This is a genomic window from Paenibacillus sp. EC2-1 (assembly GCF_049311625.1).
Classification (GTDB): Bacteria; Bacillota; Bacilli; order Paenibacillales; family Paenibacillaceae; genus Paenibacillus_AQ.
The window spans coordinates 368,014-425,684 of record NZ_CP186006.1; the positions used below are offsets into that span (position 1 = coordinate 368,014).

56 protein-coding genes (1 of these 56 running past the window's edge) are annotated in these 57,671 nt (G+C 40.7%); 44 read left to right on the plus strand and 12 right to left on the minus strand.

Annotated features, from left to right (window positions below; all coding sequences use genetic code 11):
• Both ACK8P5_RS01845 and ACK8P5_RS01850 read left to right on the plus strand, forming a co-directional pair.
• On the plus strand, positions 1–524 hold the final stretch of the coding sequence (locus ACK8P5_RS01845) for an amidohydrolase (protein ID WP_422659307.1). The gene continues 700 nt to the left of window position 1, outside the view; the window shows 524 of its 1,224 coding nt (coding positions 701–1,224); its start codon lies off the left edge, out of view; the stop codon is at positions 522–524.
• A 24-nt stretch (positions 525–548) separates the two neighbouring features.
• Positions 549–1,499 carry an NAD(P)-dependent alcohol dehydrogenase gene (locus ACK8P5_RS01850; protein WP_422659308.1) on the plus strand — a complete coding sequence of 317 codons (951 nt, stop codon included), beginning with the start codon at positions 549–551 and terminating at the stop codon, positions 1,497–1,499.
• A 100-nt stretch (positions 1,500–1,599) separates the two neighbouring features.
• Here ACK8P5_RS01850 and ACK8P5_RS01855 read toward each other — a convergent pair whose 3' ends face one another.
• On the minus strand, positions 1,600–1,821 hold the full coding sequence (locus ACK8P5_RS01855; RefSeq protein WP_422659309.1) for a hypothetical protein: 222 nt from the start codon (positions 1,819–1,821) through the stop codon (positions 1,600–1,602).
• Between the two features lie 167 nt (positions 1,822–1,988).
• On the opposite strand from ACK8P5_RS01855, the gene ACK8P5_RS01860 reads away from it, so the two are divergent.
• From ACK8P5_RS01860 to ACK8P5_RS01870, 3 genes are all read left to right on the plus strand, one after another.
• Entirely contained in the window at positions 1,989–2,471 is a 483-nt protein-coding gene (locus ACK8P5_RS01860) for an RNA polymerase sigma factor (protein WP_422659310.1), read from the plus strand.
• Positions 2,468–3,076: a zf-HC2 domain-containing protein gene (locus ACK8P5_RS01865; RefSeq protein ID WP_422659311.1), complete on the plus strand. Its 609-nt coding sequence runs from the start codon at positions 2,468–2,470 to the stop codon at positions 3,074–3,076. Before ACK8P5_RS01860 ends, ACK8P5_RS01865 begins: the two co-directional genes overlap by 4 nt.
• 135 nt (positions 3,077–3,211) lie before the next feature.
• On the plus strand, positions 3,212–4,156 hold the full coding sequence (locus tag ACK8P5_RS01870; RefSeq protein ID WP_422661340.1) for an alpha/beta hydrolase: 945 nt from the start codon (positions 3,212–3,214) through the stop codon (positions 4,154–4,156).
• Positions 4,157–4,324: 168 nt separating this feature from the next.
• On the opposite strand, the gene ACK8P5_RS01875 is transcribed toward ACK8P5_RS01870, so the two are convergent.
• Positions 4,325–4,501: a hypothetical protein gene (locus ACK8P5_RS01875; protein WP_422659312.1), complete on the minus strand. Its 177-nt coding sequence runs from the start codon at positions 4,499–4,501 to the stop codon at positions 4,325–4,327.
• A 526-nt stretch (positions 4,502–5,027) separates the two neighbouring features.
• Here ACK8P5_RS01875 and ACK8P5_RS01880 point away from each other — a divergent pair.
• The 3 genes from ACK8P5_RS01880 to ACK8P5_RS01890 all read left to right on the plus strand — a co-directional run bounded on the left by ACK8P5_RS01880 (position 5,028) and on the right by ACK8P5_RS01890 (position 7,547).
• Positions 5,028–6,599, plus strand: a complete 1,572-nt coding sequence (locus ACK8P5_RS01880) for a glycosyl hydrolase family 28-related protein (RefSeq protein WP_422659313.1) — start codon at positions 5,028–5,030, stop codon at positions 6,597–6,599.
• A gap of 455 nt (positions 6,600–7,054) precedes the next feature.
• Positions 7,055–7,255: a cold-shock protein gene (locus tag ACK8P5_RS01885; protein ID WP_422659314.1), complete on the plus strand. Its 201-nt coding sequence runs from the start codon at positions 7,055–7,057 to the stop codon at positions 7,253–7,255.
• 64 nt (positions 7,256–7,319) lie between these two features.
• Entirely contained in the window at positions 7,320–7,547 is a 228-nt protein-coding gene (locus tag ACK8P5_RS01890) for a DNA-binding protein (protein ID WP_422659315.1), read from the plus strand.
• A 58-nt stretch (positions 7,548–7,605) separates the two neighbouring features.
• Here the strand turns inward: ACK8P5_RS01890 and ACK8P5_RS01895 are convergent, their stop codons facing one another.
• The 4 genes from ACK8P5_RS01895 to ACK8P5_RS01910 all read right to left on the minus strand — a co-directional run bounded on the left by ACK8P5_RS01895 (position 7,606) and on the right by ACK8P5_RS01910 (position 11,249).
• On the minus strand, positions 7,606–8,526 hold the full coding sequence (locus ACK8P5_RS01895; protein ID WP_422659316.1) for an aldolase: 921 nt from the start codon (positions 8,524–8,526) through the stop codon (positions 7,606–7,608).
• A gap of 106 nt (positions 8,527–8,632) precedes the next feature.
• A complete protein-coding gene (locus ACK8P5_RS01900) occupies positions 8,633–8,758 on the minus strand; it encodes a paeninodin family lasso peptide (protein WP_422659317.1) in 126 nt (41 codons plus the stop codon).
• A 19-nt stretch (positions 8,759–8,777) separates the two neighbouring features.
• Positions 8,778–10,727, minus strand: coding sequence for an asparagine synthase-related protein (locus ACK8P5_RS01905; protein ID WP_422659318.1), 1,950 nt, complete (start codon positions 10,725–10,727; stop codon positions 8,778–8,780).
• Between the two features lie 120 nt (positions 10,728–10,847).
• A complete protein-coding gene (locus tag ACK8P5_RS01910; RefSeq protein ID WP_422659319.1) occupies positions 10,848–11,249 on the minus strand; it encodes a VanZ family protein in 402 nt (133 codons plus the stop codon).
• Positions 11,250–11,557: 308 nt separating this feature from the next.
• On the opposite strand from ACK8P5_RS01910, the gene ACK8P5_RS01915 reads away from it, so the two are divergent.
• From ACK8P5_RS01915 to ACK8P5_RS02010, 20 genes are all read left to right on the plus strand, one after another.
• Complete coding sequence (locus tag ACK8P5_RS01915; RefSeq protein WP_422659320.1) at positions 11,558–12,310, plus strand: YveK family protein; 753 nt, start codon at positions 11,558–11,560, stop codon at positions 12,308–12,310.
• A complete protein-coding gene (locus ACK8P5_RS01920) occupies positions 12,291–12,935 on the plus strand; it encodes a CpsD/CapB family tyrosine-protein kinase (protein ID WP_422659321.1) in 645 nt (214 codons plus the stop codon). Before ACK8P5_RS01915 ends, ACK8P5_RS01920 begins: the two co-directional genes overlap by 20 nt.
• A gap of 286 nt (positions 12,936–13,221) precedes the next feature.
• A complete protein-coding gene (gene galU, locus ACK8P5_RS01925; protein ID WP_422659322.1) occupies positions 13,222–14,112 on the plus strand; it encodes a UTP--glucose-1-phosphate uridylyltransferase GalU in 891 nt (296 codons plus the stop codon).
• Positions 14,113–14,126: 14 nt separating this feature from the next.
• Complete coding sequence (locus tag ACK8P5_RS01930) at positions 14,127–14,828, plus strand: sugar transferase (RefSeq protein WP_422659323.1); 702 nt, start codon at positions 14,127–14,129, stop codon at positions 14,826–14,828.
• Positions 14,829–14,849: 21 nt separating this feature from the next.
• Positions 14,850–15,788 carry a GDP-L-fucose synthase family protein gene (locus ACK8P5_RS01935; RefSeq protein ID WP_422659324.1) on the plus strand — a complete coding sequence of 313 codons (939 nt, stop codon included), beginning with the start codon at positions 14,850–14,852 and terminating at the stop codon, positions 15,786–15,788.
• A gap of 24 nt (positions 15,789–15,812) precedes the next feature.
• Entirely contained in the window at positions 15,813–16,796 is a 984-nt protein-coding gene (gmd, locus tag ACK8P5_RS01940; RefSeq protein WP_422659325.1) for a GDP-mannose 4,6-dehydratase, read from the plus strand.
• A gap of 69 nt (positions 16,797–16,865) precedes the next feature.
• Positions 16,866–18,176: a flippase gene (locus ACK8P5_RS01945; RefSeq protein ID WP_422659326.1), complete on the plus strand. Its 1,311-nt coding sequence runs from the start codon at positions 16,866–16,868 to the stop codon at positions 18,174–18,176.
• Between the two features lie 19 nt (positions 18,177–18,195).
• Positions 18,196–19,437: a hypothetical protein gene (locus ACK8P5_RS01950; RefSeq protein WP_422659327.1), complete on the plus strand. Its 1,242-nt coding sequence runs from the start codon at positions 18,196–18,198 to the stop codon at positions 19,435–19,437.
• Between the two features lie 50 nt (positions 19,438–19,487).
• Complete coding sequence (locus ACK8P5_RS01955; protein ID WP_422659328.1) at positions 19,488–20,822, plus strand: O-antigen ligase family protein; 1,335 nt, start codon at positions 19,488–19,490, stop codon at positions 20,820–20,822.
• 67 nt (positions 20,823–20,889) lie between these two features.
• Complete coding sequence (locus ACK8P5_RS01960; protein ID WP_422659329.1) at positions 20,890–22,020, plus strand: glycosyltransferase family 4 protein; 1,131 nt, start codon at positions 20,890–20,892, stop codon at positions 22,018–22,020.
• Positions 22,021–22,035: 15 nt separating this feature from the next.
• Positions 22,036–23,250 (plus strand): glycosyltransferase family 4 protein, encoded by a 1,215-nt coding sequence (locus ACK8P5_RS01965; protein ID WP_422659330.1) that lies wholly within the window; start codon positions 22,036–22,038, stop codon positions 23,248–23,250.
• Positions 23,222–24,034: a WecB/TagA/CpsF family glycosyltransferase gene (locus ACK8P5_RS01970; protein ID WP_422659331.1), complete on the plus strand. Its 813-nt coding sequence runs from the start codon at positions 23,222–23,224 to the stop codon at positions 24,032–24,034. Before ACK8P5_RS01965 ends, ACK8P5_RS01970 begins: the two co-directional genes overlap by 29 nt.
• A 20-nt stretch (positions 24,035–24,054) precedes the next feature.
• Positions 24,055–25,440, plus strand: a complete 1,386-nt coding sequence (locus ACK8P5_RS01975; protein ID WP_422659332.1) for a sugar phosphate nucleotidyltransferase — start codon at positions 24,055–24,057, stop codon at positions 25,438–25,440.
• 287 nt (positions 25,441–25,727) lie between these two features.
• Positions 25,728–26,549 (plus strand): hypothetical protein, encoded by an 822-nt coding sequence (locus ACK8P5_RS01980; protein ID WP_422659333.1) that lies wholly within the window; start codon positions 25,728–25,730, stop codon positions 26,547–26,549.
• A gap of 49 nt (positions 26,550–26,598) precedes the next feature.
• Positions 26,599–27,930, plus strand: coding sequence for a UDP-glucose dehydrogenase family protein (locus ACK8P5_RS01985; protein WP_422659334.1), 1,332 nt, complete (start codon positions 26,599–26,601; stop codon positions 27,928–27,930).
• Between the two features lie 17 nt (positions 27,931–27,947).
• Positions 27,948–29,087 (plus strand): nucleotidyltransferase domain-containing protein, encoded by a 1,140-nt coding sequence (locus ACK8P5_RS01990; protein ID WP_422659335.1) that lies wholly within the window; start codon positions 27,948–27,950, stop codon positions 29,085–29,087.
• A 242-nt stretch (positions 29,088–29,329) separates the two neighbouring features.
• Positions 29,330–29,623, plus strand: coding sequence for a lasso peptide biosynthesis PqqD family chaperone (locus ACK8P5_RS01995; protein WP_422659336.1), 294 nt, complete (start codon positions 29,330–29,332; stop codon positions 29,621–29,623).
• Positions 29,623–30,105 (plus strand): lasso peptide biosynthesis B2 protein, encoded by a 483-nt coding sequence (locus ACK8P5_RS02000; protein WP_422659337.1) that lies wholly within the window; start codon positions 29,623–29,625, stop codon positions 30,103–30,105. Before ACK8P5_RS01995 ends, ACK8P5_RS02000 begins: the two co-directional genes overlap by 1 nt.
• A gap of 30 nt (positions 30,106–30,135) precedes the next feature.
• Positions 30,136–31,941, plus strand: a complete 1,806-nt coding sequence (locus ACK8P5_RS02005; protein WP_422659338.1) for an ABC transporter ATP-binding protein — start codon at positions 30,136–30,138, stop codon at positions 31,939–31,941.
• Positions 31,942–32,225: 284 nt separating this feature from the next.
• Positions 32,226–32,426 (plus strand): cold-shock protein, encoded by a 201-nt coding sequence (locus tag ACK8P5_RS02010; protein WP_422659339.1) that lies wholly within the window; start codon positions 32,226–32,228, stop codon positions 32,424–32,426.
• Between the two features lie 172 nt (positions 32,427–32,598).
• Here ACK8P5_RS02010 and ACK8P5_RS02015 read toward each other — a convergent pair whose 3' ends face one another.
• Complete coding sequence (locus tag ACK8P5_RS02015) at positions 32,599–34,221, minus strand: amidase family protein (protein ID WP_422659340.1); 1,623 nt, start codon at positions 34,219–34,221, stop codon at positions 32,599–32,601.
• 222 nt (positions 34,222–34,443) lie between these two features.
• Here ACK8P5_RS02015 and ACK8P5_RS02020 point away from each other — a divergent pair, with 222 nt between their 5' ends.
• From ACK8P5_RS02020 to ACK8P5_RS02060, 9 genes are all read left to right on the plus strand, one after another.
• A complete protein-coding gene (locus ACK8P5_RS02020; RefSeq protein WP_422659341.1) occupies positions 34,444–36,528 on the plus strand; it encodes a methyl-accepting chemotaxis protein in 2,085 nt (694 codons plus the stop codon).
• 332 nt (positions 36,529–36,860) lie between these two features.
• Positions 36,861–37,061, plus strand: a complete 201-nt coding sequence (locus tag ACK8P5_RS02025; protein WP_422659342.1) for a cold-shock protein — start codon at positions 36,861–36,863, stop codon at positions 37,059–37,061.
• 192 nt (positions 37,062–37,253) lie between these two features.
• Positions 37,254–38,930 carry an extracellular solute-binding protein gene (locus ACK8P5_RS02030; protein WP_422659343.1) on the plus strand — a complete coding sequence of 559 codons (1,677 nt, stop codon included), beginning with the start codon at positions 37,254–37,256 and terminating at the stop codon, positions 38,928–38,930.
• Between the two features lie 99 nt (positions 38,931–39,029).
• Positions 39,030–39,929: an ABC transporter permease gene (locus ACK8P5_RS02035; RefSeq protein ID WP_422659344.1), complete on the plus strand. Its 900-nt coding sequence runs from the start codon at positions 39,030–39,032 to the stop codon at positions 39,927–39,929.
• 20 nt (positions 39,930–39,949) lie between these two features.
• Positions 39,950–40,834, plus strand: coding sequence for a carbohydrate ABC transporter permease (locus ACK8P5_RS02040; RefSeq protein ID WP_422659345.1), 885 nt, complete (start codon positions 39,950–39,952; stop codon positions 40,832–40,834).
• Positions 40,835–40,875: 41 nt separating this feature from the next.
• Complete coding sequence (locus ACK8P5_RS02045) at positions 40,876–42,606, plus strand: histidine kinase (protein WP_422659346.1); 1,731 nt, start codon at positions 40,876–40,878, stop codon at positions 42,604–42,606.
• A 21-nt stretch (positions 42,607–42,627) separates the two neighbouring features.
• On the plus strand, positions 42,628–44,280 hold the full coding sequence (locus ACK8P5_RS02050; RefSeq protein ID WP_422659347.1) for a response regulator transcription factor: 1,653 nt from the start codon (positions 42,628–42,630) through the stop codon (positions 44,278–44,280).
• Between the two features lie 33 nt (positions 44,281–44,313).
• Positions 44,314–46,038, plus strand: a complete 1,725-nt coding sequence (locus tag ACK8P5_RS02055; protein WP_422659348.1) for an alpha-1,3-galactosidase-related protein — start codon at positions 44,314–44,316, stop codon at positions 46,036–46,038.
• A gap of 285 nt (positions 46,039–46,323) precedes the next feature.
• Positions 46,324–46,524 (plus strand): cold-shock protein, encoded by a 201-nt coding sequence (locus ACK8P5_RS02060; RefSeq protein ID WP_422659342.1) that lies wholly within the window; start codon positions 46,324–46,326, stop codon positions 46,522–46,524.
• A 91-nt stretch (positions 46,525–46,615) separates the two neighbouring features.
• On the opposite strand, the gene ACK8P5_RS02065 is transcribed toward ACK8P5_RS02060, so the two are convergent.
• The 4 genes from ACK8P5_RS02065 to ACK8P5_RS02080 form a co-directional block, all read right to left on the minus strand.
• Complete coding sequence (locus tag ACK8P5_RS02065; protein ID WP_422659349.1) at positions 46,616–47,629, minus strand: anti sigma factor C-terminal domain-containing protein; 1,014 nt, start codon at positions 47,627–47,629, stop codon at positions 46,616–46,618.
• Positions 47,626–48,117, minus strand: a complete 492-nt coding sequence (locus ACK8P5_RS02070) for an RNA polymerase sigma factor (RefSeq protein WP_422659350.1) — start codon at positions 48,115–48,117, stop codon at positions 47,626–47,628. The genes ACK8P5_RS02065 and ACK8P5_RS02070 overlap by 4 nt, the downstream gene beginning before the upstream one ends.
• Positions 48,118–48,332: 215 nt before the next feature.
• On the minus strand, positions 48,333–49,373 hold the full coding sequence (locus tag ACK8P5_RS02075) for a hemolysin family protein (protein WP_422659351.1): 1,041 nt from the start codon (positions 49,371–49,373) through the stop codon (positions 48,333–48,335).
• Between the two features lie 68 nt (positions 49,374–49,441).
• The gene (locus tag ACK8P5_RS02080; RefSeq protein WP_422659352.1) at positions 49,442–50,749 is read right to left on the minus strand and encodes a hemolysin family protein; all 1,308 of its coding nucleotides are present in this window, start codon (positions 50,747–50,749) and stop codon (positions 49,442–49,444) included.
• 373 nt (positions 50,750–51,122) lie between these two features.
• On the opposite strand from ACK8P5_RS02080, the gene ACK8P5_RS02085 reads away from it, so the two are divergent.
• From ACK8P5_RS02085 to ACK8P5_RS02110, 6 genes are all read left to right on the plus strand, one after another.
• A complete protein-coding gene (locus ACK8P5_RS02085; RefSeq protein ID WP_422659353.1) occupies positions 51,123–51,308 on the plus strand; it encodes a hypothetical protein in 186 nt (61 codons plus the stop codon).
• Positions 51,309–51,403: 95 nt separating this feature from the next.
• Entirely contained in the window at positions 51,404–51,733 is a 330-nt protein-coding gene (gene csaA, locus ACK8P5_RS02090; protein WP_422659354.1) for a chaperone CsaA, read from the plus strand.
• A 103-nt stretch (positions 51,734–51,836) separates the two neighbouring features.
• Positions 51,837–52,451 (plus strand): PspA/IM30 family protein, encoded by a 615-nt coding sequence (locus tag ACK8P5_RS02095; protein ID WP_422659355.1) that lies wholly within the window; start codon positions 51,837–51,839, stop codon positions 52,449–52,451.
• A 14-nt stretch (positions 52,452–52,465) separates the two neighbouring features.
• Positions 52,466–53,497 (plus strand): TFIIB-type zinc ribbon-containing protein, encoded by a 1,032-nt coding sequence (locus tag ACK8P5_RS02100; protein ID WP_422659356.1) that lies wholly within the window; start codon positions 52,466–52,468, stop codon positions 53,495–53,497.
• Positions 53,498–53,499: 2 nt separating this feature from the next.
• Positions 53,500–54,294: a TPM domain-containing protein gene (locus ACK8P5_RS02105; RefSeq protein WP_422661341.1), complete on the plus strand. Its 795-nt coding sequence runs from the start codon at positions 53,500–53,502 to the stop codon at positions 54,292–54,294.
• An 18-nt stretch (positions 54,295–54,312) separates the two neighbouring features.
• Positions 54,313–55,311 (plus strand): SPFH domain-containing protein, encoded by a 999-nt coding sequence (locus tag ACK8P5_RS02110; protein WP_422659357.1) that lies wholly within the window; start codon positions 54,313–54,315, stop codon positions 55,309–55,311.
• 131 nt (positions 55,312–55,442) lie between these two features.
• Here the strand turns inward: ACK8P5_RS02110 and ACK8P5_RS02115 are convergent, their stop codons facing one another.
• On the minus strand, positions 55,443–56,309 hold the full coding sequence (locus ACK8P5_RS02115) for a phytanoyl-CoA dioxygenase family protein (protein ID WP_422659358.1): 867 nt from the start codon (positions 56,307–56,309) through the stop codon (positions 55,443–55,445).
• Positions 56,310–56,475: 166 nt separating this feature from the next.
• On the opposite strand from ACK8P5_RS02115, the gene ACK8P5_RS02120 reads away from it, so the two are divergent.
• The gene (locus tag ACK8P5_RS02120; protein ID WP_422659359.1) at positions 56,476–57,333 is read left to right on the plus strand and encodes an AraC family transcriptional regulator; all 858 of its coding nucleotides are present in this window, start codon (positions 56,476–56,478) and stop codon (positions 57,331–57,333) included.
• Positions 57,334–57,671: the final 338 nt, after the last annotated feature.

The window sequence follows — 57,671 nt, forward strand, 5'->3', positions numbered from 1 at the left end:
CGACCATTAAGCGACTTGCTGCACTCACGGAAGAAGCAGGCTGGCAGAGCAGAGTGTCGGTGAGCCATGCTTTCGCTCTGGGAGATATGGCTGGAGCGGAAGCGGATGAAGTCGCGCAGATGCTTGCTGAACTTGGCATAACAATTATTACGAGCGTGCCGATTGGCAGGGCCATCCCTCCGGTTAACTTCCTTCATGAGAGGAATGTACCTGTAGCCGTGGGGTGCGATAATATTTTTGACTCGTGGTCTCCTTTCGGAAACGGAGATATATTGGAGCGTGCGGGCCGTTTGGCAGAGCGTTTCGGAAGAAGCACGGAACTGGCATTGGCTGAAACTTTAGGGTTTATTACAGGTGGAGTTACCCCGCTGAACTCAGAAGGAGAGCAGGTGTGGCCAAAAGTAGGAGACGAAGCGAGCATGGTACTCGTTGAAGCAAGCTGCTCTGCGGAAGCTGTGGCGAGAAGGGCGAAGCGCCAAGCTGTGATGTATCAAGGGAATATTGTTTCAGGTACACTGGATTAATGAAGTGAGAGGGTGTGCCTAGCCATGAAAGCTGCGATTATTAAGAAATATGGTAAACCAGAAGTGCTACATATCAATGAAGTGGATGAGGTTTATCCTGATCGGAACGAAGTGAAGATTCAAGTGCGGGCAAGTTCAGTGAATCCGGTTGATTTCAAAACCAGATCGGGAAGCATATTCTTTATGTCAGGTTTTAAATTTCCAAAGGTGCTTGGGTCCGATTTCTCTGGGGTCATCACCGAATGCGGTGCTGGAGTCAAAGATTATGTTCCTGGGGATGAGGTATTTGGATTTACCAATGCCGTTACAGAAGGGGGTGCATATGGCCAGTTTCTATGCGTTAACACCTCGATCATTGCGAAAAAACCAGCGAACTTCAATTTTCTTGAAGCAGGGGTTATTCCGCTTGCGGCCTCGACCGCTTATCAAGGTCTCTACAAAGAAGGGGGAATGGCTTCGGGGATGCGAATCTGCATAACGGGTGCCACCGGCGGAGTGGGTCATCTTGGGGTGCAGATTGCCAAGGCTGCGAACTGCCATGTTACAGGAATCTGCCATTCTCGTAATAAGGAGCTTGCTCACCAGTTTGGATGCGATGAAGTACTTCCGTATGACCAGATTCAGTTGGAGAAGATGAACCAGCAGTTTGATCTTATTTTCGATGCCGTGGGCAAATATAATTATTTCACCTTTAGGCATTTACTGAACAAGGGCGGTACTTATGTATCCACCGTACCCTCGTTTTCCACTGTGTTCAAGCCACTCCTATCTTCCTTATCAAAATCTAAAAAGGCGTGTCACTTTTGGGCAAAATCCAAAACGGCGGATTTAACCGTGCTCTCTCGTCTTTCAGAGCAAGGGGCATTAAAGCCCTTTATAGAGAGTGTTTATACTATAGAAGAAATTGCAAAGGCGCATGCCCTAAGTGAGACTCAGAAGGTCAGAGGGAAGATAAGTATTGAGGTTGATTTCTAAAATAACAGAATAACCCATAGGCAGAGACTTCACTACAAGTCTCTTGCATACGGGTTATTTTTATATAAGGTGTAATAGTGTGGCAGCGTAAATTCAAAACTTAATCGTCCTCGGGTATACGCTCAATCGCGGTAAAAAACACATCCAAAAGCTCTTTATCAAACGTATCTCTTATGTATGCTCTAATCAGGTCTAATTCTTCCTTGGTATCGTACTCCAGGCATGCTCGTCCCTCGCACCATAACACTCTGCATGGATATTGCTGCGCTACTTGCTCAATCACATGATCCTGCTCTACACATTCACGGATAGCTCCTGTCAATTCTCTCACATCCTATGATCTAGTGTTATTTCCGGCTATAAGCGTTGTTATCTTTATTATTCAAATTTTAAATATTTTTTCGACGACATTTGTCACATATGATATTTTTAAAATCGGTTGTAACGTTTATCATCATTTACGGATATATAACTTGAGGAGGTGAACAGATGCAGGACACCGAGGAATTATACAGGGAATATTCGACCCAAGTTTATAAATTCGTATTTAGTCTTTGTCATCATCATTTGTTGGCAGAAGAGATCACCCAAGAAACCTTCTATAGAGCGGTAAAGTCGATACATAGATACGATGGAACTTGTAAAGTATACGTCTGGCTCTGTCAGATTGCGAAGCATGTCTGGTACCAAGAGCTGGACAAGCAGAAGAAACGACCCTCTGACACATTAGAAGACCCTTCTCTAACGGATTCGTATACGACGGAATCACAATTTATTTTGGCTCAGGACAAAATGGAGTTATTCAAACAGCTTCATCTACTTGATCCGAATACGAAAGAAGTGTTGTACCTGCGTTTGACCGGAGAGTTTACCTTTCGAGAGATTGGAGAAATTCTCGGAAGGGATGAAACGTGGGCGAGAGTTACCTTTTACCGGGGAAAACAAAAATTGATGAAAGGAAGATTATCATGAAATGCGATATGATTCGGGATCTATTACCATCCTATATTGAGAAGCTTACCTCGCCATATAGTAATGAAGAAATCGAGAAGCATCTAGACTCCTGTGAGGCGTGCCGCCAGTTTCATAGAGAGATGAGCGATGACGTAGCTTTTGGTATGCCTGTTATGGATCAAGGAGAGGCAGAAACCGTAAATTATTTGAAAAAAGTGAAAAAAGTGAACAAGAGGAAGCTTATTCTCTCGATCTCTACGGTGCTGATACTGGCTGCAGCTGCGATTTGGCTGTTTGCTATTGGGACAGGGGTCTCGTCTAAAGATGTAGATATTGCGTATAAGAAAATAGGTAGTCGACTGGAGGTTCATCTTGCTTTGGGGAACGGCAAGGACTTGCTGGTCTCAGGAAAAAGCAAATTTATTTACGATGAGAATGACAATGTTATTGGGCATGAATCAAGGTACATTCCTAGAGGTGTGCTTCATAACCCGCTTGATAATGTTGGTAACGAGTTTACGTTAGGGACGGAGATCCGGAATGAATCGGATTATACACAAACCTTGATTATCGAATTTAAAGACAAAGAGATGACGTTTATTAATGGCGTGTTGGTAGAATGAAGGGTGCTGTCATAGCTTTAAATTGAAGTTTACAGATCTGAAATGGTTGATCTCCAGATATATGTTATATTAGGCCAAGTAACTGCGTTTTAACGAATATAATATACATTTTGGAGAGAAGAGAGCTTGAATAAGATGATCATCGGTATGACGTCCGCAATTGTATTGTTGTTCGTAATCCTTATCGCAGCAAGTTTTTATTTCTATAACGTAGCTATTGCTAGAGCCTCGAAAGACTTTTTGAGTGAAAGCCCCGATCTACAGACCAACCCTGAGATTCAAGAGATGCAGGATAGCATTAGTGCAGACAAGGCATGGTGGGAGAATCAGAACTTCGACCGTTGGCATATGGATTCGGATGACGGAATTCCTCTGCAAGCATACTACTTGGCTGCGCCCACGCCTTCTGATCGAACGGTTATTATCGCTCATGGATATGCTGGTAATGCTACTCAAATGAATGCCTACGCTCGAATGTATTATGAGAGACTCGGATATCATATTTTGTTGCCAGATGCTAGAGGGCATGGTGAGAGTGGTGGAGATTATATTGGTTTTGGCTGGCCTGAGCGTAAGGATTATATGAAGTGGATTGAACGTGTGCTAGAAGTGAACGGAGAGGATACGCAAATTGTTCTCCATGGTGTCTCGATGGGTGGAGCGACGGTGATGATGACAAGTGGTGAGGACTTACCCTCCAATGTCAAAGCCATTGTTGAAGATTGTGGTTATACCTCGGTGAGAGATGAACTGAAGTTCCAACTAACTCGGATGTATCATTTACCTGCATTCCCGATTCTAGAGACAACCAGCTTGTTAACCAAGATTCGAGCAGGCTATTTCTTCGGGGAGGCTTCTTCTCTTGAACAGATCAAGAAATCGAAGACACCGACCTTGTTTATCCACGGAGATATGGATACATTTGTACCGACAGAAATGGTCCAGACCTTGTATGAGAATAGTCCGGTTGAGAAAGAGCTGTACGTTGTGCATAATGCGGGACATGGAGAGGCTTACCGAATGGACTCGGAGGAATATGAGCGGATCGTGTCTGATTTTATCGGAAGATTTGTGAAGTAGATGCTAAATATAATAACCATGACAGCGCATGCCGAAATTTGAATGGCATGCGCTGTTTAGGTTGGTTTGGAGTTTGGAATTCGTATAATGATTAGGGCGCATAACGTTTGGCTTTATGCATCCAAAAAAGAGCACCATCGTTGGTGCCCTTAGGCTTTCTTAAGGCTTCTAATGATAATTGCCAGATTCATTTTCGCTGAATTTGCCATTGCTATCATGCTGTGCTTGCTTCCGGCGGTCATTGCGAGCCTGTTGTTTCTGCTGAGCATCGAGGCTGTTTACAGGTGTTTCTTCTAATGCTTCCACCGTGTTGATCAGGTTCTTATCTGGTTGATTCGTACTCAAATGGATAGGCCTCCTTGGATGTTACTTGGTTATGAATGTATTATGTGTTGGCTTCTACTTAACTATGCCCTTCTTGTGTAAGTTTTGGTGAGTTACGCTAATCGGCATAACATGATTAGAAACTTAACCCATTGCTTGTATTTAGAATTAGAGGCAAATCAATAGTTCTTCGATCTAGATGGAATGTAACCAAGAAGATAGGGGATGACGAATATATTTAGATGAGCTTTTTTGTGACAATGTATTTTCATAAAGGAAGGAGAGTGCACTATAAAAATACAGAAAAGGAGTGACACATGTCATGACAAGCTCATATTATGGTACACGAGTACCAATTGCTTAAAATAAATCAGATCTTTTAAATTTAGCTTAGGGTAACTGGGTAACTTCAGAATATCTTTTTAACTGAATTCAATTCCCATTCCAATAGCAATAGTTATGTTGAGCAGATCGTTCGAAATAGTGAATATCTGTTGGAGACAGTATTAACGTTTATCACTATTGAAGAAGGGCAGTGATAAGAGTGGTGAAATTTATTGATTTGAATTGGGGGACAATATTGGGTTTGTTTGGTGTTTATAATATTAAATATTATGGAGCAAAAGGAAATTATGATCCCTTGACTAAATCTGGCGAGGACGATACAAATGCTATTTTAAAGGCAATTGAAGCCGCATCGAGTGTCTCAGGTAAGGTTTTTTTGCCACCTGGGAAATATAAGATAAATAAAAGTATTCTTATTAAGCGTGGTGTGCAATTTATAGGGGCTGGAACAAAGCATACTTTTATTTATGGGACATTAGGTGGTGAGTATAATTCAAATAAACCTGTATTAATTGCTCAGTCTGAAACGCATATTGAAGGTATAAATATACCTAAATGTGATATGGGTGTTGGAATTAATTTTGAAAGCACCAGAACGTTTGATGTAACTATCACTAACAATTTCTTCGATCATTTATTTGTTGGTGTTTATGTTAATCAGGGCTTTCGATCAATTCATGAAGATATAATAATTTCTCACAATCGATTTGAGCGTAACACGTATGCTGTGATGGTTGATAGAATGCAAAACTCTAAAATTTGCTTTAATATTATGAACCTAAACACTAGAACTGGAATTCAATTTTATGGAGGGAACAGGAATCTTATCTCACATAACCGTATTTTTAGTGGGGTTACTGGTATTAACTTTCTGGCCACAAAAAACTTAGCTTCTTCATTAGGTATGATCTACGGAAATATTATAGCCCATAATCATATGGAGAAGTTTTCTGAGGAAGGAGTCGGGTTTGATGTTCGTGGTAATGATTTCGTTAACGGTGGAGCTCAAGAAGTAGATACAGTGTCCTCTCTGTTTACAAATAATGGGGATTATGGAGTAATCTTAAGTAGTTTGAGCTGGACCGGAGTCGGAGGTCCCTATGCTGGGTATTTCATGTCTTTCTTAACAGGTAATCAGAAAGGAGTCTGTTGGACGATTAAATCTCAAACAGATGGACGATTTATCTTAGAGGGGATGTCAGCAGCTATTCAGGGAACGATCTCTGTAGGAGATAAAATTCTTATAGGAATACAGGCCGTTGATAATCAAATAGTAAACAATTGGATTAATTCGCCTAGTGGGACTGCTTCAATCTCGCTGTGGGGATCAAGTTATGGTACCATAATCCAAGGAAATCAGTGCATCGGGAAAATTTCTGTATCTTCATTACATGGAATCGGTCGAAGTGGATCTGTTGTCACTCCTCCGAATGGAGACTCCTTGCCAGCGCCTTGTGAGAATAATCAAATAAAAGATAACAAAGTGAGTCGTGGGAATATTCATCTTGAGATGAAAAGATACGGTAGTGCAGCTCCTTATTATTCTATCGGCAATATTGTTGAAGGGAATATTATACAAAATGGAAGTATAGTGTCGGAATATCAGGATGATTTAATTCGTGACAATATCATTATAAACGGTACTCTTATTTATGTAGCACAAGTACGTCCCTTTTTTCCAAAGAAGGGTGATAGTTACTATGACAAAACACTAAATAAACCAATATGGTATGATGGTACAAACTGGAGGGATTCTATAGGTGATATAGTCTGAGCTAGTATATATTCTATTTATTAGAAGTTTATTTAAAGTGGACTATATGATAACAACAGTCTTAATTTCTTGAAACCAATAGTTTCAATATTTTAGCAAACGTTAACTACAAGATTCATGTTTAAAAATTGTTGTCTACCGTATCAGTGATAAGGTTTGTCATGAAAAATAGTAACTAAAAACAAAAGTATGCCGGCATTTCAGGATGAATGTTTGCTGAAAACTTAAATTTACCATTTTTTATATAGCCTAAAAGAGTATCTATATAACTTTACATGTGCTATAATCAGTATATCGAAAGCGATCACCTAACGAATTCACATAGCGTAGAGGGTTATTCTTGAGACGACAATAACCTTGTACCATATGTGAATTTTTATTTTTTTAGAGATTTTGTAAGAGATTTTTTTGGGATAAGAATGGCATGTAATTTAAAATTAGGTGGTAATTATATTATGCAAACAGGTACAGTGAAATGGTTTAACGCGGACAAAGGCTTTGGTTTTATCGAGGTTGAAGGCGGAGAGGACGTATTCGTACATTTTAGCGCAATCGCTGGTGACGGATTCAAGTCTCTGGATGAAGGACAACGTGTAGAATTTAACGTGGTTCAAGGCAACCGTGGCCCACAAGCCGAGAATGTTGTAAAACTCTAGATTTGAGAAATGATCCCCAAACGTATCGTTTGGGGGTTTTTTTATAGAAAGGTGGCGGATATTTATGCAGGTGTTTGAGGACTGGAATTTAAAGGTGAAGAAAACATTCAACGCTACAAGTAACAAGGAAGTATTGACTGTGTCTGAAGCGGGGAGCTTGCTTGGTCTATCTAAAGACCAAATGAAAAGCTATGTGGATCAACATAAGTTGACTAAAGTTCCGATCATGAGAAGTGTTCACAGGTACCTTTTGCTGAAGAGTGAAATTGATAAGATTCTGAAGAAGATCTAATATAATGTTCATAAATAGGATAGACCAATTGCAAAAACCCGCTCAAATGAGCGGGTTTTTATTCTTGAATGGCATCAAGCACCATGGTAGTTAGTTGGTTCACAGTATGCTCATTTATTGGCCGCTGAAGTTCGTACATATCAATATGGCTAGCTAAGCGGGCTGTTGTGTCAAAATGCCATTTTGTTAACCCACTATCTTGGAGGAGGGATTTACGGTATGTATGGCGATATAGAAGGGGTAACCTCTCTAACTTCTGAATCGCTCGAAACTGAGGCTGACCACAGTCAGTCTTGATGAGTTCAAATATACCGGCTAGCGGGAGGGTATCGGAGGAGAAGTGGGATTCCACAGGAATCGCGAATTTGGTCTCGCGTTCGAACAGTGGACGGAATTGATTCGAATCCATACCAAAGGTATCGAGACTTTCCTGCCAAAGCTTCTGTTGTGGATAAGCGGGTGTTACATAGGGAATATTCTGATCATCCAGTGTAACGGCAATAACGTCATCCGTTAATAGCTGGTAACCTTGTTGCAGAAAAGACGAAGCCAGCGTCGATTTACCGTGTCCGGAGTGACCAACGAATGCGTATGCTTTTCCGTTAATGACAATTGCACTACCGTGCAAAGGTAAGATTTTTCGCTGCATCAAAATAGCACCCATACATGTTCCAAGCACATATAAGCGGATTTTATCTTCCTCGGCATCCTTTTCGGGGGAAATCGAAATGGTCGTTCCATTTTCTACAGCAAAAATAGCTAGATCAGGAATCCTGAACATCACCATATTCTCCGTACATACGAATGTTTTCGATTCGATCGAGAGCTCTGACCATTTGTTATTTAAATTGGCGTAGCAGATCACGATATCGGCGTTATGATCAGGGTTACCTAGTTGCTGTACCTCTGGTAAGGGGATAGCGCTATGTATATAATGCCCAAAGGCCGTATATAGGTTTTTGTTAAGAGTCTGAGTCACGGTCCTCACTCCAATGCTCAAATTACGTTATAAAAAAAGGATAGCCCGTATACCCATCAAGGCGTATAGGGGCCGTGGTTACTTAGGAGATAATAGCTTTTAAGGCTTAGCTGAAGTTTGTGATTTCGTCCGGATCTGGTTGAACTCCGTCTGGAATTGCTTTACCAGGACCAGCCATCGTCATGTTAACATCAAGAACTTCCAAAGTGGGAACATTCCATTCTTTTTTCATATGTATATTTCACCTCCTTTCAAAAGTTTTTCTGTAGAAATCGATATAGGATTAAACTGCGCATTAACAGCTTAATGGGCGGTTGATAGGCTTGATCAGGCTCTAAGCCATGACGTGCTTCTGCTAGAGCATCGTGGATGACAGACATATTTACAATTTGCTTCATTCGAGAATCGTTGCTCATTTCATCAAGTTCATTAATAAAATCAGGCCAGTCATTTAATAATCTGTGGATAGAATCAGCTGCTTGTATCCCTCTTGTTCGTTGATTTAGCCTTATAGTATCCGGGAGAAATCCTTCTGTAGAACGCCGAATTAAAGCTCGATCCATACCATCCTGAACGAATTCCTTCATAGGGGTTGAAAGGCAGAAGCGGATAACCCGCAGATCATTAGTTGGATCATGACTCCACACCGAGTAACGAAGAGAGAGCTTGCAACCACTTGTTCCAGTGATACTCCATATGTTTATTCGATTAAAATGCTGCCTTCTTGCCTCTAACGGATCTTTTGGTACATCCACAGTAGAGCCGATTCCAATGAATCTTGGGTCACTAAGTTTATCAAATATACCGGTTTGTTTAGCAAAATCCGTATGAATTACTTGCGGAATATCTGCAAAAGTAGGGGGAGGCTTTAATCGGTCAATTACGGGAAAAGCTTTACGTCCAACCATGGAATAGATTCGTTTACGACCGAGTCCCATGTTCCCCCCATACCGACGAACTTCCCTTGTTAGACGCAATAGGTTGAGTTCCTTCATGAGTTTAGCGTAATAGTCGATAGCAGAACCCCAAGAAATGCTGTAATTCCCTCTGGCTCCGTTAAGGAGAATGCCGATTCCACGCTGCTGAGCTTGTTCATAAATCCCTCGTAACCAAAAGGTATTATCAAAGAACTTATAAGGTGACTCCATGATATCGAGCCAATCATCGATTTCTGAGAAAGAGCTTCGTCCATTGAAATTTAAGTAATTTTCGTGAATATTTCCGACATACTGAACCGTCTGCTCTATGAGAGGCCTTTCGTCTGCAAGTCTGCGCTTGGGTGTCCAATCCACAAATCCATCCTCTGGAACATAGCTGAAAGTATGAAGTGTGCGGTTATCTTTCTGCAGAGCTTTGGCAGCGAAGCTGGCAACAGAACCTGAGTCCAACCCCCCGCTAAGATGTGCCCCTATATTCAGCTTCGTCCGTCGAATCCTTGAGTTGACCGCTGTATGGAATACTTCCTGAAATGCCTCCACATATTCTTGCGATGACGCAAGCTTCAAAGGAATTACATCTGAAAGGCTGTGGTATCTGGTTATGGATACTCGACCATTCTTAATGGATATGGTATGAGATGGCGGAAGCTGCTCAATATCTTTATAGATTGAAGTTGCCACATCTGGTGGTTCGAAGACACCAGTGATCGCAAGAAATTCAGCTAACCATAGCTCGTTAAGCTCTTTATGTATATAAGGCAAGGATAATAAAGGGTTAATAACCGTACAAAAGGAGAAAAGCTCCTTATTCCGGTGATAGTATAGCGTTCGTGCACCAGAGAAATCTCTTGCTCCAAAAAGGGTCTGATTGCGTTCATCCCAGATCACGAAGGCGAAGTCTCCAACAAGTCTTTCCGGCATTTGTTCGGACCAGCGTTCGTAAGCGAGTAGGAGAATTTCACTGTCGGTCATATCGGATCGAAGGACTCTAGAAACCTGTAGCTGTTCCATTAATTCTTCTCGGTTATCAATAATGGCATCTGCTGTAATGGCGAGACCCCGGACCGGATCATAAGAAGGTAATATCTCAAGAGTAGATTGTTCAGTAATCCACTGGGCATGACAGCCTAGCATAATGCGGCCTTTGTTCCAAGTCGCACTTTGATGAGATGGATACTTCCTTAAAGCCTCCATTACAAGTCGGCCATGCTCCATGTTGACCGGTTCTCCATTAAAACGATATATACCGGCAATTGCACTCATTTGATTCCTCCGTTATGCACGTTACAGTTAATCGAAATGTTGATACAATTTGTATCGCAAGATCATTATATAACAAGTATACGAATTGTATCAATGGTTTTTAGAAGTTTATTTTTATGATCACCTTGATTTTCGGCGGAATACTATCAGACACATTAGATAGGCAAGGAGCACACCGAAGGAATCGTTAATGACATCATAGATCCGACCGCCTCGGAAGAAAAATAACTGGAGAATTTCAGTAGTGGCTGCATAGATGACTGAGAAGTAAAAGGCAGATTTGTATTTTCCGAAGGCAGATGAAATAAGAGCAAGAATGAAGAAGCCGGCAAGATGGCCTATTTTTCGCAAAATCCACTCCTTACTTGACCATTGAAAATCGAACTTCATCAGTTCTGACCAATCGGGGGTCGGATTAAATTTAAAATCGACAATATGGTATTTGATCAGGAGATGGAAATTCACTGAGCAAGTAAAGACAAACAGGACGATGGCCCATAAAAATGTGATAAAAATACGCATATAGTACTCCCTTTTGAAAGCGCTTCTATTATATGTAACAAATTTTTGGGAAACGGTATGGCATTTCTCTAATAGATTTAAACCTTAAATTACACTTAGACGAATGTTTCAGTTTTGTAAGAGAGTGTCGATGGGAAATGATATAAATTGACAAATTTAATAAATCTAATATTAATTATAGTATTGACATGATACAATTTGTATCGTAAATTATGGGTTGTGAATATACATTATGTATCGTAACGCCTTGATAAGGCGAATGCAATTATTACTTGGAATACTTCAGATTAGATGGGGGCTAAGAGTATATGGAACTCAAACAGTACTTTAGGATCATTCAGAAAAAATGGTGGTTAATCACGATCATTGTAGTCATTGCGATGGTAGCAACAGGTGTGAAGAGTTATTTTTTCACAACTCCCATCTATGCGGCTAATGCGAAACTTATCGTTAACCAGTCCTCTGGCGAGGGAGGGGCAAGCCTCAATGCAAGCACAATCCAGACCAGTATTTTTCTTATTAATTCTTATAAAGAGATTATTAAGTCTTCCGCAATTATGAATAAGGTTGTCGAACAATATCCTAATTTGGGGGAGAGTGCTTGGCAATTATCTGCGAAGATATCTGTCACATCTGCGAACAACTCACAAGTTATGAATTTAGTTTATCAAGACACTTCCTACAAGAATGCCGCTGAGATCGTAAATGCAGTTTCTACCGTGTTCAAAGAACAAATACCTAACATCATGAATGTTGATAATATAACGATCTTGAGTGAGGCAGATATATCTGCATCTCCTGCTCCAATTAATATCAATCCAATTATGAACTTGTTAATTAGCTTTGTGGTTTCTTTAATGCTAGCGATCGGTCTTGTACTTCTCCTCGATTATCTTGATGACACACTGAAGTCGGAAGCAGACGTGAATGAGCTATTGGACATTCCTGTGCTCGCAGTTGTAGGAAAGATGAGCAGGAGTGATTTGAAGAAGTCTGCAAGAATGAAAGGAACGCAAAAAACAAAAGTAGGTGAGAGCCAGTATGCGACGATCAATCAATGATAGCAGTTTAATTGTATCTATGAACCCCAAATCACCTATATCTGAAGTGTATCGCCTACTTCGAACAAAAATTCACTTTGCCTCTAAAGATCAGGCATTGAAGACCCTTATGATCACATCAACCCAGGCTGGAGAAGGAAAGACTACGACGATCAGCAATTTGGCAGTTACGTATACACAGGAAGGAAAAAAGGTGCTTCTTATTGATGCGGATATGCGAAAGCCCTCACTCCACCGTGTATTCTCCCAACCTAATCATCAAGGCTTAAGTACATTATTAATGGGACAGACGAGTGTAGAAGATTCAATCCAAGAAACGATCATAGACCAGCTATTCTTACTCCCTTCCGGACCGATACCTGCAAACTCATCTGAGCTTTTGGATTCAGTAGTAATGCGAGAGTTATTAGAACTATTCAAACAGCAATATGATGTGATTCTCATCGACACACCATCGGTTCTCTCAGTATCCGATAGTGTCATCGTTAGCGCGTTGTGTGATGGAGTTGTAATGATCGTTGCTTCGGGCAAGGTGAGGAAAGATCATCTGAAGAAAGCAAAAGAACAACTAGATCATGTCAATGCACGAATGTTAGGCATAGTGATTAATAAAGATGTGAAGTAGTCCTAGTAATTAACAGATTATCTCTGAATTAATGGCTGAACAGCCTCAGAAGCAAAGGTAATGTCTACTGCACCTCTTTCACTGTAGACACTCGGTCACGCTGTGGGTCTTAAGGACCTTAGACATTATTGTCGAGGGTGTGATGTGAGGACGGGTTGAATGCCCTTATTAGAAAATTTAGCTATGTCCTTTTCTGTGGAGAAGTACACAGCTAGGCTTTTCTACTACATAAGTATCATCCTGATATGTGTATCAAGAATAAATAGAGATGGGTAGTGAATGAAGAATGAGGAAAGTTAAAAAGGCAATTATTCCTGCTGCCGGTTTAGGGACGCGATTCTTACCTGCTACGAAAGCGATGCCGAAAGAAATGCTTCCGATTGTGGATAAGCCTACAATTCAATACATTGTGGAAGAGGCAGTAGCGTCAGGGATTGAGGATATTATCATTGTAACAGGAAAAGGTAAACGTTCCATTGAAGATCATTTCGATCATGCGTTTGAGCTAGAAAACAATTTGTTTAGCAAAGGGAAGTTTGATCTGCTTGATGAAGTGCGTCGCTCCTCTAATGTAGATATTCATTATATACGTCAGAAGGAAGCCAAGGGACTTGGTCATGCTGTTTGGTGTGCTCGTAACTTCATTGGAGATGAGCCTTTCGCTGTACTCCTCGGGGATGATATCGTACAGTCCTCAAAACCTTGCATACGACAACTCGCGGAGCAGTTCGAGAAATTGCAGAAATCAGTAATTGGTGTTCAAACCGTACCCTTCGAGCAAACACAGCGATATGGGATCGTTGCTCCATTAGAAAGATTCGATCGTTTATATGAAGTGGATTACTTTGTAGAGAAGCCTCAAGCAGGTCAGGCTCCATCCCGTTTAGCGATCATGGGAAGATACATATTGACGCCAGAAATATTTGACTTTCTTGAGCATCAAGAGGAAGGTGCCGGTGGGGAAATTCAGTTGACAGATGCTATCCAGAAACTAAACATGAGCCAAGGAGTGTATGCTTACGATTTTGAGGGGATTCGTTATGATGTGGGAGAGAAACTTGGATTTATTATGACTACCCTTGATTTTGCACTGCAGAATAATGAACTTCGAAAACCATTGCTGCAAGGTATGGAAGCCATTATTGAACGAGAGCATCTTAGTAAAATAAATCGTTAATGAGGTGAAGATAAGTGTCTCCCACTCCGCAACAACGAAACGAAATAGAAGTTGTACTCGAGGGGAACTCGATTTATACAAATTACACCCCTGAAAAGGGGAAACCTAGAGTCTTGTATCTTATGGTCAAGCGGATTTTAGATTTCATCTGCGCACTGATCGGCCTCATTTTGCTAACTCCAGTTTTTTTAGTCTTAGCTATATTAATAAAGCTAGAGGACCCAAAAGGGTCTGTTTTTTTTTATCAGACACGCATCGGTAAGGATGAGAAGCCATTTCGGATGTACAAGTTCCGATCTATGGTCTCGAATGCTGAAGAGTTGTTGGATAATCTTCTAGCTCAGAATGAAATTAGCGGTGCGATGTTTAAGATGAAAGAAGATCCTAGGATAACAAAAATCGGAAGGATTATTCGTAAGACTAGTATGGATGAACTACCCCAGCTCTGGAATGTAATTCGTGGCGAGATGTCGCTTGTAGGGCCAAGACCCGCATTACCGAGAGAAGTTGACCAATACAGTAGTTATGACAAATTGAGACTTAGGGTTATTCCAGGATGCACAGGTTTATGGCAAGTGAGTGGAAGAAGTGAGTTGAGTTTCAATGAGATGGTGGAACTGGATTTACGTTATATCGAAAAAAGAGGATTCATTTTTGATTTGAGAATTATTTTGCAAACAGTAAAAGTTATGTTTTTTTCTAAAGATGCTTTTTAACAAGGGAGGGACTAATCATATATGGAATTAAATTCAAAAATTTATGTTGCTGGCCATAGAGGATTGGTTGGATCTGCTATATTGAGGGCCTTGCAGAGCAAAGGATATCATAATTTAGTTTTGCGAACGAGTTCAGAGTTGGATTTAAGGAATCGTGAAGAAGTAGATCGTCTGTTTGAGCAAGAAAAGATTGATTATGTATTTTTAGCTGCTGCAAAGGTGGGGGGGATCGCGGCTAATAATGATTATCCGGCTGATTTTATACGAGATAACTTATTAATCCAAACGAACGTTATTGATGCAGCTTATCGTTATAATGTCGAGAAGCTCTTATTCCTGGGTTCTACATGTATCTATCCTAAGTTTGCCCCACAGCCACTTAAAGAGGAATATCTACTCTCAGGAGAGCTAGAGCCAACGAATCAGCCATACGCAATTGCTAAGATCGCAGGGATAAATATGTGCCAATCTTACAATCGCCAATATGGAACGAAATACATATCTGTTATGCCAACTAATATGTATGGACCACATGATAATTTCGATCTGAAAACCTCACATGTACTACCTGCATTGATACGAAAATTTCATGATGCTAAAGAAAATAAAATTCCTACTGTTGAGGTATGGGGCACTGGAAGTCCAAAACGTGAATTTCTTCATTCAGATGATTTGGCAGAAGCATGTTTGTTTCTGATGAATCATTATAATGATAGTGAAATTATTAATGTAGGTGTCGGAAATGACATCTCTATAAAAGAGCTAGCAGAACTTATTAAGTCTATTGTCGGATATCAGGGCGAAATTGTATTCAATAGTTCTATACCTGATGGAACTCCTAGAAAGCTTGTAGATGTCACAAAGATAAATAATCTTGGGTGGGAAGCCAAAATTTCATTAGAAGATGGATTACGTTCCGTATATCAGTCCTTTAAAAATGAATATTTGATTGAACAATAATACTAGGTTGTGGAGGAGTTAAACATGAAAAGAGCGTTAATCACTGGAGTAACCGGGCAGGACGGTTCTTATTTAGCTGAATTTTTATTAGAAAAGGGTTACGAGGTATATGGGCTTCGGAGACGCACAAGCACTCCCAATTTTGAGAATGTGGAACATATTAAAGATAGAATTAAATGGATATCAGGAGATCTGACCGATATGGCATCGCTCATTGAAGCCGTGAAAATATCGGATCCAGATGAAGTGTATAACTTAGCTGCTCAATCATTTGTAGCCGCATCTTGGCCGCAACCTTTGGCGACTGGACAGTATACTGCGATTGCTGTTACGAACATGTTGGAAGCTGTTCGAATTATGAAGCCAGAGGCTAGATTTTATCAAGCATCAAGTTCTGAAATGTTTGGGAAAGTGGTTGAAACTCCTCAGAAAGAAACAACCCCTTTCTATCCAAGAAGTCCATATGGTGTTGCAAAAGTATATGGTCATTGGATAACAGTGAACTATCGAGAAAGTTTCAATATGTTTGCATGTTCTGGTATTCTGTTCAACCATGAATCGCCAAGACGTGGACTTGAATTTGTTACAAGAAAGGTTACTGATGCTGTTGCTAGAATTAAACTAGGACTTCAAAGCGAACTCCGGATGGGGAATTTGGATTCTCTTCGAGATTGGGGATTTGCTGGAGATTATGTAAAAGCAATGTGGCTGATGCTACAGCAAAAAGAGGCGGATGATTTCGTAATATCTACCGGAGAAATGCATTCGGTAAAGGAACTTCTTGAGATTGCTTTCTCTTACGTAGGACTGGATTATAGAGATTATGTGGTGATTGATCCTGAATTCGTGCGCCCTGCAGAAGTTGATCTCTTGCTGGGGGATTGCTCAAAGGCGAAAGAGGTATTAGGCTGGGAGCTTGAAGTCGGATTTAAAGAGTTGATTCAAATGATGGTAGATGCGGATCTTATAAGAGTACAGCAAAGTCATAATAATGCGGTAATGGTATAAAAATAATAATTTAAAGGTTATCTCTCATTGAGGTAACCTTTTTAATTTTAACAATTGGAGCAAGATCATATGTCACAAGCAGCTGTTCAAATAAACGTAAAAAGAACCCTATTAGCAAATGCAACCTGGCTATTTGGCGATAAAATTATTCGAATGATTTTAGGTTTAAGCGTTAGTGTCATAATGGCTCGAATTTTAGGTCCAGAAGAATTAGGGAAATGGAATTACGCAGAATCATTTTTCGGTATGTTCCTGGTGTTAACGACTTTAGGATTTGATGCAATTGTAGTTCGTGAATTAGTAAAAGACAATTCTAAGGCTGGAGAAATCTTAGGTACAGCTATTGGATTGAAATTTGTTGGGACTTTACTTGCAGTCACAGCATCGTATATAGGTATTTCTTTGCTGAGACCAGATGATTCAACGATAAAAGCTATCAATTTAATCCTTGCAACAGCTTCCATATTTCAATTATTTGATGTTATTGACTATTGGTTTAGATCACAAATGCAACCCCAATATACTGTTATAGCAAAAAACATAGCTTTCATAATTAGTTGTGTTATCAAAATAATATTATTACTAAATTACGCCTCGATTGAATTCGTTGCCGTCAGTGCTCATATTGAATTTATTGTAGGAAGTTTGCTTTTATTGTACTTCTATAAGAGGAAAAAGCAACATCTACTCGGTTGGAGACTAAGTCCTAGCAGAGCTAAATCGCTCATGACCCATAGTTGGCCTTTAGTATTATCTTCATCAGCGATATTTGTTCAGGCTAGAATTGATCAAATTATGATTGGTGAAATGTTAGGTGATGCAGCTGTAGGGCAGTACTCGGTAGCTCTACGCCTCATTGAAGTTTTAGGGTTCATTCCAGTAGTCATTTCTACTGCCTATGCTCCATTAGTGACGAAGTCTAAATTGGCTAGTGAAGTTGAATATAAAAGAACGCTATCTAATGTGTATAGAATGATGTTCATTTTATTTTTAATAACGGCCATTCCTATATATTTTTTATCTGATCAAATCGTAATTGTATTATATGGCATGGACTATTCACAAGCAGGTTCCTTGTTATCGCTATTTGCTATTCGATTATTTTTCACGAATTTTGGCGTTGCAAAAAGTCTGTTTATTACGAATGAAAGCTTATTTAAATACACTTTAATTACTTCAGTCGTTGGAGCAGGAACAAACATCATTTTAAATTATTTGTTAATTCCGGTAATGGGGGTCACTGGATCCCTTGTTGCGACAATTTTATCGTTTACCATTTCTATATTTATCAGTGATCTGTTTTTCAAAGGCAAAATTAGAGGCAATTTATTATTAATGCTAAGATCAATCATGACATTTTGGAAATTCAAAACTATGTAAATGAAGGTTGGAGATCGAAATGATTCAAATTAAGCCGGTAATAGATCATCATTCAGTATGTAATTATTGCTCTCAGCCTGTCTATAACAACAAAATAATATGGCAAGGAATTCATGTTTGTGTGCATACCATCTGCGAACGATGTAATAAAGAAAATATAGAAGATCTGAGTGTAGGGCATGCAACATATTTACCTTATAAAGTTGATTTATCTGGATATGTACTAACAGGGAATGAAAAGGCAAGGAAATGGCTAGGTGAGCCTTTTAGAGAATCATTACAGAATCCAACTTCAGATACTAAAATAGCTGTCAAGATCAATGGAAAGAGCCAACATAAAAGGGTTATTATTTTAAATTGTATTGACTATCTTTATGGTCATTCACTACTAAAGTTGCTCAATGCACAGCGAGAATTCGAGAATAACCCTGACTTCGCTCTTATTGTTATAGTCCAGAAAGCATTAGAATGGATGGTTCCTGATTTTGTTGCTGAAATTTGGACGGTTAATATTTCTTTTAGTAATGCAAGAAACTATTATCCATCCTTAAACGAGAGCATAACTAATGAACTTGAACGTTTTGAACAAGTCTATGTCAGTCATGCTTATTCACATCCAAGCAAATTTAATATTGAGCAGTTTACGGGTGTTTCAAGTTATAGATATGAAGCTACTGCACAACAGCGAGTATCATTTATTTGGAGAGAAGACCGTTTTTGGATCAATAATTACTATGTTTCCAAAGTAGTTCAGAAATATCCAAACTTAAAGAAATTTACAAAACCAATACTATATTATCAATACTGGAAAGTGATTCGATTGTTTAAGATGTTGAGAAAATCATTTCCCAATCATTTATTCACGGTTGTTGGTTTAGGGGATACAGGGACTTTCCCGGGCTGGATCGATGATTGTAGAACTACAAGCTTTGATAAAGAGACTGAAATTCTTACTTGTGAGATATACAGTCAAAGTCAGGTGGTAATAGGTATTCATGGTTCTAATATGCTTCTCCCCTCGGCTCAGGCAGGTATGACATTAGATTTAATGCCAATGGATCGATGGGGAAATTACGCTCAAGATATATTGTTTCAAGAACATAACAATAAAATAGCATCTTATAAGTATAGATTTGTCCCTGTAGGGATAAAAACCAAGTCGGTTGCGAACATTATAAAATTTCAGTTGAGTGGTTATAGTCATTTTTCAATGCAGATGAATGAAGATATGTTAAAAAATAAAATGATGGGATTATCATGATTAACTTTTGTGGTAATTTACATCTAAACTAAAAATATGGTGATGAATCGATGATTAAAAATGTATCATCTTATTTTACTTACTCTAACAACGCTCTAATTCTAGCCTCTGTTGGCATAGTTCTATCTGCGGTATATCCGGTGTTTAGCGTTATAATGATTCCCTTATTACTAGCACCTTTTTTGCTAAAACCCAAAAACTATATTTTTATTTCTATTTTTCTATCTCCTATATATATTGGATTTGGAATTTCTCGATTTTTCCCGTCTATTGATTTTGGATCAATAGATAACATAGTAAAGTGTGGATTCTTATTTGGTGTTGGGTTGCTACTTTTACTTTCAAAGGATCAACAAGTGATAACACCTTTTTATGTAAAGATTACACTCATCATATCTTGTCTGACGAGTATAAGTATTTATAAGGCGGCATCGTTCTCAGATGCTTTTTATTTTTTGAAAATATATACTCCATTTATTTTGTTTTTAATAACAGTTAAGTATTATAAAGAAATTAATTGGGGGAAAGTACAAACATGGATTGTTTTTTTCATTGCGGCTAATTTTTTTGTATCCATGTATCAGTTATTCATCGCACAAAATTCTCTTTTTGATGTTGTCAGAGCGAGTGGATTAGCACCTTCAAGAAATACTTTTTCCATGTTTATGGTTATTATGTTTGATTTCTTGTTTGTTTGTATGACTTTGAGACAAACTGAAAAGAAACTCGGAATTAAAAATATCGCTATGATCATTGCAATTATGGCATTAGTTTTACTCAGTTTTTCCCGTGGTGCTTGGGCTATTTTCGGAGTTACTGTAATAGTTCTTTTACTATGGCAAAAAAGGTTCCTTATATTTTCAATCCTTTTGGCTGCGGCAGCAGGACTTATTGTTTTTTCGTGGGGGGAAATCCAGCAAAGACTAGTATTTGGGGCAGGTACTGAAGAGCACAGGGGGATAGTATCTGCTTTTTTGCTGGAACGAGTAAAAGAGGCGCCTGTATTTGGTCACGGGTTTGGATGGTCGCAGAAATTTATGATAGATAATGATCTAGGACTCATACAGCCCCATAATGATTATGTTCGATTTTTAGTTGATGTTGGGTATGTGGGAACTGCAGCAATTCTTCTTCCATTTATACTAATTGTTTTTAGGATGTTATTTTTAATGAGGATTACAAGAAAAAAACGTATCAAGACCCTTGCGTTAATTACCTTGCTTTCAGTGTTTCAGATATGTGGTTTTATGCTTGTATATAACACTTTTGATATGTTTTACGCAACAGTTTCATTTGTATGGTTCTTTGCAGCAATAACAGAAATGGAGCACAGAAATATAAATAGAGGATTCAATAATGAAGATGTATTTCCAATAAAGACCTAATAGTAAGGTTCTAAATTGTATAGAAAGCTGATTATATCATAAATAATGTATGAATTAGGGTGGGGCTATGTTATCCAAGGTATTGTATATTAGAAATTTTGCTAACAAAGTAAATCCAAAATCATATAACTTACAAGAAATAGGCTTCGGAAAGGCTTTAATCAAGAAAGGATTCGATTGTGATGTTATTTATTTTGATAACAATAATAAATTGAAGATTGAAGAAGTGTTTCAATTTAGAAATAATAAACTAAGAATACTTTGGATGAATGGTATGAAATTTTTGAATAATGGTATTTTTACAAAAGTTTTAAGAAAGAAATTTTTGGATGAGTATGATTTAATAATAACAACTGAATACAATCAAATAATGACGTTTTTTTTGTCAAATTTATGTCCCGAAAAATTAGTCCTATATCATGGGCCATACGGAGATAATAGTAATAAAAAAATACAGTTATTATATGATTCATTTTTCTTGCCGAGGATGCGAAAGAATATAAAACTGAATTTTTCTAAATCTGATCTGGCAAATAATTACTTAATGAAAAAGGGTTTTAAAGATGTTATTACTTTAGGTGTTGGTTTGGATACTGAACATATTGATGAAAGAATTAATTTAAATAAAGAAATAGAATCTAAATTAGAAAAAGTAAAAGATAAAAAAGTCTTGTTATATATTGGCGTGTTAGAAGAACGAAGAAATATAAGCTTTCTATTAAATATATTAAAAAATATATTAACACTTAACAATGAAATAAGATTGATTATCGTCGGTACAGGGAGAGAGGACGATACAAAAAAATATTGGAACTTTATTAAAAGTAACAATCTTGAAGAGAGTATCATTTATTTTGATAAAATTGAACAAAGAGATCTTTGGAGAATTTATGAATCAAGTGATGTAATGTTATTTCCGACAAACTATGATATTTTTGGAATGGTGTTGTTAGAAAGTATGCATTTTCAGGTGCCAATAATATCATCGGTAAACGGTGGATCATCAACTCTTATTCAACATAATATTAATGGACTGATAATAGATAAGTTTGATGTATCATTGTGGATATCTGAGATACAAAGATTGCTTAATGACAGTGGACTAATTGCACAAATTAAACAAGCAGCAGCAGAAACTGTGAGAGAGGCCACATGGGACCATATCGCGGAAAGAATGTTAATGCAGATTAAACACTGATGTGAGGCGATCAAATTGAAAAAGGTTTTACTTGTCCATAATTACTATCAGCAAGGCGGCGGGGAAGACAAGGTTTTCGCTCAAGAAGAAGCCTTATTAAGATCGAATGGAATAGAAGTAGAGTTATATACAGTACATAATGATTTAATTAATAATCAAACTTTAATGAATAAAGCGAAAATGGCATTGGACGCAACTTGGTCGAGTACTGAGTATAAACGAATTAAGAAAAAGCTTATGGACATGAAACCTGATGTGGTTCATGTCCATAATTTTTTTCCGATAATCTCCCCGTCAATTTACTACGCCTGTAATCATTTAAATATACCTGTAGTTCAAACCTTGCATAATTACAGATTAATGTGTCCAGCAGCAACCTTCTTGAGAGAAAACAAAGTATGTGAGAAATGCATGACTGGGTCATTAATTAATTCAGTGATAAATGGTTGTTATCGAGGATCTAGAGTGCAGACAGTACCTCTTGTTACAATGATTTCTTTAAACAGAATGTTGGGTACGTGGGGTAACAAGGTAAATCGGTATATAGCGCTAACTGAGTTTTCAAAGAGGAAATTTATTGAGGGTGGTATACCAGAAGATAAGATTACTGTAAAGCCAAATTTTATATCGACTAATGATAATACCGAGTCAATGAGAACCATAAATCAGAATTATTTATTGTACGTTGGCAGAATATCAGCTGAGAAAGGTGTGAGAAATTTATTAGAAGCGTGGCAACATATTAAGGATCAGAAGAACATGAAATTACTGATTGTCGGGGAAGGGCCGGAAAAAGAACAGTTGTCTATGTTATATGCACACAAGAATGTGGAGTTTGTAGGTAACCAGCCGTCTAATAAGGTATTAGAATATATGAAGGATGCAAAGTATCTGATAGTTCCTTCAATTTGGTATGAGGGTTTTCCCATGACTATAGTTGAAGCTTATTCAGTAGGTACACCTGTAATTTGCAGCCAAATAGGTTCTTTACAAGAGGTTGTGCATAATGAAGTAACAGGCTTTCATTTTGTACATGACGATATTCAAGATATACAGCGGGTTATTGGCGATGCCATTAATTATAAGGATTATTACAGCATGCGGGAAAAAGTTATCGAGGTATTTCAGAATAACTATACAGAAGAAATAAACTATAAACTGCTTGAAGATATATATAGAAGCGTCATTAAGGAGAATAATAATGGACGTACAGCAAAAGCCAAAATATAGAGTCGGAAAAATTATAAATTCTAATATTTCAACATTGAGTTTTAATGAAACGATCTCGGCAATCGAAGCTTGGATTAGTGAAAAACATAAGCAGTATGTTTGCATATGCAACACACATTCGCTTGTAACTGCGAGTAATGATAGCACTTTTGAAGAAGTGTTGAATCAAGCTGGGTTATGTACCCCGGATGGAATGCCCTTGGTTTGGGCACTAAAGTCATATGGGTATGCGGGACAGGAACGAGTTGATGGTCCAAATCTGATGTTGAAATTGTGCGAGTTGTCTAAGATGAAGAAATATAAAATTTTCCTTTATGGTGGAACAAAGGATACTCTAGCGGAGTTAACCCAAAAGTTGCTTAAGCAATACGAAGGTATTGAAATTGTAGGCCATCATTCTCCACCCTTCAGAAAGATCACAGAGGAAGAAGATGCTGAAGTTGTGAAGATGATTAATTCAACTGAAGCAGATATTGTTTTTGTAAGTCTTGGTTGCCCGAAGCAAGAGTATTGGATGTACGATCACAGAGATCGAATTAATGGAATTATGATAGGGGTTGGCGCAGCATTTGATTTTATTACTGGAAGTATTAAGCGACCGCCATTAATCTTCCAAAAACTTGGGTTAGAATGGTTGTTTCGTTTATTAAAAGAACCTAAAAGATTATGGAAACGTTATGCCTATAACAATCCGGTATATGTATATCGGTTTTTAAAAACCTATAGAAAAAACAAAAAATATATAGTAATGACAAAGGAGTCTCTGGAAAGAGGCTCCTTTTAATTTGGAGGAGGGATAAAGGAATGAAACTGGTATTGTTGTCCGGAGGATCGGGCAAACGATTATGGCCATTGTCCAATGATGCGAGATCCAAGCAGTTCCTTAAGGTTCTAGAGAACGATGAGCATGAGCTAGTCTCCATGGTACAACGTGTTTGGGGACAGATCGCGGCGAATGGATTGTCAGAATCCAGTTATATTGCAACCAGTAAAACTCAAATTGAGATTATGCAAAGCCAGATTGGTATGGACATTCCTCTTATCATTGAACCTGAACGGCGGGATACGTTTGCAGCAATTGCTTTGACGGCAACATATCTTTATTCCCATGTAGGGGTTAGCTTAGACGAGGTCGTTTGCGTATTGCCGGTAGATCCCTTTGTAGAGAATTCCTTCTTTAATGTTGTAAAGCAACTGGAGGACGTGTTAAACCATTCGAATGTTGAACTTGCACTTATAGGAGTTAAGCCAACCTACCCGTCTTCAAAATATGGTTATATTATTCCGTTTGAATCTCATCTGAACAACAACGATTCAGAAAAATCTGATTATCTTGCTGTGAGTCATTTTCAGGAGAAGCCAACTGAGGAGATGGCGAAACAGTTAATAACTCAGAATGCACTTTGGAATTGCGGTGTTTTTGCTTTTAAACTACGTTTTTTAATTGATCTACTCCAAGGTAGGGGGTTGCCTATTCAATATGAAGGAATGTGTCAGCAATACCAGATGTTGCCCCAAATTAGCTTTGATTATGAAGTAGTAGAGAAAGCCGAAAAAATAGCTGTCGTTTCTTATGATGGGTACTGGAAGGACTTGGGTACCTGGAATACATTAACCGAGGAAATGCAAAATCGTCAAATAGGAAGAGGAATTATTAGTGATGATTGCGAGAATACACATCTTATAAATGAAATTGACATTCCTGTTTCCATTGTTGGATTATCCAATATTGTAGTTGCGGCAAGTCCTGATGGAATTCTCGTAACAGATAAAAGTGCAAGCCCGCGTATAAAGGATTTTATTAATTTCAATCAGGGACCAATGTACGAAGAGAGACAGTGGGGATGGATTCGTATACTTGATGATCAGACTTATGATGACGGCCGTTGTGTAATAACTAAACGAATAGGTATTGAAGAAGGTAAGAATATAAGCTATCGAATGCATTCTAGCCGTGAAGAAGTATGGACGATTGTAAAGGGAGACGGAGAATTTATTCAGAATGGTAATTTTATGCGGGTAAAGGCGGGCAACATTCTGCATCTTCCAATGAAGACTCTACATAGTATTCGTGCTTTATCTAATTTGGAGATTATTGTAGTACAGAGCGGTGTTGAACAGGAAAGAAATCAACTAATAGAGCTTTATCAGAGTTGGTGTGAAATGGCTGAGCACTGCATAAAAATGTGATGTTCTAATATATTATGAAAACAATTTGCTATTATATCTCAGATTATGGTTATGGTCATGCAACACGCAGCATTGCCTTAATTCGCTCATTGCTTCAGTATGCGCCGAAAAAATATCGAATAATAGTCTGTTCGAAAAAAACACTTCCATTTATCAAGGAATCATTGAAGTGCCAAATCACAGATAACATTCATTATCATAAATGCGACTCTGATCTGGGGTATGTGTTAAAGAATGGTTCTATAGACACCGACCTAACTTTTTTTAAATCAAAGTACTTAGATTATATGCGGACACTACCTATTGAGATCCAAAGTGAGGCTGAATTCATAGCTAGTGAACAAGCAGATCTGGTGATATCTGACATATCACCCGTTCCCATTGCCGCTGCAAGGATCGCAAAGGTCAAGAGTTTGGGGATTTCTAATTTCACATGGTATACCGCGTATAGAAATATGCTTGATCATAAATATCTTCAACCCTTATATAGCGCATATTCCCAAATGGACAATTTCATTAGTCTAGCAGGCTCCAATGAACCACGTTGGTGTAAGGGAGTAGTGTCGATAGAAGCAGATTTTTACTGCCGGAAGCCTGAAGTAAATGAGGTTCAACGCATAATCAATCAGTTGAATCCGGAACGAAATAAATACATTATCTATTTTGCCCTTGGTATGAGCATTCAGGCGGGCGGTCTTGATTCTCTGAAGATGTGGAAAGATGATTCATGTGAATTTGTGGTGTCTAGCAATATGAACATGTTAGGTAAGAATATTCATTCGATACCGCCTTCTTATACGGAGTCTCAAAATTATGTTGCTGCTGCAGATGTCATAGTTACTAAACCTGGTTGGGGAACTGTGGGAGAGGCGGTATCACTTTTCAAACCTTTATTACTCTTGAATAGAGATGTAATGATTGAAGATCAGAATACGATTAATTCGCTTATCGGTAGGCACCCATATCAACTTATGTCATGGGAACATTTAAAAAGTATGAATGCCAAGGATACATTTACAAGGCTTGTTGCAAGACGGAAAAGAAATTGGAACGGAGATAGCGAGTGGCATAAAAGGAACATTGTTAAGATTGTTGATCAACTTGTGTAGCATAGCAATTAGGACATGTGGCAAGGTACCGTAGAGAGGGGATAAGAAAGTGAAAATCAGTGTAATAGGAACCGGATATGTTGGCTTAGTATCAGGAGTATGTTTCTCTGAGTTAGGGAATGAGGTTGTTTGTGTTGATAAAATATCCTCAAAAGTCGAATTGCTTAATGATGGGGAAGTACCCATCTATGAACCAGGGTTGAAAGAGCTCATAGCCAAAAATAAAGAAAAAGGCTGTCTTAGATTCACAACAGATTTGACAGAATCTGTACAGAAGTCTGATATTATTATCATCGCTGTTGGTACCCCCTCATTACCTAACGGCCAAGCCAATTTAGGTTTTATTGAGCAGGCTGCAATGGAAATTGGAAAGTCTTTAAACGGTTTTAAAATTATTGTAACGAAAAGTACCGTACCGGTTGGCACTAATGAGAAGATTCAGGGAATTATTGAGGCTAACTCCAAGCACCCTTTTGAAGTAGCCTCCGTTCCAGAGTTTTTACGTGAAGGGACTGCGGTGCAGGATACTCTTCAGCCTGATCGTATAGTAATTGGAACATCCGGTGAACGGGCGAAGCGTATATTGGTAGAGCTGCACAGCCCATTAACGGATAATATAATGGTTACAGATATTCGCAGTGCTGAGATGATTAAATATGCTTCCAATGCTTTTCTTGCTACGAAAATATCCTTCATTAATGAAATTGCTAATATTTGCGAAAAAGTAGGAGCCGATGTGACGCAAGTAGCCTCAGGAATGGGCTACGACAAGCGTATCGGCTCCTCTTTTTTAAAGGCAGGGATTGGTTACGGAGGGTCATGTTTTCCTAAAGATACCCAAGCATTGATCCAAATAGCAGGGCAAATGGACTATAACTTCAAATTATTAAAATCAGTAGTTGAAGTGAATCGAGATCAAAGGTTTAACATCATTCATAAGCTTGAAGCAGTAATGGATTTAGCAGGTAAGACAATTGCTGTTTGGGGACTTGCGTTCAAGCCGGAAACTGATGATGTTCGAGAATCGCCAGCTTTTGAAATTATTGAAGATTTATTAAACAAGAATGCAAGGGTGAAAGTTTTTGATCCAATCGCTACAGAGAACTTCAAACAATCATTTTCACTTGATGTAGAATACGCTAATAGTGCGATTGAATGTGCTCAGGGTGCGGATGCATTATGTATTTTGACCGAATGGAAAGAATTTCAGGATATAGCTCCCAAAACAATTCAATCTTATCTTAAACATCCTGTTCTTATCGATGGTCGAAATCTGTATAGTGAGATGGAACTGTCAGAAACAGAACTCATCTACTATTCCGTTGGGCGGCCAAATATGAACAAAGGACAAAAAGAACAGAGCCCGATCTTGTCATTTTAATGGTTGGAGGCATACAAATGAAGACGAAAGATCGCTCACCTGAATTTGAATTTATGTTGTTATGTCTTCGGGATGATATACAAGTTGATGGAGCTGAAATATCTCGCTTAAGAATAGATTGGAGTGCATTTCTTGATTTGGTGAAACATCATAGAGCCTATTCTATAGTCTTCTTGAAATTAAAAAACATAAGTTCATATTCAACAATAATCCCGCAAGAAATAATGGATAAACTTCAACAGCTATATACCAAAAATGCATTTAAGATGCTTCAGCTAACAAGAGAAATGGGAGTTTTATGTAGAAAATTTACAGAGAATGAAGTACCGCTCATCATATTAAAGGGCCCGGTCTTGGCTTTGTCTCTTTATGGTGATGTATCAAGAAGAACTTCAAAGGACCTAGATGTATTTGTTGATGTAGACGATATAAACAAATCAATTGAAATTTTAACAGATTCCGGATATGAAATGAAAGGTGAACAATTGTTAGATAATTGGTTGATTAGGACGCATCATCTATCATTCATTCATCCAGAGCATCAATCTGAAATTGAGTTACACTGGCGTTTGAACCCAAACCTAGGGGGAACACCTGCATTTAAAGATTTTTGGGAACGCAAAAATGAAATTTCAATCTCGAATCAGACCTATTATTATTTAGGAAATGAAGACCTATTGTTATATCTTTCAGAGCATGGATCACGACATGGATGGTCTCGACTCCGCTGGTTAATGGACATTGACAGGTTACTAAAGAATCACACAATAAATTTTGAAAGACTTCAACAAATTCTGAAATATTATAAAGTGAAACACTATGTGCAGCAGGCAATCCTCTTATCAAATTATTTACTGTTATCAGAAATATCAGTAGGAATTAGCACAATAATTCCTATGGGGAAATCTAAGAAGCAACTTGAGAAAGTAATAAAAAGGATAGAAAGAAACCATTATTCAACTGAAAGTATGGATTTGAAGCATGATTGGTATTTCTTCTTACTTATGTCGAGTGGACAAAAGCTGCACTATGTACGTATGTTATTTACACCCAGTTCAAAAGATGCAAGCATGCTTCCGCTATCGAAACGGTTTCATTTTGTATACTTCTTATTGAGACCGTTCTTTTTAGTTGTGCGGTTTATGAGACGTACCTAAATAAGGAGGTATCTTGCTTTTTAATGTTAGAGAAGACTTTCACAACTAGATGTACATATATAGAAGACAATTTCAAAACTCATATTAGTTAATCGAAGCAGTTAGAGATTGAAGAATGTATTCTCCCGATCCCATCCCCCCACAAGCCCATAATTCCTCACAAACCATGTATACAAATTGGCACGCCATTGCTATAATTGATACATACTGTATCGTTATAGTTTAAGGGGAGGTTCAAGTCCATGAGCGTTGAAATCATCACAGCGGACGATCTTATCGTACAATCCGAAGGTTTCCTAGTAAGTGATATGGATGGCGAAAAGGTGATGCTGAGCATCGAGAACGGAAAGTATTACAACTTAGGTCTGATCGGCGGCCGGATCTGGGAGCTGGCTTCTACTCCAGTGACTGTTACGGGCATCGTTGAGCAATTAGTAACGGAGTATGAGATCGAACCTGAGGTATGCGAGCAGCAAGTTCAGACATTTTTGAAGCAGCTTATCACTGAGGGGCTTGTGCAGGTGAAGCAGCAATAATGCGTCTCTATAGAAAATTACGCAAGTTTATATCGTATCCCTTAGATATGAAGCGAATGTTCTTTGAAGCGTATTTCTACTTAGCCTGGGGGAGGGTGTTCAAGCTTCTTCCCTTCTCTAAGGTAGCACCATCTTTAGGCGAGCGCATGAAGGAGACTCCCGTTACAGGTTATACGGAGCAGGATCTTCTGCTACTACGTAAAATCTCCAGATCAATTCATGTGATGAGCCGCCTAACCTTATGGGAGAGTCAATGTATGGTTAAGGCGGTCGCCGCGATGAAGATGCTGGAGAGAAGAGGGATTCCGAGCACACTCTATCTGGGAAGTGGACGGGATGACAAGGGGCAGATGGCTGCTCATGCCTGGCTTCGCAGTGGTCCGTATATTCTTACCGGTAAAGAAGGTCATGAGAGGTATGCTGTTGTAGGGATTTTCGGAAAAGATGTACAGCGAGCGGCTCTATCGCCCATGAGGCGGTGAACGGATCATCCGCACAAGGAGTTTTGTATATTGAAGGATTTATTTTATTTTATTCGTAAAATGCACCATTTCGCAGGCGTGAAGCTATACATAAATATGATAATGACTTTGTTCATTAGTTTACTTGACGGCATAGGAATCTATCTGATCGTTCCTCTCCTCAGTATCATAGGTGTATTTGAAACGAATCTGGATGGGATACCGCTGGTCTCCACATTGCAGAATTTCATCAATTCGTGGTCGTTTGAATTGAATCTGCCCATGATATTGGCGTTATATGTCTTGATCGTTGGGGGACAGGCACTCCTTCAGCGGAGTCAGACCTTATTAAACGGAAAAATTCTGCAGGGCTTTATTCGTACACTTCGAGTAGAGACGTATGAGGGATTACTGCGGGCGAAGTGGGAGTTCTTCTTGCGCAGACGAAAGTCGGACTTCAACCATGTTATGACTAACGAGCTCGGGCGAGTCAATTACGGAACCTCTTTATTCTTACAGATGATCACTTCTGCACTGTTCACGGTAATACAGATAGGTCTTGCTCTATGGTTGTCACCGATGTTAACGCTAGTTGTACTCGTTAGCGGTGGGCTGCTTGCTCTATTCGGGCGAAGGTTTATTAAGAAATCGAAGCATATTGGAGAGCAGACAACAGAGTTGTCTAAGTATTATTTTGCAGGAATTAGTGATCATTTCAATGGGATTAAGGATATCAAAAGCAATCGGCTCGAGAAGTCTCATATTGACTGGTTCAAAAATCTATCTCGAAAAATGGAGCAAAACTTCATCCAATTCGGCAAAATGAACTCTTTGTCCCAGCTCATCTATCGCCTCTCTTCGGTTATATTGGTTGCCGGCTTCGTGTATCTCGCGCTTGAGGTGCTACATACACCGGCAGAGCAGTTGATTGTCGTTGTTCTTATCTTCTCGCGTCTGTGGCCAAGGTTTATTAGTATTCAATCGAATACGGAGCAGCTTGCTTCTAATTTCCCTGCGTTTCAAGCCATGCGCAAGCTACAGATGGAATATGAGACCGGTCAGGAACTTGGGGATGTGACAGCTGTTTCTAAACCGCATGAGTTTCGAATGGAGCAAGGCATCGAATGCCGGAATGTTGATTACCGGTATGATCCGAATTCATCTGTATATGCACTGTGGGATATTAATGTCCAGATCCCTGCGAATCGCATGACTGCAATTGTAGGTAAATCCGGTGCCGGCAAAAGCACACTGATCGATATGCTCATGGGACTCATTCAACCGGAAAAAGGTGAAGTCTTGATCGATGGTGTATCGCTTCGCGATGAGCAGCAGCTTCTTGGACTGCGCGGGGCTATCGGTTATGTTGCGCAAGATCCTTTCCTCTTTAATGAGAGTATTCGGGATAACTTGAAGCTCGTTGCTCCTAATGCAGATGACGCTGAGCTATGGGAAGCATTGAGATTCTCTGCTTCGGAAGAATTTGTGCGCAAGCTTCCGCAAGGGCTCGATACGGTAATTGGGGACCGTGGAATCCGTTTATCTGGGGGCGAACGTCAGCGTGTCGTGCTTGCAAGAGCCATCTTGAAGCGTCCGTCGATTCTTGTATTAGATGAGGCAACAAGTGCGCTGGATAGTGAGAATGAAAAGCTTATTCAAAATGCGTTAGAGCTTCTCAAAGGTAGCATGACGATTATCGTTATTGCGCATCGCCTGTCTACGATCCGCAATGCGGATCAGGTTATTGTGATGGAAGAGGGAAGTGTGATCCAGCAAGGCGGCTATCATCAATTGTCCCAGGAGAGTAAGGGTACCTTTAAGCAGCTACTGAATTACCAGACTGGTGTTCAGGTGTAGTAACCTAGTAGGCGGCTGGAGTCGTCAGATGGAGCCGTCCTTTCAATTGGAGAGGGCGGCATCCTATTCCCATTTAGTGGTCGTATCTATCTTCGCCTGAGCATGCTATAATCAATATATCGAAAGCAAGCAGTCACCTAACGAATTCGCATAGCGTAGAGGGTTATTCTTGAGACGACAATAACCTTGTACCATATGTGAATTTTTATTTTTTTAAGAGATTTTGTGAGAAGTTTTTTTGAGAGTAAGAACATATGTAATAAAAAATAGGTGGTAATTGAATTATGCAAACAGGAACAGTGAAATGGTTTAACGGAGAAAAAGGATTTGGCTTCATCGAAATCGAGGGCGGCAACGATGTATTCGTACATTTTAGCGCAATCGTAGGAGACGGCTACAAATCATTGGACGAAGGCGACCGCGTCGAGTTCAATATCGTAGATGGCCAACGTGGCCCACAAGCAGAGAATGTTGTAAAACTCTAATATTGAGTAGGAGAACCCCCACAGTCATATGGCTGCGGGGGTTCTTTGTCTAGTTGTACACATAAATCAAACAAAGCCCCGCATTAGCGGGGCTTTGTCGTAACTAACCAATAATCTTTTTCAGCATGCAAGTTGAAATGGGAGAGAGAACAAACTTACCTGTAAATAAGGATTACTGTGTCGATTTAGGTGTGTTCTCAGGAACGGTTCTAGCATGCGTAGCTTGCTCGAAGGAATAAGCAAGGTCAAGCAGCTTCTGTTCGCTGTACGCTGTGCCAAGGAATGAGATACCCGCAGGTACGCCTGCTTCTACAACACCAGCAGGTACAGTAACTTCAGGGAATCCTGTAGCAGATGCTACATAACTAGCAGCATAGGTGTCGTAAGCGTTGCAGTCATAGCTAGGATCTTCTTTGTCAAAACGGTTTGAAGCAGGGCAAGACATCGTAGGGAATACGATTGCGTCTAGTTTGTTGTCTTTCATGATTTTTTCGATTTCTTTACGAGTCTTTGGCATTTCTTTATTGACGATGTTCTTATATTCTTTGGAATTCAGGGTATCTGCTTGTGCAAGTGCTGTCTTCAAACCTTCAAGACGTGCAGGGTTTACAGGTGTTGCTGAATTCATAACTTCAGGAGATTCACTGATATCGATGACCTCTTGTAGTGTCTTAGGACCGTTACCAGGAATGAAGCTCAGGTATTTTTCGAATTGGCTTTTGAATTCTGCATCACCAACAGGTCCAAGTACTGGAGTCCAGAGATACTTCGTTTGATCAGAGAAAGAAACAGGAACAACAGAAGTTCCCATATGTAACATCGTAATAATCGCTTGGTTCGTAATAGCATCGATCTCTTCATTGTCACCAAAGAAATCCGTTGCTACACCGATACGTGCTGTCTTCAGTGAATTAGCGTCTAGTGCAGTAGCATAATCTTGAACATATTTATCTGCGTGTTTTGTAGCTTCATCTGCTTTATCTTTTCCAGCCATAGCTGTGAGCAGGGTACTTACATCTTTGACACTGCGTGCCATAGGGCCTGTTACATCCAGGGAAAGAGAAGAAGGAATAACACCGTCACGGCTGGTCAAGCCCAGCGTTGGACGAATTCCTACTAGACCGGTAACATTGGCAGGACCTCTGACAGAACCGGAAGTGTCCGTTCCAAGACCGAATACAGCAAAGTTAGCTGCAACAGCTGCAGCACTACCGCTGCTAGAACCAGATGCATCACGATTCAGATTGTAAGGATTAAGTGTCAAACCACCCATGGAGCTATATCCTAGTCTGCCGTAAGAAGCAGCAAGCTCAGACATATTGGTTTTGGCAATAACAATCGCACCTGCATCGATCAACTTTTGTACCGTATACGCGTTTTTAGTAGGATAAATATCCTTCAGAGCTACGGATCCAGCTGTTGTAGGCATACCCACCACGTCATAGTTATCTTTCACAACAAATGGAATACCATGAAGGCTACTTCTAGGTCCTTTGGTTGCGCGCTCAGCATCGAGTGCTTGTGCTGTTTCAAGAGCTTTATCATTTATAGCAATGATGGAATTGATTGTTGGGCCTTGTTTATCAAAGGTTTCAATACGATGTAAATAGTATTCAACCAGTTCTTCCGAAGTAATAGTATTGTTATTTAACGCATTTGCAATTTCCTCAATGCTTTTCTCAAATGGATCAAATGTTGTTTCCCCCGCTTCGGCCTGTGCCTGATTCCACGGGAACAAGGATACGACTAGCAAAATAGCTAGTAGACCTTTCAAATTAAACAGTTTGTTTCTCACGTGTCTACCTCCTGATGTCTGTTTGTAGTTCGTAGTACTTATTTTGTTTTTTTCTCCCCCTTAGTATCTATCGTCCATAGTCCCGGAAAAATGAATAGAATCCGACAAAAGAACCTAATATTCGATTTTTCATTCGACAATATTTAACAAAATATGATCTTCTGCCGATAGTATGTAATAGAGAAAAATACATCTAAGGGTAGAAAACGGAGGAGAGACATCTTGAGAAAGAAGTTGCAGTGGAATTTAAAGATTCAACTACTGGTTACGATGGTTGTTCTGGTAGTGCTGTCTACGCTATCGCTGGGCATAGCCGTAGACCACAAAGTAAAGACAGACATGGAAGAAAATTTCTATGAGGCTACCCGCAAGGAAATCACGCAGGTTAGTGGTGCCATGAACCTGTATTTCAATACGGTGAATGAGTCGGTTGAATACTTTGCGAATTTACCTATTGTGAAGAAGATTGATAGCTCGATTACCTCTTACATAGATGCAGAAGGAGAAGACGGAACTATACAGATGACCCCATCCAAAAAGGGTGGTATGGAATCGCAAATTTATAACTCTTTTTTGAATTACGCGAATACGCATCCTAATGTTGCTTATATTTACATGGGAACGAAGGATGGAGGATACATACAATGGCCGGAAGGTACATCGAACGAGAAATTTGACCCTAGACCTAGAGCTTGGTACACACAGGCTATAGAGAACCCGGATAAGGTCATGCGTTCTGGAGCTTACGCTTCCTTTACAGGAAACGTTCCGATTGTCAGCTCTTCCGTTACGATCAAGGATAAAGCCGGGAATGTTGTCGGGGTTCAAGGTGTGGATGTAAGCTTGGAGTCACTGACCAAAACAATCAATGATATTAAGATCGGTAAGACCGGATATGTTATACTGGCTGACCAAACGGATACGATTCTTGCAAATCCGAGGAACCCAGAAACGAATTTCAAAACATTGAAAGATCTAAATGTGAAGGAATTATCTGAGATCGACAAGATGGTGGATAAGAATTTTGACATCACGATGGATGGTAAGAATTACACCGCAAGCGTGTATGTGTCACCAGAAACCGGATGGAAATATATTTCGATGATGGACAAGAGTGAAATTGCCGAATCCATCAATGCTATCCGAAAAATCATTTTCATTATCACAGCGATTATTACGCTTCTCGCAATGGGAGCTTCCTTGTTATTAGCTGGTGCAATTACGAAGCCGATCAATGCGGCAGTATCATATTTGCAGCAAATCGGTAGTGGCAATCTTGCAACAGAAATTCCTAAATCGATGTTGAAAAAGCAAAGCGAAGTCGGTACGATGGTCCGGGCGATTAATGATATGAAAATGGACATTCAGAAGATGATCGGTGGGATTTCTGGTTCAGCACATATCGTCTCACAGTCAGCGGTCAGTCTAAAAGACAGCATGGATCAGACGCAAATGGCTTCATCACAAATTACGGAGTCCATTATTCAGCTCTCCACTGCCTCCAGTGATGAAGCGAATACGGTTATGCAAGGCTCAGAAAAGGTCGAGGAGCTCGGCGGAGCCATCGATCAGGTTACAGGCTCCACACAGGAAATACTGAGACTGGCTCACCATACAAGTGAACTGAATCAACGGGGAATTGGCATTGTGCAGGAATTGGTAGGTCGCTTTAATAGCACGCTTCAATCCTCTGAGCAATCCGTGCAGGCAATCAATGACGTGAACGACAGTGCAGGTGAGATCAGTTCCATTCTGGTCACCATCCTTGAAATCTCAAGACAGACGAATCTGCTAGCTCTAAATGCTTCTATTGAAGCTGCAAGAGCGGGTGAGCATGGACGAGGCTTCGCCGTTGTAGCTTCCGAGATCCGTAAGCTTGCGGAGCAATCGGCCTCTGCGGTGAATGATATAGGGCAGATTATTACGAATGTTAACACCCAGGTAGGAGCAGCCGTTCAAGCGATCGGATCCTCTAGGGAGCTATTCATCAATCAGGAAACCGCAGTTCGGGAAACAGAATCGGTCTTTAATGATATTATGGTCTCTGTAGATAGCCAGATGGGTAAGGCAGGACAAGTTAACGATCATATCCAAGTGATGATTGCAAAACGTAATGACCTCATGGATGTCTTCACGAATATCTCTGCTATTACCGAGGAGAATGCTGCGATCACACAAGATGTATCTGCGGCGGCTGAAGAGCAGCTTGCAACGATTGATAATGTGGCTGGTTATCTGAATCAGCTTAAGGGACTTTCCAAGGACCTTGAAGAAAATATTAAGAAGTTTACGATAAATAACAAGTAATCATGGGAAAATGCTGCTCAAGAGGTCACTCTTGAGCGGCTTTTTTTATAGATGTATACTGAAGATGGAAGACGGGAGGCTCTTGGAGCTGTACCTTGCACTAGTAAACATGACATTCCCATATAGTGGTCGTATCTATCTTCCCCTGAGCGTGCTATAATCAATATATCAAAAGCAAGCAGTCACCTAACGAATTCGCATAGCGTAGAGGGTTATTCTTGAGACGACAATAACCTTGTACCATATGTGAATTTTTATTTTTTTAAGAGATTTTGTAAGAGATTTTTTGAGAGTAAGAACACATGTAATAAAAAATAGGTGGTAATTGAATTATGCAAACAGGAACAGTGAAATGGTTTAACGGAGAAAAAGGATTTGGCTTTATCGAGATCGAAGGCGGCAACGATGTATTCGTACATTTTAGCGCAATCGTAGGAGACGGCTACAAATCATTGGACGAAGGCGACCGCGTCGAGTTCAATATCGTAGAAGGCCAACGTGGCCCACAAGCCGAGAATGTCGTAAAACTCTAATATAGAGCTTTAAAAGATCCACAGCCTTAAGGCTGTGGATCTTTTTTTATTGTTTATAAAGCAAATGGTAAATTTGAGTATAACAAAGTCAAAATGCGTATATTGCTGGGCTGGAAAGCAAGGGCCTATAATATGAACAAAAGAAAGCGTTTTCTTTAACGTCCGAATTGATAAAGGGGGAGAATGATAAGTATGAAGCTTTTCTTTAAGAACGTATTACTGGCTACTTTGGTATCTATGTTAGTTGTTGTTACTGCATGTAGTAGTGCCTCGCCAGACAAAACGGAGGAGAACAATTCGCTTGATCAAGCGGATGCGGCTGACTTCAATCCGATGAGCAAGTATGATCCACCAATCGAACTAACAACCGTAAGATCGATATCAAACATTAAGTTTGATGAAGGGGAAACGATTGATAAGAATGCTGTGTACGATGCTTATGAGAAAGATTTAGGTATCCGCATTAAAAACCAGTGGGTAGCGGAGAAATACTCAGAGAAGCTGAAGATTAGTATTGCTTCGAATGATATTCCGGACTTTTTCAGAGTCAGTGCAGCTGAGATGAATCAGTTGTATGAAGCAGATATGATCATGGACATGACGGAGTATTTTGATAAATATGCTACAGAGGCGACAAAGAAATGGTTCACTCTTGATGGAGGACGCCAGTTGAGCACGGCAACCTTTGATGGTCGGCTTATGGCCATCCCAGCTACGGATAATCCGTATAACTCTTCCAATTACCTATGGATTCGTAAAGATTGGCTTGAAAAAGTAGGTTTGCCTAAGCCAAGTACGATGCAAGATGTGATCAAGATTGCTGAGGCGTTTGCGAAGCAAAATCCAGGCGGAGCAGATAAAACTTATGCTTTTGCCCTGAATAGTGATTTTATTGCGAACGGAGCTTATGATTTACAAGGATTTTTCAATGGATACCACGCTTATCCTAACTACTGGGTGAAGGATAGCAACGGTAAGCTGAGTTTCGGCTCGATTATGCCAGAAATGAAGCCTGCACTAAAGCAGCTGCAGGATATGTATAAAGCAGGATTGATCGATCCAGAATTTGCTGTTAAGGATGCGGATAAAGAGAACGAGCTTGTCGTAAATAATCAGATTGGTATGGCATATGGCGCTTTCTGGCTAAGTATTTGGCCACTTCAATCCGCAGCTGTACAGAATGATAAGTTGGTACAGGATTGGGAGGCTTATCCGATTGTTTCCGCAGACGATAAACCAGCTAAATCATCTACGAATATAGGGGTTAGCAGTTATATCGCTGTATCTAAGAAATCCAAAAATCCAGAAGCCGTCATGAAGATTATTAATAAATGGGTTGAAGTACAAACGGACCTGAATGATAGCAACAAGGTTTATATGTTTGGTAAATCCGGTGTAGATAAGAGCGCGTTACTGTGGAAGATCAATCCAACCACCTTCTTTGCACAAGATGAGAACTTGTATGCAGGTCAGCTCTTACCAAAAGCTATTGAAGCAAAGGATCCATCTCTGCTCGGTACGAATCCAGAAGTACGTTCGCGCTATAACCGTGTGCAAGATTACTTGAAGGGCGATTTATTCAACTGGAACGAGTGGGCAATCAGTAAGCCTGGGGGCTCCTTTGCCATTATGGATCAATATAACCAGGAGGGTCGTTTCCAAGTGGATGAGTTCTACGGGCCACTCACACCTAGCATGATCGACAAGAAAGGAATATTAAACGAGAAAACAAAGGAAATCTTCACGAAGATTATTATGGATAAAGCATCCGTAGATGAGTTTGATAAGTTCGTAGAAGAATGGAAGAAGCTCGGTGGCGAACAAATGACCAATGAGGTCAATGAATGGTATGAGCAAGTGAACAAGTAAACATTTTCGGTGAAAAAGAGATATTCGGTAGATGGGTGATTCACTCGTTTATCGAATATTCTCTTCTTCTAGCTGTTATTTTTTACGGAGGGGATATAGATGCTTAAGTTACTGCGGAATGAAAAGCTACCCTTGCATCTCATGCTCGTGCCTAGCTTAATTCTTCTGGCTATATATGCTTACTGGCCAATGGTTGGAAGTGTTATGGCATTTCAAAGATTCATACCGACGAAAGGTATATTCCATTCCCCGTGGGTAGGGTGGGATAATTTCACCTATTTGCTGGATCTTCCGGATACCAAAAGAGTAGTTATTAACACGCTTGTCATCGCGTCAATGAAGATTGTTGTCGGATTAATCGTACCGATCTTCGTTGCATTGCTACTGAATGAGGTTAGAAAAAACTTCTTCAAGAGAACTTTTCAGACACTTGTGTATCTACCACACTTTTTATCATGGGTTATCTTGGGTGGGATACTCATTGACCTGCTGTCACCTTCGACGGGATTGGTCAATTCTTTTCTCGGGGTGTTCGGTGTTGATCCGATCTTCTTTCTCGGGGATAATCAGTGGTTCAAATTCGTGATCGTTAGTTCGGATGTGTGGAAAGAGTTCGGATTCAATACGATTGTATATTTAGCAGCATTAACAGCGATCAATCCTTCATTGTACGAAGCTGCTGAGATGGATGGTGCGAGCAGACTTCGTCAGACATGGCATATCACACTGCCGGGTATGCTGCCGATTGTGATCTTAATGGCTACGCTCAGTATTGGTAACATATTGAATGCGGGCTTCGATCAAATCTTCAATTTGTACAGTGCGCCTGTATATGAGTCCGGTGATATTATTGATACGCTCGTTTACAGACTTGGTATTTTGCAGGCACAATATGGTCTTGCAACTGCGGTCGGCTTGTTCAAATCCATTGTGTCGATGATATTGATTTCGAGTTCATATTATATGGCTTATCGATTTGCTAATTATCGCATTTTCTAGTGCTGCGGAGGTGAGAACACATGATGTACCGCTTTTCTACAAGAAGAAAAATATTTACGGTGTGTAATTATATCTTTTTGTTCGTGTTATCTATAACTTGCGTGCTTCCGCTATTGCATATATTAGCACTCTCATTTAGCTCAGGAGCAGCAGCATCGGCTGGTGTTGTAAAGTTCTGGCCCGTTGAATTCACACTCTCCGCGTATCTCAATATACTTGATAAACCGGAGTACTTGTCTGCATTTTGGATATCGATCCAACGTTTAGTGATAGGTTCGTCACTTCAGCTGTTTATGTCGATTACGGCAGCTTATCCACTTTCAAAAGAGTCTTCCTATTTTCGTTTTCGAACACCGTATGTGTGGATCTTTGTCATAACGATGCTGCTAAGCGGGGGCTTGATCCCATGGTTTATGACGATTAAATCAACAGGTCTAATGGATTCCATCTGGGCGCTCGTTATCCCGTCAGCTGTTCCTGTCTTTAATGTGATTCTCTTATTAAACTTTTTCCGTGGTCTACCGAAGGAAATAGACGAATCAGCACGAATAGATGGAGCAAGCCACTGGACGATATTGTGGAAAATATTCGTTCCGCTCTCACTTCCAGCGTTAGCGACAATCACTTTATTTAGTATGGTTGGGCATTGGAATAGCTGGTTTGACGGATTGCTGCTGATGAATGATCCATCGAATTATCCACTGCAATCATTCTTGCAGACGATCATTATAAGTAAGGATCCGCGCTTCTTAAGCGCTCAGGAAGCACAGCTGCTCCAGCAATTATCGGATCGAACAAGTATAGCTGCGCAGATCTATATTGCAGCATTACCGATATTGCTTGTGTATCCGTTCCTCCAGCGTTTCTTCGTAAAGGGGATTGTTATGGGTAGCGTAAAAGAGTGATAGGTCCGTGGTGATGTAGGGAAGGAGATTACATAACACATATGAAGCCGCTTCGCCGATCTTCATCCATATTCTCACGGCTTGTCCTTGCTTTTATTGTTGTCCTGACTCCTATTTTTATCATTATGCTATCTATTATTTATAGTGGAATGGAGGATCTGCGAAGCAAGATTTCAGAATCCATAATGGATCGAAGCGCCAATACGCTTCAGGCACTTCAGGTTGAAAGTGAACGAATCTTGAAGCAGTTACCTGAATTTGTTCTGGATAAAGATGTGCTCGATCTGGCGATTAACGGGAATAGCCTGAATGACTATGAGAAGGTGACGTTAATTAAGTCTATCCAGCGCAGACTTACCTTGGTGAAGGAGTCTAGTCCACTGATTTCAGAAATAAAGCTGTTCGTTCCTTCCATTGATCGGACAATTACGGACAAGAATTTCTTTACTTCCATTGATCACGCTGAGTTTGATGCGATGAGAAGCCGTAATGAATCCAAGGGAAGCTGGATGGAATGGAATGGAGATATGTGGATTCGATTTCATTATGGGGGCACGGCTGCGACAGGTCCTTTATTTCTTGTAAGTGTCCAGTTGTCTAAATCCCAGCTACATGAGAGCCTCTCAACGATCTATCCAACCTTTGATGGTCAGGCGATCATTATGAACCCTGAAGAGGGATGGTGTATGGAATGTAGCAATGATGATGTAGAACGGATGGATCGGCTGAAATCCTATTTGAAATCCAAATCAGAATCCTCAGGTATTGAATCGGTTTCCTTTAACAAGGAGCGTTATATGGTAGCTTATCAATACTCGTCACTTATCGGAGCTCATATGGTGGTATATGTACCAGAGCAGGCCGTTCTGGGGAGTATGAAGAAGTATGAAGCAAGATTATGGATGCTGTTTGCAGCTTCGCTGCTGCTAATCATTTTGTTCTCCTACTGGATCTATCGCATCCTTCATCGACCACTCAAGACATTACTCATTTCATTCCGGCAAAACTATCAAGGTCACTTGAATCCGATTCCCATGCCTACAAGGAATGATGAGTTCACCTATTTATATCAGGGATATAACTCGATGGTAGGAAGATTGGATGAACTCATACATGAGGTTTATGAGCAGAAAATCATCAGTCAGCGGCACGAGTTAAAACGACTGCAATCACAGATTAATCCACATTTTCTCTATAATTGTCTGTTCGTATTGAATCAGCTGATTCTAACGGGTGATATGGAGGTGGCTTATCGCTTCTCGCTTTCCATCGGTCAGTACTTTCAGTTCATGACCAGGGACGGTGCAGATGAGATTCCATTAGAACTGGAGCTTGTTCATAGCAGGACGTATGCAGAGATTCAAGAAACTTGTTTCTTAGGTCGTGTGGAGTCCCATTTTCCTGAGGAGGTTCCGTTAAGTAAGGATTTGATTGTACCCCGTCTTATTTTACAGCCCGTACTTGAGAATGCTTACAAATATGCTTTTGGTAAAGGTCAGTCTGGTGGTGAATTGCGAATATGTGCGGATGCAGATGAAGAGTTTCTGAGGATTACAGTTGAGGATAATGGTGCAGCGCTTTCGGATGCTGATATTACTAGGTTACATGAACGCATAACATCTGTGTTGTCACACCAGGAAGATGTATCAGGCCTACAAAACGTACATAGACGTATTCAATTGAAGTTTGGAATGGATAGCGGACTATCTTTCAGTCGGTCGAGTATGGGAGGCTTGAAGGTGACGCTAAACTTTCAATGGACATCATCATAATAGACAGGCGGGATACTTGATATGCATCGTATATTGGTTGTTGATGATGTTCCAATCATCGTAGAAGGATTAGCTGAATTGTTACAAGATGAGGAAACACTTGATCTAGAAATATACAAAGCTTATTCAGGCATAGAGGCCATTGAAGTGCTTAAGATGAACCGGATTGATATTGTTCTATCTGATATTAAAATGCCTCACCTAGAAGGTATAGCTTTGTTTGAGATCATTAAAGTGCAGTGGCCTAACTGCAAAGTCATCTTCTTGACTAGCTTTAACGATTTTAACTATGTGCAGAGTGCACTAAGCTTGGGGGCATTTGATTATATCCTGAAGACAGAGGAGCAGTCCAAGATTATTCATGTTGTGTCCAAAGCGATTGAGGCGATCGAGGAGCAATTCGCATCGGAGTATTTGATTGAGAAAGCACAGCAATATATGCAGTTAGCGATTCCCTCACTGCAAAAGCAATTTTTGCTGTCATTGCTAGAGGGGAAGGAGAAGAGTCGCGAACGAATCGAGCCTTATTTTGAAGATATGCGGATCTCTCTAAAGAGTAGATTTCCCGTTTACTTACTAGTGGCGAGAATCGACAGCTGGCGTGCCGTATCGATCAGACCTGATCAAGAATCACTTCTATATGCGGTTCAGAATATTGTTGAGGAATGTTTAGGTGAGCGGGTGTTGTTAACTGCCGTAATTTATGAGCGTTCTAAGATCGTTTGGTTCATTCAACCACGGCTGGTGCAAGATGGTCCTATCGATGATGAGGAATGGGAGCGGGTCTTTTATTTAATAAAAGGAATGCTTGAAACGGTTCAAGACGTGTGCTCAAACTTACTCAAACTGCCTATTTCTTTTGTGTTCGGTAATGCCGCTTGTGATTGGACAGCTATATCTGAGAGATTCGATCAACTGATTACCTTACTAGCTAAGAAGATAGGAATGCAGAGTGAAGTGCTTCTAATTGAAGGCAGTGGTAAAGAAATGATCGATAAGGTGGAGACTTCAGACAAGGTAGCAGGATTCTCGCTTCAAAGAAAAGTCAATTTACTCGGTTACCATTTGGAAAATGGGGAAGAGCAGGCTTTTTCAGCAATATTGGAAGAACTGCTTGCTATTATCATGGATGAGGATGTCCACGATTTCTTGAAGATGGAAGTCTATCATAGTATTTCTTCATTGATGATGTCTTACATGAATAGGTATGAGTTAACCTCAAAGGTTATGAAACATGTTGCTCCTGATAAATTGCTCGGTACAGAGACGATCATCTCGTGGACAGATTTAAGTGACTATTTTCAGGAACTGGCACAGTATATATTCCGCTGTAAAGAGAATGAATTGGACGAAAATGTACATATGATCGTGAGCAAAGTCCGGGAGTATATACAGACGAATATGGACAAGAGCATATCGTTAACCGAACTTGCGGAACAGGTTCATCTCAATCCATCCTATCTGTCACGTCTATATAAAAGCATCACAGGTTATGGCATCACAGAGTATACGGCTTCCCTCCGCAATGAGAAGGCAAAGAAGCTGCTCAAAGAAACGAATATGAAAATTCAGGATATATCCAATGCTGTTGGCTATCAATCGGGCGTAGCTTTTATAAGATTTTTCAAAAAGCACAATGATATTACACCACAAGAGTACCGAAACGGGAATTAAACCAACCAATTCGTGATGACGGAGGGATATTTAATGATCATACATGCGGATCAATTCGGAGTGAAGTCAGGGAAGGGGTATGACAATACCTTAGCGGTAATCTTTGCGCTGGAACATTCCCGGCAGTTTGAACAAGCAGAACTCGTATTTCCGAAGGGGGAGTATCACTTTTACCCAGATCAAGCTCATGAGAAGCAATTGTTTATATCCAACCACGATCAGGAAGGATTGCGCCGAATTGTGTTTCCGATATTTCAAATGAACAACCTTACGGTGGATGGGCAGGGGTCGGAGTTTATTTTTCATGGTCCAATGATTCCGTTTGTTGTAGAGGACAGCAATCATATTGTCATTAAGAACTTAGTCATTGATTGGGAGCAACCGATGTTTGCACAAGGGATAGTCACGCGTTCGGATGCTGATTCCTTCGATGTTCAAATATCGCCTCATCAACCTTACAGGTTGGAACGGAATCGGATTCAATTTAAGTTTGGCAAATGGGAACCTGTGTGGGGGATGAATGAATTTGATCCGAATACAAATGCTCCTGCCTATCAAAGTGGTGATCGATTCGGATGGGGGCGAGTGCGGGATACGCATGTAGAGGAAGTGGAACCGGGAGTTATCAGATTCCATGGACTTGGCCCATATATTCCACGAGTGGCGAACATTGTAGCTCTGCGATTTGGCAGAAGGGAGAACCCGGCATTCTTTATTAACGGTGGAGCTCACATCAACCTCGACACGATTTGTGTACATCACGCCCCCGGGATGGGACTAATCGCACAGAAGTGCGACAGTATTCATCTGCATCGTTTTGAGGTCAAGCTGCGCGAGGGGAGTGAACGGATTGTATCAGCCACAGCGGATGCCACTCACTTCGTGTATTGTCGGGGTTTGATTAGGATTGAGCATTGTTTATTCGAGAATCAGTTGGATGATCCTTGTAATATTCATGGCATTTATGCCAAAATAACCGAGCGTTTGCGTGATGATCAACTCCTTATAGAACTGGCCCATGGTATGGCAAAAGGGATTGAGATTGCTGGAAGTGGTGACGAATTCGCTTTTGTTAGTCATGAGTCGCTACAGACATATTCTAGTGCGAGTGTAAAAGACGTGAGGTACCTAAATAAGGATTATATGATCATCACATTTGATCAGCCGCTCTCGGATCGTGTACGCATAAACGATGTGGTTGAAAATCTGTCATGGGCTCCTGACGTGATCATTACACATAATATCATTCGGGCGAATCGTGCACGGGGGTTATTGCTTACAACATCTGGCGATATCCTGGTAGAGCATAATAAGATTAGTGTACCTGGATCAGGAATCAAAGTATCCGGCGATGCAAACTCTTGGTTTGAGTCAGGTGCGGTTAAGCAGTTGTCCATTCGTCATAATGAGTTTATCGACTGCAACTACTGCTGTCCGGACTGGGGGAGAGCGGTCATTGATATTGACCCAGAGATTGAAAATCCCGAACAATTCGAGGGATACTACCATCGTAACATTTCGATTGAGCATAATCGGTTTGTTGCCTTTGACACGGGGATTATATATGGATTATCCGTGGACGGACTCACATTTGCGAATAATGTAATAGAGAACAGCGGAGCCTATGAACCGCACCATGTGATGCAATATCCAATTGAGCTAAAAGCATGTAAGAACGTAAGCGTGGAAGGAAATCATTTCGCGACAGGTAAGTTAGCGATAGCGAAGATCAACGATCAAGAGGTTGATATCTCATAAGAGGTTTATTTTGTGATTACGTCTTAAATGGGGCTATCTTAGGGAGGCCCCTTTCTTACCAAGAAAATATGCCATATAGTGGTCGTATCTATCTTCCCCTGAGCATGCTATAATCAATATATCGAAAGCAAGCAGTCACCTAACGAATTCGCATAGCGTAGAGGGTTATTCTTGAGACGACAATAACCTTGTACCATATGTGAATTTTTATTTTTTTAAGAGATTTTGCAAGAAGTTTTTTGAGAGTAAGAACACATGTAATAAAAATTAGGTGGTAATTGAATTATGCAAACAGGAACAGTGAAATGGTTTAACGGAGAAAAAGGATTTGGCTTCATCGAGATCGAAGGCGGGAACGATGTATTCGTACATTTTAGCGCAATCGTAGGAGACGGCTACAAATCATTGGACGAAGGCGACCGCGTCGAGTTCAATATCGTAGAAGGCCAACGTGGCCCACAAGCCGAGAATGTTGTAAAACTCTAATAATCAAGATGCCTACTTAGGCTCTATATAAAAAGACCCGCTCCCAGAGCAGGTCTTTTTGTTGTTTTCTGGAGGCAGAAACCTTCAACAATTAGTATCTATCGACTATAGCCCCTAAAGTAGCTCCCCTTACATAAGGTTGCCCAATAAGGACTTGAAGTTCTTTAGCTGTCCCGGTAACGACCACACCCAGAATACGAACATCACTCGCATCCGGCTTTTCTTTATCTTTCTTCAAATAGTTGTAGATTCGGTTGAAATCATAATGGTATTGACCCTTTAACTGAATACCCATTTCTAAGGCATCCAGGAATTTTTGTTCGGTTATCTCCGTTGTTGGTTCTGTTGGAGAGATGCCAAACCCATGAGCCCATGATTCTGAAAAGGGAGTAGAGTAACTTTTATTTCCGTTTCCATCGATATAAGGCTCTAAATATTTTTTGTTGTCGTATGTATCTACCCAATACCAGGTCTGGATTAGACCGGGAGGTGTCAATTGCTTCACTTCGCTTAAGGAATAACTTTTATCAAAAGAAATGGCCATTTCGACGAGCTTTGCTGGATCCATCTCCTGAAGCAAGGGGAGATCGTTTAGGACTTTGTCGTTATAATCGATTTCCGGGATGTAGAACATCATCTCTCGTTGTCCGTTTAATCCGTTATAACTTCGTGTATACTCATAACCGTTTTCTTGCATGTAAGCATCAGGCAGTGAGACGCTTTGCTTGATATCCCCAGACAAGGAATTAAAGTTTAGGAAGGGTAAGACATTATAACTTGTTTCTTTATTAGACCAAGGTATGATGACTCCCTCAATTACTTTAGCCGTATAGATTTGCAATGTACCTGACAGAAATCCGCTGTTTCCTGATAGGGCTGTTTGCACTTCATTTGGACCAGTGATCCGTTTATAAGCATACTCACTGTCCATAGCACGCTGGAAACTTGCACCCGTTAGTTGAGTGTTACCAAGCATTAAGCCAAACAAAGCGATGACAGATACCAGTACTGAAATACTCGTCGTTCGTATGATAGATTTCCATTTTGCTTTCTTAATTACTTTCGTGAAATCAACCTCATCATCTTTTTGATATGATTCGTTCACTGCACTTCACTCCCATACTTTTTTTTGAACTGTTGCCTTGCTTGGTACAGCGCCGCTTTAACATGTTCCATCCGCATCCCGAGTAGCTTTGCAATTTCCTTATACGGCAGCTCCATTTCATATTTCATAATGAGCAGCTGTTTATGCAGTGGCATGAGCTGAGAGAGAACAGCGTCCACCTCTTCTTTCTTTTCACGCTGTAACAGTGCATCTTCCGGAAGTTCGGAATCCGGGATGTCTATCGTTTCCACCGGAACCGTAATCCACTTCTTTCGGCGGCAGAGATCGTAATAGCGATGAATAGCAACCTTATACATCCATGCGCCGAACTTTCCGTCTTCAATCGAATCAATGTATGAGAAAGCTTTATAGACCGTCTCTTGTACGATATCCTCTGCATCAGATGGAGAAGCGCCCAGACGAATCAGATATTTCCGGATTTCATTTAGCTTGGGTTGCAACATTGTATATAGCCTTCCGGTGTCCATGCTTCACCACCTTTCATAGGTATAACGGGTGGATATCTGAAATGTTAAGAGTAGTGCGAAAATTTTACAGTTAGAAACAGAGAAGGCGATCGCGTCGAGTTTAACATCCTAGAAGGAAAGCGGGACCAAAAGCCGATAATGTAGTAAAACTCTAATATAAAGTAAAAGGAACCCCAACAGCCATGAGGCTGTTGGGGTTCCTTATCTAACTACAATTACAAATTGTCTTCGTCACGAATATCGCCGACGATTTCTTCTAGTATATCTTCCATTGTAACGAGACCTATGGTCGCTCCATCCTCACTCGTTACAGTAGCCATGTGAACACGACTTTGCTGCATTTTAATGAGAACATCTTTAATAGATGAGTTCTGCAAAAAGCTAGGCATGTTATGAATATATTCGTTCATTCTACATTCTCGTCCCGCAGCCATACTTGTCAGCATTTCTTTGGTGTTAATGAAGCCGACAAATCGGTCATGTCCCTCTTCTGTGACGGGGTAGCGGGTATAATCATGTGCAAAGATAATTTCCATCATCTCATCATGAGACATATCCTTTCTTAAGGTGATAATCTGTTCTCGCTTGATCATAATTTCTTTGAGTACTCGTTCATCAAATGCAAAAATGTTCTCCAGATAATCAAGTTCCGTTTGATTGATCTCTCCGCTCTCATAACTATGAGTCACAATGAGTCTGAGCTCCTCTTCGGAATACACCGTCTCGTGCCCAGCAGGCTTTACACCAAACATACGTAGTAATAGTTGTGCAGAGCCATTTAGGGCATAAATGAATGGATACATGATTTTACCGAACCAATAAAGCGGTGTAGCCAGTAGTAACGTCATCTTCTCTGCAAACTGTATGGCTAGTGTCTTCGGTGCCAATTCACCGATAACGACATGCAAAAATGTAATAATAGCCAGAGCGATAGTGTAGGATAGTGCGGTTGCCACAGCTGCGGGTACATTAAAATGATCGAAGATCGGATGCAGTATTTTTTCAACTGTCGGTTCACCAAGTGCACCAAGTACAAGCGCAGTAATGGTAATACCCAGCTGACAGGCTGAGAGATAATAATCCAAATCATGAGCTACCTTTTTAGCAGTTACTGCTTTTTTATTCCCCTCAGCAATCAGTTGATCGATCCTCGACATCCGTACTTTTAATATCGCAAATTCAGCTCCGACAAAGAAAGCGGTTAGTCCAATAAAAACAGCGACTAAAACTAAGTTTAATGCAATTATTCCATCCAATTCATTCCCTCAATTGAGGGATTCACCTCCAGAAATTGTTCTTACTTTCTTTCATCAAGAGAATCCCTCTAGCTATGAGGAACATACTGAAGAATAACTTGTTTGATCTGATAGTTATCCATCTCAGCTACTGTCCACACAAATTCTCCATGTTCAATAACATCACCGACTTCAACGGTTGTGCCTTTCTGATACTGAATCCAGCCTCCAATGGTGTCCATCTCTTCATCGCCATCAAACGTAATTTCAAACTGCTTCACCAGTTCGTTCAGGAGGACGCGGCCGTTAATCAAATACTCATGATCTCTTGTTTTCTGTATATCAGCTACTTCATCTGCATCAAATTCATCACGAATTTCGCCTACAATTTCTTCTAATATATCTTCCATGGTAAGAATGCCTGATGTACCGCCATATTCATCGATCACGACGGCCATGTGCACTTGTTGCTGCTGCATTTTGATCATGGCATCCTGTATCCGCGTGTTTTCAATAACATGGGGAAGTTTCCGGATGAAATCCTCCATCTTGATTTCTTTTTTAGCAACAATATAGGGAAGCATCTTTTTTACATTCACGATCCCTATAATTCGGTCCTTATCAGCCGCTTCTGTGACGGGGTAACGGGAGTAATTGTATTTATCTAGAATACGGATGATTTCTGTATACTGCATATCCTTATCTAAGGTAATCAATTCTGTCCGTGGAACCATAATGTCCTTGGCAACCCGTTCATCAAAAGAAAATACATTATTCATATAGGCAAGTTTCGTTTGGTTAATCTCGCCACCTTCAAAGCTTTGATTCATAATAATTCGAAGCTCGTCTTCCGAATATGCTTGGTCATGCTCCGCTGGTTTTACACCAAATCCCTGAAGGAGGATGCGTGATGCCCCATTCAATGCCCAAATAAATGGATACATGATCTTGCCAAACCAATACAATGGTGCAGCAAGCAGCATCGTCATTTTCTCGGCATACTGAATTGCTAGCGTCTTAGGTGCCATCTCACCCACTACTACATGTAGGAAGGTTACGAAGATAAAGGCTATAGCATACGAAGCAACAGAAGCAATCGATCCTGGTATATTTAGATAATCAAATACGGGATATAGTAAGCGTTCAACGGTTGGCTTTCCTAGAGCTCCAAGACCGAGGGCAGTAACGGTTATACCTAATTGACAGGCTGAGAGGTAGTAATCGAGATCGGTGACGACCTTCTTTGCCAAGACTGCCTTTTTATTACCTTCGGCAATGATTTGGTCAATTCGAGATACACGTATCTTAACAACAGCAAATTCGGATGCAACGAAAAAGGCAGTTAATCCAATCAAAACAACGAGCAAAAATAAATTCGTAATAGTTACAATGTCCAATGACTTCCCTCGACTGAGGGGTTCACCTCCAAAGATAGTTTCATTCTAAATGATACCAATACTCTATTTAATGATAGCGATTCTTCCTCCTCTTAGTTAAGAACTAAACCATACAGTTACGTCATGGTTGGATTGTTTCAACAATACCATAAAATCATTCCACTTCTAAATTTCCGCGTATTACAATTTTGTAAGTGAACTGTAAGCTAAAACACTAGTAAGTCGTTTTCACATTTCAATAGCATCAGTTATTTAAGCGGGTTCTAAAAATGTATGCGCATTCCTATTCATGTTATAATGGTGTCTAATCGTCATCCTATTAATTATTGAGATTGTCGATTCATTCTGGGGCTGGGTCAGGAGTGTTGTGAAAATGAGGTATAATATATGGCGTCCGATCATGTTAGTCTTGGTCGCACTGATTACGAAGAGTTTTGTTACTAACCTCTGTATGTTGTTTGGTATGGCGCCTGGAGCGGCGGAGAACCTTGGATATGCGGGCATGGTGGTAGCTGCACTGATTATGTATAATCGAATTACGAAGAGTCGTCGCAAATAGAACAATTTCAGTAGAATGTACATATCGGCAAAAGAGCACCTTTATAAGGTGTTTTCTTTTTTTATAATGATGTATAAGGAAATGGAGTGACTCCTATGGCAACGATTGAGGATTTTGGAAAGTTTGATATACGTATTGGTACGATAGTGAAAGCGGAACCTTTTCTGAAAGCACGAAAGCCTGCTCTAAAGCTGGAGATTGATTTTGGTGAACTTGGGATTAAGCGATCCTCTGCCCAAATTACGAAAAGATATGAACCGGAGCAGCTTATTGGCGAGCAAGTGGTTGCCGTTGTGAATTTTCCAGTGCGGCGGATTGCAGGCTTTGACTCTGAAGTGCTGATTCTTGGCGGTGTTCCTGAAGAGGGGGATGTCGTGCTATTAAAACCAGGCCAGACCGTTCCGAACGGTACGCCGATTGCTTGATGTGATTCAGATCTGGTATGTCGTCATCTTCGTGAAATGAAACCTTTTGCCTGAATAGATTGTATTAAAGGGTAAATGTAAAATGATGAGGAGGGATTGAATCTTGGGAATTTTGTCGAGATTTAAGGACATTATGAGCGTCAATATAAATACCTTGCTTCATAGAGAAGAGAATCCGGAGAAGACGATTCATGAATATATGCAGAATTTAAGCAGTGATTTGGGAAAGGTCAAGGCTGAGACGGCTTCCATGGTAACAGATGAGCGAAGAGCGAAGAGAGCACTGGATGAATGTATGGCTGAGATCAAGAAGCTGGAGCGTTATGCGGAGAAGTCTACAGAAGCAGGTAATGACGGGGATGCTCTAAAGTTTCTGGATCGAAAGGCGGTGCAAGCAGAGAAGCTGGGTAAATTACAAACAGCCTATGATCAGGCGGCTTCCAAAGCTGCCATGATGAAGCAAATGCAGGATAAGCTTGTATCGGATATGGCACTGCTCGAAGCACGTCATACCGAACTGAAAGGGAAGATGGCTGCTGCAAAGGCACAGCAAGCACAGAATGATCGTCATGCTAAGACGGCATTCGATGCCATGGAAGAGAAGGCTAGTCTGGCTCTCGATGAGGCACTAGCATTAGCCGAGCTTAGAGCAGGTACGAAGAAAGATGACTTGGATGACCTGATCGCACAGCTGGAGAAAGAGCAGAATGAACGATAAAGTGGGGTGAGTAGATGCCGGTTATTGAATACAAATGCCCGAACTGTGGCAGCGGCATGGTCTTTGACAGTGAGACAGGAACGTTATCTTGTCCCAGCTGTGGAAGACATGACAACATCGAGAGTATGCCCGATCCGCTTGTCACGAATGTTTTTACAGAAGATGAAGTCAGTGAGTATCACTGTACCAGTTGCGGTGCTGTTATTATGACGGAAGCGGAGACGACGGCAACCTCTTGCAGCTTCTGTGGCTCAGCGGTTGTTCTGGGGGACAGACTGACGGGGAAGCTGGCTCCGGCGAAGGTGATCCCTTTTTCAATCAGCAAGGAAGAAGCAATGAAGGCGTTCAAGAAATGGTGCAAGAATGGCCTTCTGACACCAAGTGGGTTCATGACTGCGGATCGCGTGAAGGGGATTACGGGGATCTATGTACCATTCTGGTTATATGAATTACATAATAAAGTGCAGGTTCAAGGACACGGGACAAAGGTTAGAGTCTACACCCGAGGGGATTATCAGTATACGGAGACGCAGCATTACGAGATTTACCGTAAAATCCGACTCAATTATGTGAGAGTGCCAATTGATGCCTCAGAGAAAATGAATGATGAACTTATGGATAAATTAGAGCCTTTTCCATACGAACAGCTCAAAAGCTTCAAGACCCCGTATCTCGCAGGCTATATTGCGGAAAAATATAGTTATGACGAGAAGGAGTTACTGCCGCGTTCTAAAGATAAAATCAGAGGGTTTATTGAGCAATATATCTCGTCAGCGGTGACGGGCTATACGACCGTAAACTATACGAATAAGCAGATTGATACGTCGGTGAAACAGGCCGAGTATGTTCTGCTCCCGGTCTGGATGGTACATTATGACTTCAACAAAACAGAGCATACCTTCGCGATGAATGGTCAGACCGGCAAGGTTGTTGGCAAGCCTCCAATTAGCAAAGCGAAGGTGGGAGGATGGTTCGCTGCAATTTCCGGCGTCTCCTTCTTGGTACTTAGGCTCATCTCTTGGATGATGGGAGGCGAATTCCTATGAGCATGAGAAGGTTCCGAGCGGTGATTGCCTTGTTGCTCTTCCTGGTTGTTTATGTTGCTGCTCCAGCGGGGATGAGCGCGGCTGCAGTCGAGATGAAGCCATTGATCTTTGATAAAGCGGAGCTGCTCAGTCAGGAAGAGCGGGAAGAACTCAATGTGATGGCGAATGAATACGGGGCTAAGCGAGAAACGGACATCATCATCCTTACAGCGAAGCGTGCTCCCAATGACGACTATGAGTTAATGACGGAGAATTTCTACGATGAATACGCACCCGGATATGATAAGAAACATGGGAATGCTGTGATTCTGACACTCGTGCTAGATAGCCGAGATGTACATTTAGAAGGTTATTATAAAGCTGAGAAATATCTGGACAGTGGTAGGCTCGATAAGATCCGTAACAAGATTACACCCGCTTTATCCAGTGGCGATTACAGCCAAGCTTTTGAACAATATATTAAGACCGCCTATCGCTATATGGGATTTGAGCCGGGAGTGAATCCTGACAACATCCTGTTTAACATCTGGTTTCAGCTTGGAGGAGCGGTGGTTATCGGAGGTATTGCCGTTGCGGTGATGGCTTATCGTTCCGGTGGTCGCGTGACCATCAATCGGCGTACTTATGAGGATGCAAGCACTTCGGGGATTGTGGACCGGGAAGACCGTTATATTCGAACAACGACAACGAAGCGTAAGATTGAGCGTAACTCTGGTGGAGGCGGCTCGGGTGGCAGTGGAGGCGGTGGTGTCTCCCGAGGTGGACATTCGCATAGCAGTAGCAGCGGGAAATTCTAAGGGAAGGAATGATATAGTATGGGATTCTTCAGAAATCAATTTTCGAATGTGGTGGAATGGGAAGAGTTTAGAGATGATATGATTTTTTGGAAGTGGAGCAATCGGGAGATTAAAAAAGGAAGTAAATTGATTATCCGTTCCGGTCAAGACGCGATTTTCGTGAATAATGGCAAGATCGAAGGGATATTCGAGGACGAAGGGACGTATAGCATCGACTCGGAGATCATCCCCTTCTTATCGACACTAAAAGGGTTTAAGTTTGGTTTTAACAGTGGGATGCGGGTGGAAGTCTTGTTCGTCAACACGAAGGAATTTACCGTTCGTTGGGGGACGCAGAATCCAATTCTAATCCCTACACCACAGCTTCCGGGCGGGATGCCGATTCGTGCGAATGGTACATTCAATTTCAAAGTGACGGATTACGTTACGCTGATTGATAAGATTGCTGGGATGAAGGAGAGTTATCTGGTCGAGGATGTGAAGATTCGGATCACCTCAGTGCTCGATCAGCTGTTGATGAAGTGGATTAGCCGGGAAGGTAAGGACATGTTCAACTTGCAGGCGAATGCATCGGATATCGCTAGAGGTATCCAAGAAGATTTGGATATGCAAGTGATGGATAACGGGATGACCATTACAGGCTTCCAGGTTATGAGCTTCAATTATCCGAAAGAAATCCAAGACATGATCACGAAGACAGCTTCCCACGAAATGATCGGTAATCTGCAGAAGTATCAGCAGGTAAGTATGACGGACGGCATTGCATCCGGCAAGGTGAAGGGTGGCGGCGCTGCTTCGGACATGGCGGGCATGATGATGGGCATGAATATGGCCAATGAGATGATGAAGAATATGAATCAAGGTCAGAATCAGGGACAGAAGCCTGCCGCTGAGACTCAGCCATCGGCACCTGCTCCTTCCGCTTCTGAGGGTAAGAAGCCGAACTTCTGTCCGAACTGTGGTGCGAAGAACGAAGGCGCTAATTTCTGCCCGAACTGTGGTCAGAAGTTGGGTTAGGTTTGAGCGATCTAACTTTAAGAGTTTAAGAAGATTCTAAACGCTACCGGCGGCATTGAAATGGTTTTGTTGTTGAATCACCACTCGCCTCCATAACTTAAAACCCGCTCATCTGAGCGGGTTTTTCTCTGTTATTGTTCGTGTTCAGGCTTTTCCGCGAGCCAATCCTCCAACGTTGCTACTCGTTCAGGATGGAGATAGCTTCTGGCAAGAAAGCCTGCACCATGTGAAGTCATTGGATCTTGATCTGTTGGTTGGTAACGTAAGTCTACACTCCAGCGCACTTCATCCGATTCGTTAGGTGTTGACATATGCAGACAGCGATCGTTAAAGAGAATTGCGCTTCCACTCGGAACCGGCAATACAACGGTCTTGGTGTTCCCTAATTGGTTCTCATTTAATGCTGTGTACCCTGTGCCAGTAATGCTTTCGTGATGCCAATCTAACAGCTTCGTGCGATGGGTCTTCGGTTTAATATGCAAACACCCATTTACCTCGTTGGCATCAACAAGAGGGATCCAGACCGTAATTACCGGATTAGAGTTAGCATCGGGCCAATACGATTTATCTTGGTGCCAAGGTACCGCTCCTGCAGCAACTTTTGGAATCTTGGGCCTTGTATTATAGACCGGATTTGAAAAAATCTCACCGCCGATTAAGGATTCCACAGCATCTAAAATTTTGGGGTTGCTCATTAAATGGAAGTATCCCGGAAGTCTGTCACGCCAACTTCTTCCGAATTTAAGGAACTCTTCTGAAGTCAAATTCGCGAATAATTCGGCTAATCTATATTTAAAAGGGCGGTGTTCCAAGGTATCACTAATCAGTCCTGCTTGCAGTAATTCGTTGGCGATTTGGGATACTTTCTGATCCATTGCCTCTCTTGCAGGTTCCAGTTCTTGATCAGACAGTAGGTGGGGAAGCACAATATAACCTTGCTCATTATAAAAGTCAGTTTGCTCTTTAGTTAAACTTCCGTTGTTTGATGGGTTGATCATGTTATTAGCCTCCTTGTGAATACAAGTAATTGGGTTAATAGTAACAAGGGGAAGGGGGATATGTATTTAGATATCAGTACGATTGTTTATCAATACTTCCGGTAACATTGTGTTTAATAATACCTGTGCTTTTGTTACGATATCGTCATGGAAGGGAGGAAAGAATTTGAATGCTATCGTTGATATCACTCCTGTCATTCGAGTTGCTCATCATTATAAATTCCATCAAGAAAAAACGACTGGTGATCCGGGTCGCTACGGTTATTGTTACGCTTTTCATTTCGTTGAAAGTGGAAGAGGAGAGATCATGGTGCCGCCATATTCCTATTCCATTCAAAGGGGAGACCTGATCTTTATACCTCCAGTAAGGGAGCATTCTTTCCTTTCCGATCACGAGAATCAACTCGCTACATATAACGTTTACTGTGAGCTCTGGTCAGACAAGCCTGTTATGACTGAAATTCACTTAACATGGGATATATCAAAACTCGATGAGATGTTATTAACGCATGTGGTCGATGGTACGGAATTAGAAGATGTACCGACAGTCATTCCGTTACAGCATCATAGCCGACTGGGAGAGATCTTTACGCATATCGTGCAGCAGCATCAAAAGAAGGAGGTTAACTCCAATGTAATCGCAAGTAGTTTATTAAAAGCGTTTATTCTGGAGGTTGTTCAAGTCTTGCAAAATAAGCCGTTCATCGACCCTAGAATTAAGATTATCGTGGAACGGATTCAGAGAGAGGCAAGTAGCGGGTGTGATTACAATAACTGGCTTGAATCAAGCGGGTTGAAAAAAACGCAATTCCATCAGTTATTTAAGCAAACGACGAACATGTCCCCTAAGGCTTTTTGGACCAAGAATGTTATGAAGCAAGCTGCGGTCTCATTGATGGAGAACAACCTCTCCATTACGGAGGTAGCTAATATTCTGGGATACTCCTCCATTCATCATTTTACTAAACAATTTACAGCTTATTATGGTATTTCGCCTACGAACTTTCGTAAGCAACAACAATGATGGACCTTGATTTGTACTTAAGTGCTATAGACGGAGCAAATATCTTTGAGATAACTTTTGAATTTTTCGCTGTAATGCGCTTGAACATATTACGGGGCAGTATTTCCAATCTGAGCCTGAGTGGCGCGATGGGCAATGTTTCTATTCGGAATTAAGTACCTTGCAGCGGCTTGATATTGCTCAAAAGTGGGAAGCGTGGCAGAAGCAGAAGGGGTAGCGTGAGGAAGGGGAGGAGGCCTCCGATAATCACAAGGAAGGAAGTTGTGGTAGCATGACTCAAGGTGTAACTGGAACAATTGGCGGACAGACAATCCGCTATATGTTAGAAATCAATGGAG

What these genes read in the sequence shown, in the direction of transcription:
- ACK8P5_RS01850 (WP_422659308.1), top strand. Translation starts at nt 549, where the DNA reads ATGAAAGCTGCGATTATTAAGAAATATGGTAAACCAGAAGTGCTACAT.
- ACK8P5_RS01860 (WP_422659310.1), top strand. Translation starts at nt 1,989, where the DNA reads ATGCAGGACACCGAGGAATTATACAGGGAATATTCGACCCAAGTTTAT.
- ACK8P5_RS01865 (WP_422659311.1), top strand. Translation starts at nt 2,468, where the DNA reads ATGAAATGCGATATGATTCGGGATCTATTACCATCCTATATTGAGAAG.
- ACK8P5_RS01870 (WP_422661340.1), top strand. Translation starts at nt 3,212, where the DNA reads ATGATCATCGGTATGACGTCCGCAATTGTATTGTTGTTCGTAATCCTT.
- ACK8P5_RS01885 (WP_422659314.1), top strand. Translation starts at nt 7,055, where the DNA reads ATGCAAACAGGTACAGTGAAATGGTTTAACGCGGACAAAGGCTTTGGT.
- ACK8P5_RS01890 (WP_422659315.1), top strand. Translation starts at nt 7,320, where the DNA reads ATGCAGGTGTTTGAGGACTGGAATTTAAAGGTGAAGAAAACATTCAAC.
- ACK8P5_RS01900 (WP_422659317.1), bottom strand. Translation starts at nt 8,758, where the DNA reads ATGAAAAAAGAATGGAATGTTCCCACTTTGGAAGTTCTTGATGTTAAC.
- ACK8P5_RS01905 (WP_422659318.1), bottom strand. Translation starts at nt 10,727, where the DNA reads ATGAGTGCAATTGCCGGTATATATCGTTTTAATGGAGAACCGGTCAAC.
- ACK8P5_RS01910 (WP_422659319.1), bottom strand. Translation starts at nt 11,249, where the DNA reads ATGCGTATTTTTATCACATTTTTATGGGCCATCGTCCTGTTTGTCTTT.
- ACK8P5_RS01915 (WP_422659320.1), top strand. Translation starts at nt 11,558, where the DNA reads ATGGAACTCAAACAGTACTTTAGGATCATTCAGAAAAAATGGTGGTTA.
- ACK8P5_RS01920 (WP_422659321.1), top strand. Translation starts at nt 12,291, where the DNA reads ATGCGACGATCAATCAATGATAGCAGTTTAATTGTATCTATGAACCCC.
- galU (WP_422659322.1), top strand. Translation starts at nt 13,222, where the DNA reads ATGAGGAAAGTTAAAAAGGCAATTATTCCTGCTGCCGGTTTAGGGACG.
- ACK8P5_RS01935 (WP_422659324.1), top strand. Translation starts at nt 14,850, where the DNA reads ATGGAATTAAATTCAAAAATTTATGTTGCTGGCCATAGAGGATTGGTT.
- gmd (WP_422659325.1), top strand. Translation starts at nt 15,813, where the DNA reads ATGAAAAGAGCGTTAATCACTGGAGTAACCGGGCAGGACGGTTCTTAT.
- ACK8P5_RS01945 (WP_422659326.1), top strand. Translation starts at nt 16,866, where the DNA reads ATGTCACAAGCAGCTGTTCAAATAAACGTAAAAAGAACCCTATTAGCA.
- ACK8P5_RS01950 (WP_422659327.1), top strand. Translation starts at nt 18,196, where the DNA reads ATGATTCAAATTAAGCCGGTAATAGATCATCATTCAGTATGTAATTAT.
- ACK8P5_RS01955 (WP_422659328.1), top strand. Translation starts at nt 19,488, where the DNA reads ATGATTAAAAATGTATCATCTTATTTTACTTACTCTAACAACGCTCTA.
- ACK8P5_RS01960 (WP_422659329.1), top strand. Translation starts at nt 20,890, where the DNA reads ATGTTATCCAAGGTATTGTATATTAGAAATTTTGCTAACAAAGTAAAT.
- ACK8P5_RS01970 (WP_422659331.1), top strand. Translation starts at nt 23,222, where the DNA reads ATGGACGTACAGCAAAAGCCAAAATATAGAGTCGGAAAAATTATAAAT.
- ACK8P5_RS01975 (WP_422659332.1), top strand. Translation starts at nt 24,055, where the DNA reads ATGAAACTGGTATTGTTGTCCGGAGGATCGGGCAAACGATTATGGCCA.
- ACK8P5_RS01980 (WP_422659333.1), top strand. Translation starts at nt 25,728, where the DNA reads ATGCGGACACTACCTATTGAGATCCAAAGTGAGGCTGAATTCATAGCT.
- ACK8P5_RS01990 (WP_422659335.1), top strand. Translation starts at nt 27,948, where the DNA reads ATGAAGACGAAAGATCGCTCACCTGAATTTGAATTTATGTTGTTATGT.
- ACK8P5_RS01995 (WP_422659336.1), top strand. Translation starts at nt 29,330, where the DNA reads ATGAGCGTTGAAATCATCACAGCGGACGATCTTATCGTACAATCCGAA.
- ACK8P5_RS02000 (WP_422659337.1), top strand. Translation starts at nt 29,623, where the DNA reads ATGCGTCTCTATAGAAAATTACGCAAGTTTATATCGTATCCCTTAGAT.
- ACK8P5_RS02010 (WP_422659339.1), top strand. Translation starts at nt 32,226, where the DNA reads ATGCAAACAGGAACAGTGAAATGGTTTAACGGAGAAAAAGGATTTGGC.
- ACK8P5_RS02025 (WP_422659342.1), top strand. Translation starts at nt 36,861, where the DNA reads ATGCAAACAGGAACAGTGAAATGGTTTAACGGAGAAAAAGGATTTGGC.
- ACK8P5_RS02030 (WP_422659343.1), top strand. Translation starts at nt 37,254, where the DNA reads ATGAAGCTTTTCTTTAAGAACGTATTACTGGCTACTTTGGTATCTATG.
- ACK8P5_RS02035 (WP_422659344.1), top strand. Translation starts at nt 39,030, where the DNA reads ATGCTTAAGTTACTGCGGAATGAAAAGCTACCCTTGCATCTCATGCTC.
- ACK8P5_RS02040 (WP_422659345.1), top strand. Translation starts at nt 39,950, where the DNA reads ATGATGTACCGCTTTTCTACAAGAAGAAAAATATTTACGGTGTGTAAT.
- ACK8P5_RS02045 (WP_422659346.1), top strand. Translation starts at nt 40,876, where the DNA reads ATGAAGCCGCTTCGCCGATCTTCATCCATATTCTCACGGCTTGTCCTT.
- ACK8P5_RS02050 (WP_422659347.1), top strand. Translation starts at nt 42,628, where the DNA reads ATGCATCGTATATTGGTTGTTGATGATGTTCCAATCATCGTAGAAGGA.
- ACK8P5_RS02055 (WP_422659348.1), top strand. Translation starts at nt 44,314, where the DNA reads ATGATCATACATGCGGATCAATTCGGAGTGAAGTCAGGGAAGGGGTAT.
- ACK8P5_RS02060 (WP_422659342.1), top strand. Translation starts at nt 46,324, where the DNA reads ATGCAAACAGGAACAGTGAAATGGTTTAACGGAGAAAAAGGATTTGGC.
- ACK8P5_RS02070 (WP_422659350.1), bottom strand. Translation starts at nt 48,117, where the DNA reads ATGGACACCGGAAGGCTATATACAATGTTGCAACCCAAGCTAAATGAA.
- ACK8P5_RS02085 (WP_422659353.1), top strand. Translation starts at nt 51,123, where the DNA reads ATGAGGTATAATATATGGCGTCCGATCATGTTAGTCTTGGTCGCACTG.
- csaA (WP_422659354.1), top strand. Translation starts at nt 51,404, where the DNA reads ATGGCAACGATTGAGGATTTTGGAAAGTTTGATATACGTATTGGTACG.
- ACK8P5_RS02100 (WP_422659356.1), top strand. Translation starts at nt 52,466, where the DNA reads ATGCCGGTTATTGAATACAAATGCCCGAACTGTGGCAGCGGCATGGTC.
- ACK8P5_RS02105 (WP_422661341.1), top strand. Translation starts at nt 53,500, where the DNA reads ATGAGAAGGTTCCGAGCGGTGATTGCCTTGTTGCTCTTCCTGGTTGTT.
- ACK8P5_RS02110 (WP_422659357.1), top strand. Translation starts at nt 54,313, where the DNA reads ATGGGATTCTTCAGAAATCAATTTTCGAATGTGGTGGAATGGGAAGAG.
- ACK8P5_RS02115 (WP_422659358.1), bottom strand. Translation starts at nt 56,309, where the DNA reads ATGATCAACCCATCAAACAACGGAAGTTTAACTAAAGAGCAAACTGAC.